The organism is Novosphingobium sp. FG90 (genome assembly GCF_057808725.1).
The window spans coordinates 1-56,321 of the sequence record NZ_JBMDIO010000026.1 but is presented as its reverse complement, the minus strand read 5'-3'; the positions used below and the strand labels follow the sequence as shown (position 1 = coordinate 56,321).

Genomic DNA, 56,321 nt, shown 5'->3' with positions numbered 1-56,321 from the left:
CGCTGCCCTCGGACTACTACGTCGCGACGCTGGGAGCGGGCGGAAACTTCGACAACTGGGTCGTCGACGGCTGGGTCAGCTACGGCAGGCAGGATTACGGCCGGATCAGCACATCGCTGGGCAGCCGTGCCAGTACCGGCGCCAGGGGCAGCGACTATTACGCCATCGGCGGCGATTTCGGCCGCGTGCTGCCACTTGGGTCGCGCTTCTTTCTCACGCCGACCCTGGCCGCGTCGTTCGCGGACGGAAAGCTGCTGCGCCCGGTGCCCGATGCCCTTGGTCTGCGCGATCAGGAAACCGACGAACCGACCTGGTCGGCCAATGCCACGATGCGCGTCGACTATGCATTCGGCAGCAGCAGGGAGCACTACGCCGGTCTCTCCTTTTCGCGGAACTGGACCAGCAACGGCCTGTCCGCATTGAGGGTCCGACACAATCCCGACCCTGACGCGGAACTGCCGTTCCGGCTCGACAGCAAGCACTATGCCGACAGCTGGTTCGAGGTGGGCGCCACCACCAACATGAAACTGGGGCGCAATCTCTACCTCGACCTGTTCACCACGCGCAGCTTCGGCGTGAAAGCCGGGAACGTCACGTCCGCAGGAGCGACCCTGCGCCGCTCGTTCTGATCGAACCGCTCAAAAAGTGGCCACAGGTTATCTTCTGGTCCACTATTTTGCCTTAGCTAAGCGATTGCAATCGGACTGAAACGGACAGGCGGCAGAGCGCGCGAAATGATGACAGGACAAGTTTCGAAGGTGGCAACATCGAGCGTGCTGGTGACCGGAGCCGCCGGCTTCATCGGCAGCGCCGTTGCCGAGGCGCTGATGAGCCGGGGCCAGCCGGTGATCGGCATCGACAACCTCAACGACTATTATCCGGTCTCGCTCAAGCGCGCGCGCCTCGACGGGCTCGCCGCGCGTCATGGCAACCTGTTCCATTTCCACGAGCTCGACTTTGCGGACATGTCCGCGCTGACCGAGACACTGGCGCCCTTCACGTTCGACACCATCGTCCACCTCGGTGCACAGGCCGGTGTCCGGTACTCCCTGGAAAACCCGCAGGCTTACGTCGCCTCCAATCTTGCCGGGCACGTCAACATGCTGGAGGTCGCCCGCGCCCGGCAGGTCGTCCACATGGTCTACGCCAGTTCAAGCTCGGTCTACGGCGGCAACACGAAGCTCCCCTTCGCCGTGGAAGACCGCGCGGACCATCCCGTCTCGCTCTACGCGGCGACCAAGAAGGCCGACGAGCTGATGAGCGAGACATACGCCCATCTCTTCCGCCTGCCCCTTACCGGCCTGAGGTTCTTCACTGTCTACGGTCCCTGGGGCAGACCCGACATGGCCATGTGGAAGTTCGCCGAACGGATCCTCACGGACCGCCCCATCGACGTCTACAATCATGGCGAGATGAGCCGCGACTTTACCTACATCGACGACATCGTCGGCGGCGTCCTCGCCTGCCTCGACCGCCCGCCGGTCGACGACGGCGCGCAAAAGGCAGGCGGCAGCGTCAAGCCGCACGCGCTCTACAACATCGGCAACAACAAGTCCGAGCACCTGCTGCGCCTCATCGCAGTGCTGGAGGACGCCTGTGGCCGCAAGGCACAGCGCAACCTGCTGCCGATGCAGCCCGGCGACGTCCCCGCGACTTATGCCGACATCACCGCACTGACCCGCGATACCGGCTATGCGCCGAGTACCCCGATTGAGACGGGCGTGCCGCGTTTTGTCGACTGGTTCCGGGGATATACTGGATTTTGAGACGGGGGCTTTGGCTTCCCCTTGGCGGGCGCACCATCTAAAAGGCGCTCCAATTCCCCTCCCGATGAGGTTCACATGAAGATTGCAATGGTGGGTTCAGGCTATGTCGGCCTCGTGTCTGGCGCCTGCTTCGCCGATTTCGGCCACGACGTCGTCTGCATCGACAAGGATCAGTCGAAGATCGACCGCCTCCACGACGGCGTGATGCCGATCTACGAACCCGGCCTCGACGCACTCGTCGGCGGCAACGTCAAGGCAGGCCGCCTCTCCTTCACCACCGACCTTGCCGAAGGTATTCGCGGTGCGAGCGCGATCTTCATCGCGGTCGGCACGCCTTCGCGTCGGGGGGACGGCCATGCTGACCTCTCGTTCGTTCACGCCGTTGCGCGCGAAATCGGCGAGCATCTGTCCAACGACGCGGTGGTCGTGACCAAGTCGACCGTGCCGGTCGGCACTGGCGACGAAGTCGAGCGCATCCTCGCGGACAGCGGCACCAAGCATCGCGTCGCCGTCGTCTCCAATCCCGAATTTCTCCGCGAAGGCGCCGCCATCGGCGACTTCAAGCGCCCCGACCGTATCGTCATCGGCGCTGAAGACGAGTTCGGCCGGCAAATCATGCGGCAGGTCTATCGTCCGCTGTTCCTCAACGAATCGCCGATCCTGTTCACCTCGCGCCGCTCGGCCGAGATCATCAAGTACGCCGCCAACGCCTTCCTTGCGACTAAGATCACGTTCATCAACGAGATTGCCGATTTGTGCGAAAAGGTCGGGGGTGACGTGCAGGACGTAGCGCGCGGCATCGGCCTCGATGGCCGTATCGGCAAGAAGTTCCTCCACGCCGGACCGGGCTATGGCGGCTCGTGCTTCCCCAAGGACACGCTTGCGCTGCTCAAGACCGCCGAGGACCATGAAAGCCCGCTGCGCATCGTCGAAGCCGTGTCCAAGGTGAACGACAGTCGCAAGCGCGCGATGGGTCGCAAGGTCGTCGAAGCCCTGGGCGGGTCGGATGCAGCGCGCGGCAAGCGCGTCGCCATGCTCGGCCTGACGTTCAAGCCCAACACCGATGACATGCGCGATTCCCCTGCCATCGCCATCGCGCAGACCCTTGACGATGCCGGTATCAGCGTCGCCGCCTTCGATCCGGAAGGCATGGAACTGGCCCGTCCGCTGATGCCGGAAGTGGAGATGGTTGGCGATCCCTACGCCGCGATCGAGGGCGCTGATGCGATCGTGATCGTCACCGAATGGGATGCCTTCCGCGCGCTCGACCTCGATCGTGTCAAGGCTCTTGCCAAGGCTCCGGTGCTCGTCGATCTGAGGAACATCTACAAGGCACACGAAATGCGCAGCGCAGGCTTCGCCTACACGTCGATCGGGCGCCCCTGATAGACTGGTCAAGGATGATGGCCGGCGCTCCCATACACAGGCCCGGCCATCATCTTGCGAACCGGATGCTCACCAGATGATCGATAGGGCAGCCGCGATCAGCAGCCACAATCCTGCATTGAAAGCCAGTATCACGGGCAAGTCGAACGGCGGCACTTCGATATATGTATTGTAACTGTTGATCATCGCAGACCTGTTGTTCAGCGTCGCACGTGGCAACCTCTCAGGATTGAAACTGCGACCTGCCTACGAAGTTCCTGCAATTTAATACCAGGTTCAGGTTCCCGCGCCCTCGCGGATCATCGTAAAGCCGTGCAGCAGGTGGTCGAGTTGACCGTCCGGCACCGGCGGAAACGCCAGCGTCGCGCCGCCCTGCCTGATTGCCGCGATCTGCCCGGCCACGTCCTCCAGACTCCATTCCTGCCGGAATATTCCCGCATTTTCCGCGATCCAGGCGCGCGCCAGACGGCCACCCATGGCGACGTACATCTCGCCGGTCGCCTCGCACTGCTCATGACACAGGTAAGCGACCATCGGCGCCACCATCTCGGGTTCCATCGGCGGGAACCTGCTCGTGTCGATCCCGTCGGACATGCGGGTGACTGCCGCCGGCACGATGAGATTGGAGCGCACGTTGTGGTGCTGCCCCTCGATCGCGGCCGTGTTCGACAAGCCCATGAAAGCCGCCTTGCACGCCGCATACGTGACGTTGTCGGCCTTGCCGTAAAGTCCGTTGATCGAACTGGTGAGGACGATCCGGCCGTAGCCCTGCGCCATCATGCGCGGAAATGCCTCGCGCATGACGTGATAGGCGCCCTTCAGATGCACATCGAGCACCGCGCAGAAATCCTCGTAGGCAAGGCTCGAGAGCGAGCCGCGCCGCACGTTGCCCGCCGAGTGGATCAGGATGTCGATCCGCCCGAAGGCATCCAGCGCGGTATCGATGATCGCCTTGCCCCCTTCGCGCGTCGCGACGCTGTCGAGGCTGGCCACGGCTTCTCCGCCAGCCGCGCGGATTTCCGCGACGAGCGCCTCCGCAGGCCCTTCGCCGGTGGCGTCGCCTGCCATCGAGACGCCCGGATCGTTGACGACGACCTTGCACCCCCGGCTCGCCAGCAGCAGCGCATGGGCACGGCCGAGACCCCGGCCACCGCCGGTGATCACTGCGACGCGATCGTCGAAACGCAATTCGGCCATGGCCTGTCCTCTCCTCGATTGCGCCAAGCTTACCGGCGCGCTCCCGTCAGGCAACGACCCCGGCACCACGCAGCATCGCGATCCGCTCGGGCGATAGATCGAGCACTTCGGCCAGGATCGCATCGGTATGCTGGCCCAGCACCGGCGGCGCCTGGGGCACCGGCTGCTCGGCGTCAGTGAAGCGGATAGACCGATTGACGATGGGAATGGCCCCCAGGACGGCGTGCTCGGTCTCGACGACCATGCCGCGCGCCTGCGCCTGGGGTTGCGCCAGAGCCTCGCTCACGCCCAGGATCGGGGCGTGCGGCACCTCGTGCGCAGTGAAGATCGCCACCAGTTCATCGACGGAATGACGCGAGGTGAAATCCGCGACGATCGCGTTGACCTCCTCGCGGGAGTCGCGGCGCTTTTCCAGCGTGTCGTAGCGCGGGTCCTCGGCCAGTTCCTCGCGTCCGATCGAGCGGCAGATGCGTGCCCAGAAGCTGGGGGTCAGGCAGGCGATCACGATCGAGCCCTCCCGCGCCGGGAATATTCCGTAAGGCACGAGGTTGGGATGCTGCGAGCCCACCCGCTGCGGGTCCGACCCGGTGAAGAAGGCGAGCTGCGCAATGTAGCCGAGCATGCCCATCAGGCCATCCATCAGGCTGATGTCGATATGACGCCCCAACCCGGTGCGTTCCCGCTCATAGAGCGCGGACAGTACGCCGATCGGCCCGTTGATCCCGCCAACGAGATCGCCGAGCGGAATGCCCAGCTTGGTCGGCAGCCCACCCGCCTCGCCATTCATCGACAGTGCGCCGGACATCGCTTGGAGCACGATATCGAAGCTGGGCCGGTCCCGGAGCGGTCCGGTCTGGCCATAGCCCGAGATCGAACAGTAGATCAGCCGGGGATTGATCGCGTGCAGTTCCTCCCAGCCGAGCCCCAGCCGCTCCATCACCCCCGGACGGTAGTTTTCGACCAGGACGTCGCACCGCGCGGCAAGGTCCTTGACGAGCGCCAGCCCTTCCGGGGTCTTGAGGTCGACGACGATCGACTTCTTGCCCCGGTTGACCGCGAGGTAATAGTGGCTCTCGCCGTCGCGGGTCGGAGGAAAGCTGCGGGTTTCGTCCCCGGTCCCGGGCGGCTCGATCTTGAACACCTCGGCGCCGAGATCCGCCAACGCGAGGCTGGCGGCGGGACCGGCGAGAACGCGCGTGAAGTCGATCACGCGAACGCCCGCCAGGGGGCCTGACCAGCCAGCCGCCCCGCACACGGTCACGCCAGGGCCTCCCGGAAGAAACGCAGGATCGCCTCGATCGCATCACGCCCTTCGGGCAGTGCGAACTGGTAGTGGTAGCAATGCCCCAGGCCTTCTCCAACGATCAGACTGGAGCGCACGCCCGCCTTGAGCAACTGCGAATGCGTGAAGATGGCCGGACTGAGGTCTATAGCCCGGGTGCCGGTCAGGATCAGCGCCGGAGGAAAGGCGGCCAGAACATCGAGATGCCAGCCGGGCCAGGCGCTCGGATCGCGTAGGTCGCATCCTGCGAAGTACCCGCGCGTGATGTCGAAAGCGGCGCTTCCATCGGCAGGGGGCGGGGGAAACGAGGCATCGGTGTACCCCGTGACGTAAGCCGATTCGCCCGTGCCGAAGGGCACTGCGCCCGCCCCGAACACGCCGATGGCCCCCGCCTGGGGCAGGTCATGGGTCGCCAGCCAGGCGGCCACCTGCGTGGTGAGGGCGCCGCCTGCAGAGCCGCCATAGATCCCGATGCGTCCCGGCGCATAGTCGGCAAGGAGCGCACGATAGACCGCAGCGACATCCTGCACGCCCGCCGGATGACGGTGCTCGGGCGCCATGCGATAGTTGACGCTGACGACGCGGATGCGGCCGAGCGCGGCGATCGGGATGGCTTCGACGAGCGCCACTCCGTCCCAGCCGACGCAGAACGCGCCGCCATGCAGGTTGATGAGGACGCGCCGCGGGTCGTGCCCGCCGTCGGCCGGCGTGACATCGAGCACCTCGACGCCGCCGATCTCCCCCCGCACGACAGTGACCGGAAACGTTGCATGCAGCCGCTCGATCTGCGGCGCCATGTAAGCGTTGATCTGTGCGCGGCGGACGACGATGTCGTCGTCCTGCCCGCCGGCATCGAACACAGGCATCGCCGCGCGCAGCCGCTGCAGGGCCGCAGCTTCCTCGCTTACCAGGTTGGAGACGGGCAGGGTAAAGGCCGGCACCTGAACACTGCCGTCGGGAAGGAACGCCGGCATCGCGCGGGTCATCGTGTCCATGGCCTCTCCCAATCCGCCGGCGTCTCGCCTCCGCGGGTATCCGTCGCCAAGCCTAGGCCCGGCGACGGCCAAGATCACCCCCGCTTCACGCCTTGCTCGGCAATTCCGCCACGGCGGTGCCGAAGGCCGAAAGCTCGCCGCGGTGCGTGGTCGCCTTCTGCGCCACCTCGACGTACTTCTTGCCGTTCTCCTCGAACTTGCGGGTCACTTCGCCGGTGATGACGATGGCATCGCCGTCGGGGTTGTGGCGGCGGATCTGGCAGCTCGACTTGTGCAGGAAGCCATCGTCGCCGATCCAGTCGGTCATGTGGTGGGTCAGCCAAGAGCAGCGCTCCGGACCGTAGTCGTAGGCGCCCGGCGCCCCGACCTCAAGGGCGAAGGCTTCGTCCCAGTGCACGCGCTCGGGGCAGTCGGGCACGTTGAAGCGGTTGCGGATGCCGAGGCCCGGGTGCGCCTTCTGCATCTTGTAGGCCAGCTTGTTGGCGCGGATATAGAGGCCGCCCCAGCCTTGCGCGTAGCAGATGAAGCCGGTGACGGTCATCGGCCCCTTCATCATCGGCGGCAGCTTGTCGCCGACGTTGACGTCCTCGAAATAGCGCGGGATCGCGCCGCGCGCTTCTTCCTGGTCGTAGATCTCGTAGAACTCGTCGAGCTGTTCCTGCGTGAACGGCTCCACGCGGCCGCGCGCCTCGGTGTACTTGGTGCCACGCTCGCGCGCCTCGTCACGGTCGGTGCGGAACACCCAGCTGTCCGCGCCCGCGACGTGGTCGCCATGCTGGTTGTAGAAATCGACGTGGTAGATCTGCTGGAACGAGCGGCCCGCGAACTTGGTCTGGTGCTCGACCAGATCCTTCAGGTACGCCTCGACGCGGATCGTGTCGTTGCGCAGCACCGGCTTGTGCCAGGTCCAGTCGGCCCCCGCCCACATCGCGTGCACGCCCGAGAGACCGCCGCAGTAGCCCGAGATGATACGGCTGGTGGTGAACAGAAACGAAGGCAGCGCGACGAGCGAGCCGTACTTCGTCTTCGCCGCGTACTCGGGATCGCACCACAGCGGGTTGTCGTCGCCGATGCCATGCGCGTAATGGCGGATGGCATCGCGGGTCGCCTCGTAGTTCCAGGGTTCGACGGTGTTCTCGATTTTCACGCCGATGCGCTGGCGCAGGTCGTCGAGCCCTTCCTCGGTGATCTTGGGGAACTTGTTCTTCGGTTCTGCTGTGGTGGCCATTTCTTGTACTCTCCTGAATATGTCAGCCGACCGCTTCGGCGGCTTTCGCAGCTTCACGGTCGCGCAGCATCTTGCGGTGGACCTTGCCTGCGGGGTTCTTGGGAAGCTCGTCGACGAACTCGACGAGACGCGGGAATTCATGCTGCGCGAGGCGTTCGCGGGTGAAGTCCTGAAGCTCGCGCACGAAAGCCGCGTCACCGGCGCGGTTGGCGACGACGAAGGCTTTCACCACCTGCCCGCGCTTGTCGTCGGGCACGCCGATCACGCCGCATTCGAGGACGTTGTCGTGGCGCAGCATCGTGTTCTCGATCTCGACCGCGCTCATCGTCCAGCCGGCCGAGATGATGACGTCGTCGGCCCGGCCGCAGTGATAGAAGTAGCCGTCCGCGTCGATTTTCGCGCGGTCCTTGGTGGTCACCCAGCCGCCGCCCCGCCAGAGCATCAACTCGCCGATCTCGCCGGGATCGCAGGGGCTCCCGTCAGGCCGCTGGACCTCCAGCTTCTGCCCCGGCACCGCTTTGCCCAGCGATCCCGGCTTGACCGTGAAATCGTCCGCCCCGGGATAGTTCACCAGCACCACGCCGATTTCGGTGGTGCCGTACATCGAGCAGGCCGGCACCTTGAACCACTGGTCGATCCACTCCAGCGTCGCCGGGTCGATCGGTTCTCCCGTGAAGGACAGCTTGTCGAAGTGGAACGCGAAGTCGGCCGCCTTCCCGCTGTTCTTCATCATGCGGTAATGTGTCGCTGCCGCCGACATGTTGGTGATGCCGAAGTCGTCCAGCGCCTTCATCAGCCGCACCGGATCGAAGCGGCCCGCAAAGGTCCCGGTCGTCACGCCCATGGCCAGCGGCGCCAGCGTGCCATGCCACAGCCCGTGTCCCCAGGCCGGGCTGGAGGGGCAGAAGAACGCATCCCCCGGGCGGATCCCGGTGCCGTAGAGCGCCGCGAACATCAGCGTCACCAGGGTGCGGTGCGAGTGCTTGACCGCCTCGGGCAGTTCGCGCGTGGTGCCGCTGGTGTACTGGAACACCGCCATGTCGTTGGCGCGCGTCCTGGGTGTGTAGCTGGTCGGCAGGTCGGCAAGCGACGCGAGGAACGCCGCGTCCGCCACGATCACCCTTGGCCGCTCGAGTCCATCCCGGTCATCCGCCGCGACAGACCGCGCAAGTTCGGCCTTTTCGGCGTTGGTGATGAGGATCGATGGCTCGCAGTCGCCCACCCTCAGGCGCAATGCGTCCGGCCCGAACAGGGTGAACAGCGGCACCGAGATCGCGCCGGTCTGCATCGCCCCGAACAGGCACACGTAGAAGGGCAGCGACGGCTCCAGCATGAAGGCAATCCGCTCGCCCGGCTGCACGCCTTGCGCGCCGAGCCAGTGCGCGAACTGCGCTGCGCCCTTCGCGATCGTGTCGAAGCTGAGCACTTCGTCCGCGCCGTCGGCGTGGGCGATCCGCACCGCCGCCCGGCCCGAGCCGTCGGCATGGCGGGTCACGCATTCGTGCGCGATGTTGAAGTATTCACGGTCGCCGTCGAACAGCTCCCACAACGCCGCCGAGGAGGCATGGGCCTGCGCATCGGCGTAGCGCGTATAGTCGGTCAGCCCTGAAATCATCTTGGCCATCAACCGTCCTGTCCCCTGGCTCATCCCCGTCCGGCCGAATCGCCGCGACGAAGATTGTCCTTGTGTTCAGCAATAGAGCTGCCACGGGGCAGTTGTTTTTGTAAATATTGAATGTTATTCTATATATTGAATGAAAGACGTCAGCCATACCGTCAAGGCCAGCAAGGCCCCAGCCATCGCCCGGGCGGCGGCCGTGCTGCGTCTCCTCGGCAAGCGCGGCGCGCCCATGGGCGTCCAGGCGATCGCCCGTGAACTGGGCCTTGTCCCAAGCACCTGCCTCTATGTGCTGAGGGCGCTCGTGGCCGAGGAACTGGTGGCTTTCGATCCCGATACAAAGCGCTACGCCCTTGATGCGGGCGTACTGACGCTGGCCCGCGCCTGGCTGCGCAAGGACCGGTTTTCCGACCTCGCCCAACCCGCCCTCGACCGCATCGCACGGGAGTTCGGGACCACGACTCTCGGCGTTCAGGTATTTGGGCTGGACCACATCATCGTCACGGCGATGTCGCAGTCGGGACAGAACTTCCAGCTCTCGACGCAAGTGGGCAGCCGCTTTCCAGCCTTGGTCTCGGCAACCGGACGCTGCATCGCCGCCTTTGGCGATCATCGACCCGAAGACCTGAAACCCCGCTTCGATCGCCTGCGCTGGGACGAGGCGCCGGGCTGGGACACCTGGCTCGCGCAAGTCGAGGACGCGCGCCAGACCGGCGTTGCAGTCGATGAAGGCAACTACATTGCCGGCGTCACCGTGATCGCGGCGCCGGTGTGGAAGGGCGGGCGGCCGAGCCATGCCCTCGTGGCGATCGGCATCGGGGCTGCGCTGCGCAGTGAGTTGCCGCAATTGAAGGTGACTTTGCGGGCTTCAGCCCGCTCCCTCAGCGAGCAGATGGACGTCTGATCGCCGTTTGTCCGTCAGGCCGCGTAATGCGCCTCACCAACGCCACGAAAGGACTGCGCTTCGCCTGCTGCGCCTGCACCTCACCTGCATGGAGCAGCCCGACCTCACGCACCAGTTCGAAGTCGCGCACGGGCACGAAGCGCTCGGGGCCTGCCGCGAAGCTCTCGGGCATCATGCCGATCCCCGCGCCGCTGCGCACCACGGCCAGCACCCGCTCGTCGCTGGTGGTCTTGAGCACGAAGCGGGGACGGACACCCCGCTCAACGAAGAAGCGATTGATTTCGGGCAAGGCCTCGCAGTGGCGGCGCAGGGCCATGCGGTCGCGGGCCAGTTGCTCGGCCTGGACCTCGCTCTCGCCCGCAAGCGGGTGGTCGGGCGGCAGGACCATCATATAGCGTTCGCGCGCGAGCACTTCGGGCGCGAAACGGGCATGGTGCGGGCGCACGACGCTCAGCGCCAGATCGATCCGGCCGCGCTCGAGCCGTTCGGCGATGTCGCGCTCCGAGCCGTCCAGGATTTCCAGCGCCTCGCCGGAACCGAGCGCGCGGTGTGCCGTCAGCCAGCCCTCGACGAGCCGCGTCGGGATCGTGTTGAGGATACCGATCCGCAGCAACGTGGGATCGGTCACCTCGCTCAGTTCGACCAGCGCGTGCTCATATTCGGCCGCAATGCGGCGCGCGCGCACGAGGAAGCGACTGCCGGCGGGGGTCAGGGCGACACGCTGGCGGTCGCGATCGAACAGACGGGCGCCGAGTTCGCGTTCGAGCTTGGCGATCCCGGCGGAGAGGGTAGGCTGCGTCACGCTCACCCGCCTGGCGGCGCGGCTGAAGTTGCCGGTTTCCGCCACGGCGAGGAAGTAGCGCAGGAGGTACTGATCGATCATAGACACTGTCTATGACGAGGTGCGGAAACTTTCAATTTCCGCTTTCGTTGTGAGCTGTCTAGATAGATGCGGCAAATCGAAGAGGCTGGCGAGATGCCGCCCGCAACGAAGGAAGAGGCATGAGCGCGCCGGTCCTGCAGACCCAGCTGAACAGCGACAGTCCCGAAGCGAAGGCCCGCGACGCGCACAACCGCGCGCTCGCTGCGGACCTGCACGAGCGGGTGGCCAAGGCGGCACTCGGAGGGGACACAAGGGCACGTGAACGGCACTTGGCGAGGGGCAAGCTGCTCCCGCGCGACCGTGTCGAACGCCTGCTCGATGCCGGATCGCCCTTCCTCGAAATCGGCCAGCTTGCCGCCAACGGCATGTATGGCGACGAAGTGCCCGGCGCCGGGATCATCGCCGGGATCGGCCGGGTATCGGGCCGACAGTGCATGGTCTTCGCCAACGACGCTACGGTGAAGGGCGGCACCTATTTCCCGCTCACCGTCAAGAAGCACATCCGCGCGCAGGAAATCGCGGCGACCAATCGCCTGCCCTGCATCTACCTCGTCGACAGCGGCGGCGCCAACCTGCCCAACCAGGCCGAGGTCTTCCCCGACCGCGACCACTTCGGACGCTTCTTCTTCAACCAGGCGCAGATGAGCGCGCGCGGCATCCCGCAGATCGCCAGCGTCATGGGCAGTTGCACGGCAGGCGGCGCCTATGTCCCGGCGATGAGCGACGAGACGGTGATCGTGAAGGATCAGGGCACCATCTTCCTCGCCGGGCCGCCGCTGGTACAGGCCGCGACCGGGGAGATCATCAGCGCCGAGGACCTTGGCGGCGGCGATCTCCATTCGCGCAAGTCGGGCGTCACCGACCATCTGGCGCAGGACGACGAACATGCGCTGACCATCGTGCGCGACATCGTCAGCCATCTCGGTCCGGCGTATCGCCACGGCCTGAATGTGCAGGACGCGCGCCCGCCCAGATATGCGGCGGAAGATCTGTACTCGATCATCCCCGAGGACGTCCGCGCGCCCTACGACGTCCACGAAGTGATCGCCCGTATCGTCGATGGCTCCGAGTTCCATGAATTCAAGGCGCTCTACGGCTCCACGCTGGTCTGCGGCTTCGCGCATATCCACGGATTGCCGGTGGCGATCCTCGCCAACAATGGCGTGCTGTTCTCCGAGAGCGCGCAGAAGGGCGCGCACTTCATCGAACTGGCCTGCCAGCGCGGCATCCCGCTGCTGTTCCTGCAGAACATCTCCGGCTTCATGGTCGGCGGCAAGTACGAGGCCGAGGGCATCGCCAAGCACGGCGCCAAGCTGGTCACCGCTGTCGCCACCGCGCAAGTGCCCAAGCTGACGGTGCTGATCGGCGGCTCGTTCGGTGCGGGCAACTACGGGATGTGCGGGCGCGCCTACGACCCGCGCTTCCTGTTCACCTGGCCCAATGCGCGCATCTCGGTAATGGGCGGCGAGCAGGCGGCTTCGGTACTGGCCACGGTCCACCGCGATGCGGCGAAGTGGTCCGCCGAGGATGCAGAGGCCTTCAAGGCCCCGATCCGCCAGAAGTACGAGGACGAGGGCAACCCCTATTACGCCACCGCGCGGCTGTGGGACGACGGGGTGATCGACCCGGTGCAGACCCGCGACGTCCTCGGGCTGGCACTCTCCGCGTGCCTCGAAGCCCCGATCGAGGAGGCGCCCCGCTTCGGGGTGTTCCGGATGTGAGCCGGGATACCCTGTTCGTGCTCGACTTCGACTGGCCGGACCCGGCCTACGAAGGGCGCCGCTTCTACTGCAAGGACAGCGTCACGGTGGAGGGCCTGCTGGCGCTGTTCCCTGACCGCGCCGCGAACATCGAGGTCGTGCGCGTCGGATGGCCGCGCCCCCGCGCCGAAGTCGTCGCGGTACTGGGCGAGGAAAACCAGAACCTGCCTGCGCTGGCCTTTACCGAGGGCGGCTTCGTCAACGCAATCGAGCCGCTGTTGGCAGCCCTCCATACCCGCCACGGCTTCCCGGAGCGTCACCCATGATCACTTCTCTGCTCATCGCCAACCGCGGCGAGATCGCCTGCCGCATCATCCGTACCGCGCGCGCCATGGGCATCCGCACCATCGCGGTCTATTCCGACGCCGATGCACAGGCGCTCCACGTTCGCGAGGCCGACGAGGCCGTCCACATCGGCCCCTCGCCCACGCGCGAAAGCTACCTTGTGGGCGAGAAGATTCTCGCCGCCGCGAAGGCGACCGGTGCCGAGGCCATTCACCCGGGTTACGGCTTCCTGTCCGAGAACGCCGAGTTCGCGCAGGCCGTCATCGACGCAGGGCTGGTCTGGGTCGGGCCGAACCCGTCCTCGATCACGGCAATGGGCCTCAAGGACGCCGCTAAAAAGCTCATGGCAGAAGCCGGCGTGCCGGTGACGCCGGGCTACATGGGCGCGGACCAGGAACCCGACCTGCTTAGGCAAGAGGCCGACAAAATCGGCTATCCGGTGCTCATCAAGGCGGTCGCCGGCGGCGGCGGCAAGGGCATGCGCCTCGTCGAGAGTGCCGACGCCTTCGCCGACGCGCTCGCCTCCTGCAAGCGCGAGGCGGCGGCCTCTTTCGGCAACGACCACGTGCTGATCGAAAAGTACATCGCCTCTCCCCGCCACATCGAGGTGCAGGTCTTCGGCGACCGGCACGGCAACGTCGTCCACCTGTTCGAGCGCGACTGCTCGCTTCAGCGCCGTCACCAGAAGGTCATCGAGGAAGCCCCCGCGCCCGGCATGGATGCCGCCACGCGCGAAGCGCTGTGCGCCGCCGCCGTGCGCGCCGCAAAGGCCGTGGACTATGTCGGCGCCGGGACCATCGAGTTCATCGCCGACGGCTCTGGTGCACTCTCCGCCGACCGCATCTGGTTCATGGAAATGAACACCCGCCTGCAGGTGGAGCACCCGGTCACCGAGGCGATCACGGGGGTCGATCTCGTCGAATGGCAGCTGCGCGTTGCCAGCGGCGAGCCGCTGCCTCTGGCGCAGCACGACCTGACCATCGACGGCTGGGCGATGGAAGCGCGCCTCTATGCGGAAGACCCGGCGAAGGGCTTCCTTCCCAGCATCGGCCGCCTCGAACTGCTGCAATTCGGCGAATCCGAAGGCGCCAAGGAAACAGGGCGCATCGACACCGGCGTCTACGAGGGCGCCGAAGTCTCGCCCTTCTACGATCCCATGATCGCCAAGATCATCGCCTGGGGCGACGACCGCGACGAAGCGCGCGAACGGCTCGGCGCGATGCTCGAGGACACCGCCGTCTGGCCGGTACGCACCAATGCCTCGTTCCTCGTCAAAGCGCTGCAGCACCCCGACTTCGCGGCGGGCAAAGTCGATACCGGCCTGATCGGGCGCGACGGCGAGGCTCTGGCGCAGCCGCCGGTGCCCTCTGCTGATGCCCTTCGCGCTGCCGCCGCCTCGCTCGTCCCGGTCGGCATCGCCCCCGGCCTGCGGCTGAACGCGCCGCCGCGCACCGCCGCGTGGTTCCTGCTCGACGGCGAGAAAGTCGAGATCGAAATCGACGGCGGCAGCGACGAGCCTGCCCGTAGCGTCCTTGTCACTGAACAGGGGCAGGCCTGGCTGCTGGCGCCATGGCGGCGCGACGGCGCGCATGGCGCGGCGGACAGTTCCGGCGCGATCCTGGCGCCGATGCCGGGCAAGGTCATCGCCGTCGAGGTGGAACAGGGCCAGACGGTGACCAGGGGACAGAAGCTCCTGACCCTTGAAGCCATGAAGATGGAGCACACCCTCACCGCGCCGTTCGACGGCACGGTCGCGGCGCTCGCGGCAGTCGCCGGCCAGCAGGTGCAGGTCGATGCCCTGCTCGCGCAGATCGAGGAGACCCAATAGGATGCCCGGACGTTTCTTCGACGAATGGCAGGTCGGTGACCGCCTGACCCACCAGCCCAGCCGAACCGTGACCGAGACCGACAACCTGCTGTTCTCGGCGATGACCCACAACATGCAGCCCCTGCACCTCGATGCCGAGACCGCCAAGGCCAGCGAGTTCGGGCAGATCCTGGTCAATTCGACCTTCACCTTCAGCCTCGCGGTGGGCCTGTCGATCGCGGACACGACGGTCGGCACGCTCGTCGCCAACCTCGGTTTCGACAAGGTGGTGACGCCCAAGCCGACCTTCATCGGCGATACCCTGACCTGCTCGAGCGAAGTGGTCGAGATGCGCGAAAGCAAGTCGCGCCCCGGTCAGGGGATCGTCGTGTTCCGGCACGAACTGACCAACCAGCGCGGGGAAGTGGCGCTGTCGATGCTGCGCACGGTGCTGCTGAAGAAGAAGGAGTAGGCCCTTCTTCACATCAGGCGCGGATCGACCACCGTGCGTACCGGTGTTCCGGGACCGGAGAGATTGGCGATCGCTGCAGCCACGGAGCCGAGCCCGATACGCTCGCCAAGCCACGGCGCCACGTCGATCCGGCCCTCGGCTATGCTGCGCATCGCGAGGTCCATGTCCTGCGGCTCCTCGCCGCCGGCGAACTGGATGTTGAGCCGCTTGTTCTGGGCGGCGAAGACGTAGAGCGGCTCGGGCTCCATGCAATAGCCGCCCATGACGAGGCGGCCGTCGAACGGCATGCTCTCGATGATCCGCTGCAACATGCCGGGCACGCCGACGTTCTCGTAGACGAGATTGACGCGCCGCCCGCCGAGATCGGGCAGCGGCCCGTAGGGATCGACTTCGCGCGGGTCGATGGCGATGTGCGCGCCCGCCTTCAGCGCCAGTTCCCGCCGGTCGGCGTGGAAGTCGGCCGCGACGATCGGCGCCGCTCCCGCCAGAGCAAGACCCGCGACGACGCCCAGCCCGATCGCCCCGCAGCCCAGCACCAGCGCCACGTCGTCCTTGCCGGGGCGGCCGCGCCGCGCATGTTCGAGGCCCACGGCAAGCGGTTCGATCAGGGCGGCATGATCGTCCGGCAGACCCTCGGGCACTTCGAGCAGCAAGTCCTCGTCGAGCAGCATCAGTTCTCCGCACCCGCCCGGACAATCGTGGCTGAAACCGACGACGGCGTGGGCTCCGCCCTGCCGCATGATCGGCACCGAAGTCACCCGCCGTCCGGGCGCGACCGGGCGGCGGCTACCCGCACCGTAGTCGATGACCTCGCCGACGAACTCGTGACCCGGCACGAAGGGACGCGCCTCGTCGAGCCCCGCATAAGGCCCGCCCATGCGCCGCGACAGCTCGATGACGTGACGACCGCCGGTCAGGAAGTGGGCATCCGATGCGCACAATCCGCAGGAATGCGTGCGCACCAGCGCCTGCCCCCGGCGCGGTTCCGGGTCGGGCAATTCGCGCACATGCACCGCGCCGTTCTCGATGCAGGCCGCCTTCATGCCGCCATCGCCTCGCGCAGCGCCGGCATCGTCGCGGCAAGCAGCCTCAGGTTCTTCCACCCCTCCTCAGGCGCGAGGCCGCCAAGCAGGGGCTGGAAGCCGATGTTGCCGCCTTCTGCCGCGCCCACCTTGTCGAGCAGCATCTGCGGCGTCCACGCCGCGAAGAGCCCGGCGTGGCGCAGCTTGGCGGGATCGGTGAGCCCCTTGAAGGGCGAGTTGGAGCCGTCGCCCTCGGCTTCGGCCCAATTCGCGTATTCGGTGATCACATGAACGGCGTGCGGCGCGATGGCGTCCCAGCCCTGATCCGGATCCTCGCACAAGTGGATCGCCATGGGCATGCCCGGGCGCGGGCGGAAGTACCGGCGCGGGGCATGTCCCAGCCGCGCGCATTCGGCGTGGTAGATGTCGACGAGGTCGCCCTTCATCGGCCCGAACCCGACCCCGAACTTCGCAGCCCGCCTGGCCGAGGCCGGCACGCCGCCGCCGACGAGGATGATGTCCTCGGGCTCCTGCACCGGCAGCGGGCGCACGAAGATCGGTCGCGGGCCGGTGCCGTCGTCATGCTCGAAACGCTCGCCCTTCAGCGCGCGCAGGATGATCTCCAGCCCCTCGTCCATCCGCTTCGCCCGGTCCCTGAGCGACTGGCGGAACATCGCGAATTCGTGCGGCACGTAGCCTGCACCAAAGATCACCCCCAGCCGCCCGTTCGACATGTTGTCGAGCACCGCGATCTGCTCGGCGAGTTCGAGCGGATCGTGCAGCGGCAGGATCACCGCGCCCAGCAGGAAGCGGATGCGCCTGGTCACCGCCGCCATGCCGCCCGCGAGGACGAAAGGCTGCGGCAGATAGCCGTCCTCCGAGCCGTGATGCTGCATCAGGCCGATCTGGTCGGCGCCGATCTCATCCGCGAAGGCCGCCATCTCGATCGCGGCTCGGTAGAGCTGCGGCGTCGGGCTCGCCCATTGCGGCGAGCGCATGTCGAACGAGACGGAAATCGTGAAGTCCTTCATTTCGCCGCTCCCTGCAGGCCGTGGGCAAGTGCCGTGTAGGACGGATCGCCCCGGTCCCGGCGCGCGCGGTCATGGCGGTACATCTCGGTCACGTCGCGCACGCAATCGTAGTCGGTGACGGTATCGCGGCGGTCGATGCGCCAGACCCCGCCGCGCCGGGACCAGCGATCACAGTAGCGCGACCATACTTCCATCTGGAGCAGCTTGCCCTCGCGCTCCATCCGCAGCGTCGCGGTGACGTAGGCCTCGCTCCCGGCCCGGTCGCCATTCACCTCGATCAACACGTTGGTGACCTGGTGCGAATGCGCGAGGAGCCCGCCGTGCGCCGCGCAGATCCAGTCGATCGCCGCGTGGCCTCCGCCCTTGAAGCCCCGCTCCCCGTAGTCCACGGTCGCATCCTCGTGGAACACCGCATGGCCCAGCGCCGTATCGAGCCGATCGACACTGCGACAGTATCGGTAGAGCTGCTCGGTGATGGCCTGCTTGTCCGCCAGTTCGCGCATCTCGCTCATCCCTTTGCATAAGCGGCGGAGATCGCCGCGATCCGTCGGATCCGCTCGCGCCGCTGGGCGGCGGAGGACGCGGACATGACCGCCTCGTCGTCGGCCTCGCCCCAGTTGCACACCGGGCCGAACGGCAGGCGCGCAAGGCCGAGGCGCGCCACTTCGTCGGCATCGGCAAGGCCGCCGGGCACCGCCATGCCGCGGGCCGCCATCAGTTCACGATGGGCCGGGGTATCGGTCCGGCCGAGCACGAAGCTGAGCACGTCGACACCGTGCGGCTCCAGTTCGGCCCAGAGCGCCTCGCACAGCACGAGGTCGAAGGCCTTGGTCGCGGCGTAGACGTTGATGCCGGGCAGCCCGCCGTAGCAGGCGCCCGAACCGACCACCATCAGCCCGCCCCGTCCCCGCGCGCGCATCGGCGCGGCGAAAGCGTGGAGCGCGCGGGTCACCGTCACCACGTTGCGGGCGACCAGCGCATCCCAGTTGGCGACCTCGGTATCGAGGAACATCGCGCCGTTGGGATCCGCACCCGCGTTGAGGATCAGCAGTCCCACTTCGCGTCCCGCAGCGATCGCCTGCAACTGCCCGGCCGCATCGGCTTCGGCCAGATCGATCGAGGCGGTCACGCATTCCACCCTTGCGCGCAGTTCATTCGCCAGCGCCTCCAGCGGCCCTGCGCGCCGGGCGACGAGGATGAGGTTCATCCCCTTGTCCGCCAGTTGGCGCGCAAAGGCCGCGCCGGTCCCTTCCGATGCCCCGGCGATCAGTGCCCAGGGACCATAGCGCGCTCTGAACGTCGCCTCCTGCATGCCATCGTCTCCCTTGCGACACGCCCGGCATTTGCGCTGGCGTCCGACAATCAAATTCAGTAAATACAGAATATGACGAACATCAAGCTGTCACAGCAGGACGAAGCCTTTCTTGACGCCATGGCGATGTTGATGGCCCCCTGGGGCTGGCCCCGGCCGGTCGGACGCATCTACGCCTACCTGCTTCTTCGCGAGGAGCCGGCGACACTCGACGAAATCGCCGCCGATCTCGGCATGAGCAAGAGCAACGCCAGCGTCGCCGCACGCACGCTCGAACACTGCGGCAACGCGCGAAGGCAGGGCGAGCCGGGAACGCGCCGCATCTACTATTCGGTGCCGCCCGAATTCAGCGGACCCTTCGTCGAGAAGGCGCAGTTGCTCGATCGCCAGGTGCGCCTGTTCGCCGATCAACGCCAGCGCGACATTGCCGCGCCGGTCGCCGAACGCTTTGCGCGCATCGGTGCATTCTACACTGCGATGCGCGAGGCGATCGAGCATGTGGTTGCCGATGCGCCGCCGGCCCGAACCGAGGAAGCCGCGACACTCGTGCGGTAGGCGGGGCGCGTCAGCTCCCGGCCGCACCCTCGATCCGCGCCGCCAGGGCAGGCACGTCGGCAAGCGCGCGCAGAGCGTCGTTCAGGTGCGTACAGCCCTGCGGCCCTCGCAGCTGGGCCAGCACCTCCTCGCGGATCTGTGCAAGGTTGCGGCCGACCAGCCGCTGCGTGTTCGCGATCGCTCCGGGGCACTCGGAGAAGGGCAGGATGCGCGCCTCCGGCTCGAGCGAGAGCAGTTCCAGCGTGGCCGCATCGGCGCGAGCGGTAAGGCGGTATTCGTGGATCGCCACGCGGCTGCCGTCGCGCCGCCTGGCGCTGTCCTGAAAGGCGGAATCGATGACGATCACGCCCGCTTCGGCGTCCCGCGTCACGTCGATGCGCCGGGCGCGGCGAAAGCCCGGTCCCTCGTCCTCGGCCAGATCGTGCCAGCCGAGCGGGTCGCCGGGGTTGCGCAAGTCGCCTGCATCGGCGTTTGCGACCTTTTCCGGATCGACGTCGTCCGTCATGCCGCTGTTGCCCTCCTGCAGGCCCCAGCACACGTTGACGCGCTGCGCCATCATCTGTGCGTGCCGTTCCTCGCCCAGCTTTTCGCGCAGGCGATCGGCCCAGTCAGGATGCCACTGCGACCACGCGAAGGAGCTGACCAGCGCCGTGCCCGACAGATCGTCGAGCACGATGTAGAGCGGATGCGCGGCGGCGACCATGTCCGGCATGATCTCGCGCAGCAGTCCGCGCAGATGCCCGCCCGCGCGCGCACCGACGAGTTGCCCGATCGCATCGCTGGAGGGCTGCGCGGTGATCGCGGTGATCGTCTTGTCCTCGGTCATGCGCGCTTCGTAGCGCCCCTCGGCGAGGGTCAGCCCGTCCTCTCCGGCAAGCGGCGTCCACAAGTCGCGCGCGGCGCCGATGAAACGGCGCTGGCCGTCGAGACCATCGGGCCACGAGACGTCGATGCTGGTCGTGCGCCGGACCGAGCCCGCCGGGCGCAGCGGGGCGGGATTGGCCGTGCGGCGCGGCGGCGGCGGAAGCGTGATCGTATCCATTACCAGGAACGCTGCACCCTCCCGCCCCCGCGATCAAGCCCCGGGTGAACGCTCCGGAGCCACCCGAACCAGCAGCTTGCCGACATGGTCATGCCCCGAAAACACGCTGGAAAAGGCCGCCGGGGCCGCGTCGATGCCTTCCTCGATGGCCTGGGCAAAGCGGATGCGCCCCTCCTTCATCCACCGGGCGATATCCTCCAGACCCTTTTGTCCGGCCAGCATTCCGGCAAAGCCCCTGATCTCGAGCCCCTTGTTCATGATCAGGCGGTAGAAGCCGGGCAGGCGATCGGGTCCCGGCCCTTCCATCCCGACCCCGTAATAGGCGATGAACCCGCACATCGGCATGCGCGCGCCGCGCTTGAGGAGCGGCAGGACGGTCATCGTCACGTCGCCGCCGACATTGTCGAGGTAGACCTCCGCCCCCTCCGGCATCGCTGCCTCCAGTTGCCGGGCAAAGTCCGGGGCCTTGTAGTCGGCCACCGCGTCGAAGCCGAGGTCGAGCAGCGCCGCGCACTTCGCTGCGCCGCCCGCGATGCCCACCGCCCGGCCGCCGAGCACCTTGACGATCTGCCCCGCGATCGAGCCCACAGCGCCCGCCGCCGCCGAGATCACCACCGTCTCGCCCGCCTTGACCCGGCCGACATTGACGATCCCCTCGTAAGCGGTCTGCCCCGGCCCGCCGAGCGCACCGAGTGCGGTCGAAACCGGCGCCAGTGCGGGATCGAGCTTGCGCGGCGGCCCGCGATAGTCGCTCCGGTCCGGCGCCAGCACCGCGTATTCCTGCCAGCCGGAGCGGCCCTCCACCACGTCGCCCGGCACGTAGTCGGGATGGTTCGAGGCGACGACCTCGCTCACTACCGGGCCGACCATGGGCTGTCCCAGTTCCATGCGCCCCGCTCCTGTCAGCACCGTCTCGTCGACCGCAAAACGCAGCAGCGGATCGACCGCGATGTAGAGCGTCTTCAGCAGGATCTCCCGCTCGCCCGGCCGGGGCAAGGGCACCTCCTCCACACGGAAATCGGAGGGCCGGGGATTGCCGCTGGCGTAAGCGGCCAGCACCACCTGCTTCATCGTGGCCGCCATTTCAACCACCCGCCTTGCGCCCGGCGGACAGTCCGCCGTCGACGGGAAGGTTCACGCCGGTGATGTTGGAGGCGAGATCGGAGGCCAGGAACAGCGCGGCCGAGGCGGTATCGCGCGGATCGATCGCCTTGCCCAGCGGGTGCGCCCTGCCCATCCCTTCGAGGATGCGGTCGCGATGCTGGCTGTCGGGGTCCATGCCCGCGTAATGGGTGAGCATCCCGGCAGGGCACACGGCGTTGACGCGAATACCCTTGTCCGCGACCTCGATGGCGAGCGCCCGGGTCAGCTGGACGATGGCGCCCTTGGTCGCGCCGTAGAGCACGCCGCCATATCCCATCAGCCCGGCGACCGAAGCAGTGGAAACGATCACGCCGCCCTCGCCCAATCCCGCTTCCCGCTGCTTATCGAACTGCCGAATGGCTGCCTGACAACCGTAGACGACGCCGTTGATGTTGACGTCCTCGACCCGTTTCATCTCCTCGGGCTCGCATTCGACGAGGCTGCGCAGGCCCTTGCCGGGGATCGGGCTGATGGTGACGCCGGCGTTGTTGTAGATGATGTCGAGCCGTCCGAAGCGCTCCACCGCCTGCGCCACGGCGGCGTCGACGCTGGCGGGATCGGCGACGTTGCAGGTGACCGCCACCGCCTCGCCGCCAGCCGCCGTGGCGAGCGCGGCGGTTTCCTCGGCGTTGTCGCCGTCGATGTCGGCAGCGACGACCTTCGCGCCATGCTCGCAGAACAGCAGCACGGCCGCGCGGCCGAGACCCGAGCCCGCGCCGGTGATGAGGGCGACCTTGCCCTGAACCAGTCCTTCCATCGTCCTTGCTCCCGTTCCCTCAGCCACCGATGTTGAAGGTGGTCATCATCTGGAATTCGCGCAGGCCCTCGACCCCGCGTTCGCGGCCGAGGCCGCTCATCTTGATGCCGCCGCCGCTGGCGTAGCTCGACATCACCGCGCCGTTGACGTTCACTGCGCCGCTGCGGATCTTGAGGCCCACCTCCAGCGCCTTGACCTTGTCAGCCCCGTGGACCCAGCCCGAGAGGCCAAAACGGCTGTCGTTGGCCATCTCCACCGCGTGATCGAGGTCGCGATAGCCGATCACGCCGACCACCGGTCCGAAGATCTCCTCCTGCGCGGCCGGGTTGGAATTGTCCGGCAGGTCGAGCACCGTGGGCTCCCAGTAGAAGCCCTTGGCGATGCCCTCCGGCCGCTTGCCGCCGCACACCACGCGGCCGCCCGCTTCCACGGCAGCCCGGGTGAAGTGCGCGCAACGGTCGCGCTGGGCGGCGCTGATGACAGGGCCTAGCTGGGTCGCCGGATCGCTCGCCGGTCCGATTTTCACGTCCGCAAGCAATTTGGCCATGGTTTCGAGGACTTCGGCCTTGCTTTCCTGCGGCACGAAGACCCGCGTGCCCAGCACACAGCCCTGTCCCGCGTGCGAAGTGCAGACCGAAACCGCCGCCGAAGGTGCGCGGGCCACCGCGTCGGGCAGGTAGATCTGCGCCGACTTGCCGCCCAGTTCCAGCACCAACCGCTTGAGCGTTGGCGCTGCCTGCACGGCCACTTTGGCCCCCACGGTGCACGAGCCGGTGAACGAGACCATATCGACGCGCGGATCGGTGGTCATCGCAAACCCACCCGCGAGACCCGGCTCGACGATCACGTTCATGACCCCGGGCGGAAGGCCCGCTTCCTCGGCCGCTTCGGCGAAAATCATGGATGAGATGGGGGTCAGCGGGTTGGGTCGCAGGATCACCGTGTCACCCGCCATGAGCGCGGGAACGACTTTCCAGAACGCGGTGTAGAACGGCACGTTGTAGGCCGAAATCGCCGAGACCACGCCGAGCGGCGACCAGCGCTTGAGGCTCTGCACGACGAAGTGCGGATTGACCCGCTCGTGGATCGGCAGAGGGTTTTCCTCCTGCTGCGGAAGGCGCAGGAACAGGTCGATGATCTCGTCGGTCATACGCAGCGGTGCGTGGACCTGCGCGCCCATGACCGTCGCCGAAATCGGGCACCCCGCTTCCTCGATCGCGCATGTCTTCAGGAAATCCGCCCGTTTGCGCATCGCCTCCCCGAAGCGCGTCATGATTTTCGCGCGCTCCTGCATCGACAGGCCCGACCATGCGCCGGAATCGAAGGCCTGCCGCGCCGCGCCGATCGCCGCATCGGCCTGCGCGCCCGAAACGCCGACCACTTCGGCCACCACCGATTCGTCGGACGGGTTCTGCACCTTGAACCGCTCGCCTTCGCCGCGCACGAACCTGCCGCCGATATACCCTGCGTATTCCAAACGCACTCTCCCGGACTTTTTCACATTTGCGAATTATTGTTCACATCAGAGACTAGCCGACACGTGGAGAGGCGTCAATCTGGCGACCTCGCGCTTGTGGCAGGGGGCCGGGGCGGCTTGTAACCGCTAGGGGTCGTCCCTAGACCATGCCGGAATCCGCGAGCGTCCGTCCGAGACGCTCCACCGGCAAACAACTGAGGAACCCGCGCGAAATGGCCTACACCGATTTCCTGAAGCAGCAGTGCTACATCGACGGCGAATGGGTCGAGGCGGATTCGGGTGCATCCTTCGAGGTCACCGATCCCGGTTCGGGCAAGGTTCTGGGCACGGTGCCGAAGATGGGCGCGGACGAAACCGCCCGCGCGATCGACGCCGCCGAGGCCGCCCTCCCTGCATGGCGCGCCAAGACCGCCGGTGAGCGCGCGAAGCTGATGCGCAAGCTGTTCGAACTCATGCTCCAGCACCAGGATGACCTCGGCGAACTGCTCAGCCGCGAACAGGGCAAGCCGCTGGCCGAGGGCAAGGGCGAGATCGCCTATGGCGCCAGCTTCATCGAGTGGTTCGCCGAAGAGGGCAAGCGCGCTTACGGCGATGTGATCCCCGGCCATGCCGCCGACCGCCGCATCGTCGTGATCAAGCAGGGCGTCGGCGTCGTCGCCGCGATCACGCCCTGGAACTTCCCCAACGCGATGATCACCCGCAAGCTCGGCCCGGCGCTGGCGGCAGGCTGCACCATCGTCATCAAGCCCGCCTCGGCCACGCCCTACTCGGCGCTGGCGATCGCGCAGCTGTGCGAGATGGCGGGCATTCCCGAGGGCGTCGTCAACGTCGTCACCGGCAGCGCGGGCCAGATCGGCTCGGCGCTGACCGCCAGCCCCAAGGTCGCCAAGCTGACCTTCACCGGCTCGACCGAGATCGGCCGCGACCTGCTGCGCGAGTGCGCCGAGACGATCAAGAAGTGCTCGATGGAACTGGGCGGCAACGCCCCGTTCCTGGTCTTCGACGATGCCGACGTGGATGCGGCCATCGAAGGCGCGATGATCTCCAAGTTCCGCAATGGCGGCCAGACCTGCGTGTGCACCAATCGCTTCTACGTACAGGACGGCGTCTACGACGAATTCGTGACCAAGCTGGCCGCGCGCGTGAACACGATGAAGGTCGGCTACGGCCTCGACGCAGGCACCGAAGTCGGTCCGCTGATCGACGAGAAGGCGGTCGAGAAAGTCGAGGAGCACCTCAAGGACGCAGTCGACGGCGGCGCGACGGTTCTGGCGGGCGGCCAGCGCAACGCACTGGGCGGCAGCTTCTTCAACCCGACCGTTGTAGCCGGGGTGAAGCCCGACATGAAGCTGGCACGCGAGGAGACCTTCGGCCCGCTCGCAGGCGTGATCCGCTTCACCGACGAGGCGGACGCCATCCGCATGGCCAACGACACCGAGTTCGGCCTCGCCAGCTACTTCTACGCGAGCGATCTGTCGCGCGTGTGGCGCGTGGCCGAGGCGCTGGAAGCGGGCATGGTCGGCATCAACACCGGCCTCATCTCCACCGAAGTCGCGCCGTTCGGCGGCGTCAAGCAATCGGGCCTCGGCCGCGAGGGGTCGCACTACGGCCTCGATGACTACATGGAAGTGAAGTACCTCTGCATGGGTATCAAACCGGCCTGAGGTGCTTCGACAAGCTCAGCCTGAGCGGGGTTGGCGGTTTATCCCCCTCCGCTCATCCTGAGCCTGTCGAAGGATCATCCTGAACCCATCGAGGGTCAGGCTCCGGCTTTCGCTCCTTTGCACAACCTGAAGGAGCGCGCCTGGACGACTTGCGTCATCGGCATGCCGAGCGGCGTCCGCAGGGTATTGTCGTACTCCACCAGGAGTGAGCCGCGCCGCTCGCCGTCATTGAACATCATGGTCACGGGCATGTTGTCCCCGCCCCACTTGTCCTTGCCGTATTTCACCATGACCCAGATCTGGATCCCCTCATAGCGCGCGCCGCCCGCGCAACTGAAGCAGACATCGACCGGGAGCGGCCCGGCCTTGCCTGCGGCCGTTTCGAGAAAGACACCCGCCGCGCTCGCGATCACGCGGGGCTGCCGGGTACAGTCTCCGCCCGGCGCGTACCTGCCGTAAAGCTCCTTCGGAACCGGTATGGACTGGCTCAACGCCGGCGTTGCGAGCAGCAATGCGACCAAGGCGTGCGAACGGCGCAGCATCGACGAATCCCCTCCACGGCATTGAAGCCCGCTTCATCATCCCCGGCCGGGACACGGCTGTCATCCGTAATACTCCCAAGGGCATTTCTGGACGATCGCGATGGCTTGCCGGACTCCCGGCAATTGCCCCCTGTGCCCTGCGTGCCAAGGCCCATGCAAAGACCCGTGCCAGCGGGAAAGGCGTGAAAGGGACATGATGAAGATCTGCCGCTACCACCTGCGACGTGATAAGCCGGTCCGCGTCGGCGTCGTGCGCGGCGATGCGGTCCATGACGTCACCGCCATCGCCGAAGAGCTTCCCGCAGTGCGCTGGCCCTTCCCGCCCGGCGACCAGTTCATCGCCCATCTCGACGCACTGCGCCCGCGGATGGAGGCGCTTGCCGATAGCGTCATGGGGACGCCCCTCTCCCGGGTACTGCTGAAGAGCCCCGTCGCCAATCCCGGCAAGTTCGTCTGCGGCGCCGGGAATTTCGAGGAAGTGCTGGCCGCCGGCGGTCATCCCCGCCGCCTGGGCCTGCTGTTCAAGATGACCAGCGCCGCTGCCGGTCCATCCGACGGCGTGGTCCTGCGCTGGCCCGAGCGCACCACCTTTCACGAGATGGAAATCGCGATCGTCATCGGCAGGGCGGGCACCGAGATCCCGGCCGCCGACGCGCTGGACCATGTCGCGGGCTACTGCATCGGGCTCGACATGACGATGCAGGGCAGCGAGTTCCCCAGCTTCGGCAAGAGCTTCGACACCTATGGCGTGATAGGCCCGTGGCTTACCACGCGCGATGAGATCGCCGATCCGGACGCCCTCGACTTCCGCCTCACCGTCAATGGCGAGGACCGGCAGGTCGATAATACCCGGCGCCTCGTTCTCGGCATCGCCGATCTGGTGGAGCACGCCGCCTCGGTGATGACCCTGCATCCCGGGGACGTGATCTTCTCCGGCACGCCTCCGCGCTCGGTCGGACCGGTGGTGCCGGGGGATACGATGCATGCGTGGATGGAAGGGCTCGGCGAGATGAGCATCGCGGTAACCGGAGGGCCGGGCCGCAAGACGCCGCTCGACGGGATGGTCCCCTAAGGTCCTCCCCGAGACAGGCTCGGGGAGGAAACCGTGTCACGCCATCAGCGCTTCGATCTCGTCGATGGTGGCCTTGAAGTCCGCGACGAGCTGGCGATAGGGATCGGGCGCGGTCATATCGAGGCCTGCCTTCTTCAGGATATCGACCGGATCGGCCGACCCGCCCGCCCGCAGCACATCGAGGTAACGCTCGCGCTCCGCCTTGCCGCCGTTCAGGATCGAATGCGCGAACCACGTTCCCGCCGAAATCGAGGTGGCATACTGATAGACGTAGAAGGTGCTGTAGAAGTGCGGGATATAGGCCCATTCGATCGCGTAAGGCGCGTCGATCACGAAATCCGGGCCGTGGTAGCGCTTGAGCAGGTCGAGATAGACGCGCGTCAGGCTCTCGCCCGACAGGCCCTCTCCGGCCTCGGCCATCTCGTGCATCTTCAGCTCGAACTCGGCGAACATCGCCTGCCGGAAGAAGGTGCCGCGCATCCCCTCCAGCCGCATGCCGAGGTAGTAGATCTTCTCTTCCCTGGTCTTCGCCTGCTTCAGCATGTACTCGGTCAGCAGCACCTCGTTGCAGGTGGAGGCGATCTCGGCGGTGAAGATCGGGTAGTCGGACAGTTCGTAAGGCTGCACCGAATCGGCCAGCAGCGAATGCATCGCGTGGCCCCATTCATGCGCATACGTAGACAGCCCCTCGTAGTTCTCGCCGAGGTTCAGCAGCAGGTACGGATGCACGCCGTAGGCAGAGCCGTTCATGTAGGCGCCGGGGCGCTTGCCGGGACGCGGGAACGGATCCATCCACTTCGCCGCCGTCGCCGCACCCAGCCGCTTGACGTAGTCCGGCCCCAGCGGCTCCACCGCTTTCAGGGTGATGTTGCGCATGTCGGTCAGCGTGAACTTGCGCTCCATGCTGACCAGCGGCGGGTAGATGTCATAGTAATGGATGTCCGGCAGCTTGAGCATCTTGCGGCGTAGCTGGAACGAGCGGTGAAGTTGCGGCAGGCCCGCGTTGGTCTCGGCCACGAGCGTGCGGTAGACGCCCTCGGGAACGGCCCCCGGCGCGAGCGCCATGGCAAGGCAGCTCTTGTAGTTGCGGGCGCGGGCCTCGAACACGTCGCCCTTGAGCTTGGCCGCCATAGCCGCGCCGAGCGAGCTTTCGAACTTGCCCATCTCACCAAAGAAGCCGTCCATGACTTTCTTGCGGTCCTCGCGACCCGGCGCATCGCGGGTCAGGGTGTAGCCCTGCGCGTCGAGCGTCGTCTTGCGCCCGTCCGACAGGGTGACCTCGGGCCAGGGAATGTCGGAGGAGAACAGCTGCTCGCGGATCGTCTGCGGGCCGGACAGCGGCGAGGACACCGCCGCCAGCAGGGCCTCACCCTTCGCATCGAGCGTGTGCTCGGCTTCGCGCAGGGTCTTGCGCAGGCCGAAGGCGAAGCGGGTGGAGAGCGCCTTGTCGGCGGCGATGAAGCTCTCGACCTTGTCCTTGCCGAGCTTCAGCGTCTCGGGCGCGGTCCACGCGGTCGCCTCGCCGAAGGCGGCGTAGAGGTCCATGACCTGCGCGCTACGCTCCTGATTGGCGGAGACACGCACGTCCTCGTCCGCCTTCAGCGAGGCGTAGACGTAGACCCGCGCGAACGTCCTGGAGACATCGGAAATGTCCTCCAGCGCCTTGAGCATGGAGGCGGCATCAGTGCCGAAGCTGTCCTTGTAGGCGGCAAGGCGCGGCAGCGCGGCGGCAACCTGCTTGCGCGCGGCGTCCCAGGCGTCGAGGCCGGGGTAAAGGTCGGTAAGGTCCCACTGCGCCGCTGCCGCATCGGCGGCGTGGGCCGTGCCGGCGAGCAGAGAGGGCAGCGCCGAGGCGAGAGGAAGCGCGGCGGCAAGGCCGAGAGCGCCGCGACGGTCGGTTTCGATCATGGATGTGTCCCTTGCATCCCTGCGCCCGGAAAAGCGCGGGGGTCGATCGGCCGAAGCTATCGGCTTGGCCCATCGTTGCAAGAGAAACGCCGCCGCTGATCGAACAGCGTCGGCGGTTGGTCGAAGGGGGGCGCGGTTCACGGGGCTTCGACAAGCTCAGCCTGAGCGGTACTGGAAAGATAGCTCTCCCCCCGCTCACCCTGAGCCTGTCGAAGGGTGGTAACACCACCACCCCTCAGCCAAATCAGGCCAGCGCGGCCTTCAGCGCATCGACAAGATCGGTGCGCTCCCAGGGGAACAGGTCGCCCTCGGGCTGGCGACCGAAGTGGCCGTAAGCGGCGGTCGGGCCGTAGATCGGCTTGTTGAGGCCAAGGCCGACGCGGATGCCGCGCGGGGTCAGGCCGCCCAGCTTCTCGGCCGAGACCTTGGCGATCGCAGCTTCGAGAACGGCGTCATCGATGGTCCCGGTGCCATGGGTATCGACATAGAGCGAGAGCGGCGCGGACACGCCGATCGCGTAGGACACCTGGATCGTGCAGCGCGTCGCCAGACCCGCAGCGACCACGTTCTTCGCCAGATAGCGCGTCACGTAGGCCGCCGAACGATCCACCTTCGTCGGGTCCTTGCCCGAGAACGCGCCGCCACCGTGCGGCGAAGCGCCGCCGTAGGTATCGACGATGATCTTGCGGCCGGTGAGGCCCGCGTCGCCGTCAGGGCCGCCGATCTCGAACGAGCCGGTCGGGTTGATGTGGAACACCGTCTCATCAGTGACGAAGCCTTCGGGAAGCAGTTCGGTCACGACCTTCTTCACGTAAGTCTTGAGCTCGGCTTCCTTCTCGCCCTTGTCGTAGCCCGGCGCGTGCTGGGTGGAGACGACGACGGCGGTGGCGGCCACCGGCACGCCGTTCTCGAAGCGCAGGGTGACCTGGCTCTTGGCGTCGGGCTCCAGGAACGGCGCGGCGCCCGAATGACGGTCATCGGCAAGGCGGTGCAGGATCTTGTGGCTGTAGTCGAGCGTCGCCGGCATCAGGTCGGGCGTCTCGTCGCAGGCGAAGCCGAACATGATGCCCTGGTCGCCCGCGCCTTCATCCTTGTTGCCCGCCGCATCGACGCCCTGCGCGATGTGCGCGGACTGGGCATGCAGGCGGTTGATGAACTCGAAGGTCTCCCAGTGGAAACCGTCCTGCGCGTAGCCGATCTTCTTGACGACGGCGCGCACGGTCTTCTCGATTTCCTCGAGCGCGCCTTCGGCCCACTCGCCGTTCTCGAAGATGCCCTTGCAGCGGATTTCGCCGGCGAGGACCACGAGTTGCGTGGTCGTCAGCGTCTCGCACGCCACGCGCGCTTCGGGATCCTTCGACAGGAACAGATCGACGATGGCGTCGGAAATCTGGTCGGAGACCTTGTCCGGGTGTCCTTCGGAAACGCTCTCGGACGTGAAGACGTAGTTGCTGCGCATGTGATCCCTTGGGATATAAAGGAAGCTTTATGTGAGTGCGCGGTCTAGACCCGACGGCGACCGAGTGCAACCACGCAAAGCGCAACCGCCATCATGAGAGCGGCAAGCGCGAGCGGAAGGATGTTGCCCAGTCGCGCGAACAGGGTGGGCTCATGCGCCTGCGGTATCAGCCCGTCGAGACGCCCGGCGCGGTGGCGCGGCACGAAGGCCCGCACGATCCCGTCAGCATCGATCACCGCGCTGATGCCGGTAGTCGTGGAACGCAGGACCGGCAGCCCCTCCTCGATCGCGCGCAGCCGCGCCTGCGCGAGATGCTGGGGCGGCCCCCAGGCACCGAACCAGCCATCGTTCGAGGGGTTGAAAATATAGTCGGGCCGGTTTGCCGGATCGACGACCTCGCCGCTGAAGACGATCTCGTAGCAGATCTGCACCCCGGCCTTGCCGTAAGCACCGAAATCGATGGTTCGCGGTCCCGGTCCGGGCAGGAAATCGAGCTGTCCGGCGACAAGGCGGCTCAGCCCGATCGGCTCCAGCAGCCAGCGCATCGGCAGGTACTCGCCATAAGGCACGAGGTGGGCCTTGGAATAGCCCGCGAGGATCGCGCCGCTTCCATCGATCGCGGTGACCGAATTGCGCGCCGCCTTCTCCTCCTCGCCGTCCATGACGAGGTCGACCGCTCCGGTCATCAGGAGCCCGTAAGGCCCCACTACCCGGCCAAGGCGGCGGCGGGCGATCTCGGGATCGCCGGCGAAAGTGTAGATACGGTAGAGGTAGCTCGGATAGCCGTCGCGCAGGAAGTCGCCGAGGCCCGATTCGGGCCAGAACACGACTCGCCGGTCCCCCGGCGTGCGCGGCAGCGACAGCATCGCGAGCCGCTGGAAATTGCGCTCGAAATAGCGCGGGTCGTCGATGAATTCCTGCCGGATGTCGGGCTGGACCAGCGTGTAGCGCACCGCGCCCTCACGCACCTCCGGAGCAGGCGCATGCATGGCAAGGGCAAGCCCGCCCGCCAGCACCGCCACGGCCACCGGCGAGAGCAGCTTGCCCGACGGCAGCCGAGCCATGAAGCCGGGTACGCCGGACAGCAGCACGAGCACGCCGGAAAGGCCGTAAGTCCCGATCCACGGCGCCAGCACCGCAAGACCCCGGCTTTCGAACTCGCCCAGCAGGGCGATACCCAGCGGATTCCAGGCGAATCCGGTGAACAGCCATGCCCGGACCCATTCGGTCACGATCCACGCCCCGGCGAGGCCTATGGCAAGGGCTGCGAATCCGCGCGGGTCCGAAAGGCGATCGGGACGCGCGACCAGCCAAGCGGCCAGCAGTGCCACGGCCGGGAACAGCGCGAGATAAAGCGCCAGCAGCACCACCGCGATCATGCCCAGCCACGCGGGCATGTTCGCCTGATACGTGAAGGCCGTGGCGATCCAGTTGTTGCCGAGGGTGAAGTGACCGAGCCCGAAGCACCAGCCCAGCGCGAAGACATGCCGCCCCGTCCGCGCCTGGGCCGTGAGTTCAAGCAACCATGCAATCGCGATCAGGGTCAGCGGCCAGAGTGCGTAAGGCTGAAAGCCACAGGCCGCGAGAGCGCCAGCGGCAATGGCCGCCAGCGCGCGCGCACCCGGCCGCGGGGGCACGGCCAGGTTGAAGGTTCTGAGGAAAGGCGAAGCGTACCGGTCGGACTGCATCGCCATGGGCTTGTAAGCCCGACCCGGCGCGAAGCAAGGGACCAGTTACGGTCCTCCACGCATCGCGCCGGGAAAGGAGGATCAGCCTTCGACGGCCTCGGCAGCAGCCTCGCCTCCGGCGGCACCGTCAGCCGCAGCCTTGCGGGCACGGCGGCGGCGCGGCTTTTCCTCGGCAGCAGGCTCGGCTTCGGCGGTCGGAGCGCCGGCTTCGGCCGGAGCAGCCTTGGGCGTGCGCTTGCGGGCCGGCTTGGCCGAGATCGCGGGCGGAAGCATCGCGGCATCGAAGCCTGCGGGCTCTTCATGGCCGGTCGGGGCCGGAGCCTGCCCGGCTTCGACCTCGCCCTGCTCGCCGCGGGCATCGTCGCCCTCATCACGGCGCGGACCGCGCGGCTTGCGCTGCTTCAGGCCGCGCGAGGCGCGGTTGTCGCGCACGAAGGGGTTTTCCGCAGGCTCGTAGACGTTGGCCTCGGCCCCCTCGGCGGCGACGGGCTGGGCAGCCTCTTCGGCGGCAGGCTCGGCAGCACGCTGTTCCGGGCGCTGCTCGTACTGGCGCTGCTCACCACGCTGCTCATACTGGCGCGGTTCGCGTTCCGGACGCGGGGCGCGTTCGACGGGTGCCGGCGGCGCTTCGCCGTAGGGATCGTCATACGAGCCGTAATCGTCGCCGTAATCGCTCTGGCGGTGATCGTCGCGGCGTGGCTGGTTCGGCTGACGGGCCTCTTCCTGGCGCTGCTTCTGATCGGCGATGACGCGGAAGTAGTGATCCGCGAACTGGAGGTAGTATTCCTCCGTCACGCGGTCGCCATTGAGATGCGCGTCATGCGCGAGCTTCCGGTACTTTTCCAGAAGCTGCGGCGCATTGCCACGTGCCCTGCTGTCGATCCGGTTGGTCTGCTGGCCGCCCTGCTGGCGGTTGTTGTTCCCGCGCCCGCGGCGACGGTTGTTACCACGATTGTTGTTATTCAAGGGATGACTTTCCTCAAAACCCCGGGCTTCAAAACCCTGGCATGCTCCGGTCCTGATCAGATCGGTCCGATCAGCCCGGATTGCCGCGCGTCACATAATCTCGGCCGGCCCCCCGGCCGCCGCGATTTCCCCATCTGCCCTGTCGGAGACGCTGACGCCGCCGACCGCTTGCAAATGCTGGAGGCGAACCGGGTATGGGAAATCATCGTCCATCGGCCGGTTCGCCGTAATCTTTAGGGATTATAGCGCCCGATTCCAAGCGGAAACTTACGCCTCAAATACGTTTGTCCCCGAAAACGCGACGACACGATCCCGACCGCCCAAGTCCCGATGAACCCGGGAAAACATCCCTGCCGACGCGCCGATGCCCGCCACCGCCTCGGCCTGGCGCCAGCCGATCTCCACCATCGCCATCCCGCCGGGCGCCAAGAGGCCGGGCAACTGGGGAACGAGGATTCGGTAGTCGTCGAGCCCCTCGGGGCCGGAAAACAGCGCGCCGGCCGGCTCGAAGGCACGCACCGAGGTGTCGAGTTCGGCCGCGTCCTCAACATAGGGCGGATTGGCCAGCACCAGGTCGAACCGGCCGAGATCGGTCGACCAGCCGGGCTGCGTCCAGTCGGCCACCAGCAGCCGCGCGGCCGGGGCGTGGCGATCGGCATTGGCCTGCGCCACCGCCAGCGTGTCGGCCGAGCGGTCGATCGCAACCCCTTCCGCCTCGGGCCAGAGCGACAGCGCCGCCAGCAGCAACGCCCCGGTCCCGGTGCCGAGATCGAGGATCCGCGCGGGAGGGCGGTTGGCCAGCGCTTCGCGAGCGGCCTCGATCAGCGTCTCGGTATCGCCGCGCGGGATCAGCGTCGCCGGGCTGACGTCGAGTTCGAGGCCGTAGAATTCGGCCTTGCCGGTAATGTAGGCGACCGGCTCATGCGCGGCGCGGCGGGCGACCAGCACGGCGAAGCCTTCGGGCGCGGGATCGCGCATACGGCCGAGCAGCAGCTGCGAGCGGGTGACGCCCAGCCCGTGCGCCATCAACACTTCGGCATCGAGGCGGGCAGTATCACTGGTCTCGGCGAGGCGCAGGGCCGCATCGCGGATGGCCTCGGCGACAGTGGCGTGAGGGCTGGTCATAAATCGAACGGCCGCGCCTGATCCTTCGGCCAGCTCTGGATGAGCGGACCTTGGGAATAAACCGGCTGCATGAAATTCCGCTCACCCTGGGCCTGTCGAAGGGTCCCCGGGGAAAGGCGCTTACCCATCCATCGCCGCCAGCCGCTTGGCCTCGTCCTCGGCGATCAGGGCATCGACCAGTTCGGCGAGGCCGGGGCCTTCGAGCACTTCGGGCAGGCGGTGGAGCGTCAGGTTGATGCGGTGATCGGTCACGCGCCCCTGCGGGAAGTTGTAGGTGCGGATACGCTCCGAGCGGTCGCCCGAGCCGACCATCGCCTTGCGCGCCTCGGCCTCGGCGCCCTGTGCTTCATCGCGCATCTTCTCGTAGAGGCGCGCGCGCAGGACCTGCATCGCCTTGGCCTTGTTCTTGTGCTGGCTGCGCTCGTCCTGGCAGGTGACCACCAGGCCGCTGGGCAAGTGCGTGATGCGCACCGCCGAATCGGTGGTGTTGACGTGCTGCCCGCCCGCGCCCGAGGCGCGGTAGATGTCGATCTTGAGGTCCTTGTCCTCGATCGCCACGTCGACCTCGGTGGGTTCGGGCAGGACCGCGACGGTGGCCGCCGAAGTATGGATGCGCCCGCCCGATTCGGTCACGGGCACGCGCTGGACGCGGTGGACGCCGCTTTCGAACTTCAGCTTGGCGAAGACGCCCGAGCCGGTGACGTTGGCGACGACTTCCTTGAAGCCGCCCACGTCGCTGGCATTGGCACTGACCATCTCGACCCGCCAGCCCTGCTCGGCGGCGTATTTCTCGTACATGCGGTAGAGATCGGCGGCGAACAGCGCGGCCTCGTCGCCGCCGGTGCCCGCGCGGATTTCCAGCATCGCCGGGCGCACGTCGGCAGCGTCCCGAGGGAGCATGGCGATGGCGAGGCGGCGCTCGGCCTCGGGCAGCTCGGCCTTGAGCCGCGCGGCTTCCTCGGCGGCAAGGGCGCGCATCTCGGGGTCGGGGTCTTCGAGGCCCAGCAGCGATTCGAGTTCGCCGCGCATCGAGACGACCTCGGCAGCGGCGCGCGCGACGGGTTCAAGCTCGGCATAATCGCGGCTGGCGGCGACGAAAGCCTCGCCCTCCAGCGTGCCGGAGGCAAGGCGCGCCTCCAGTTCGGCCAGACGGCCGCCGAGCTGGGCGAGGCGAATGTCGGAGATCGCCATCAGCGTGCGCCTTCAGGGGCTTCGACAAGCTCAGCCTGAGCGGAAACAGAGGAAACGTGTCTGGAAATCATCGAACCCTCGCACCAACCCCGCTCAGGCTGAGCCTGTCGAAGCCCTTCGCGAAGTCGTGGCCATACCTCCATCACGGCTGCAGCGTCACCAGCACCTGCTCCACGGCCAACCGCGCCGGGGTGGTTTCACCCGCGCGCAAGTTGGCAGTCGGAACGCCGTCCTTGACCACGAACGAGACAATCGCCTTGGCGTTCGACTTCACCGCCTTGTCGAAGCGCTTGCGCGGGCTTCCGGTGGCGATGATCTCGGCATCGATGCCCTGGTGGCGCAGCGCGGTCAGCGTCTTGAGCGCGAAGTGCAGCGCCGCGTCGTCCTCGACCGCGAGCATCGCCGTCAGCGGGGCCTCGGCGGTCTGGCCCGCATCGGCCACCAGCATCGCAAGACGCTCGATCCCGGCCGCCCAGCCGACCGCCGGGGTCTCGGGACCGCCAAGCGCGGCCATCAGCCCATCGTAGCGGCCACCGCCGAGCACGGTCCCTTGCGCGCCGAGGCGATCGGTCACGAACTCGAAGGCAGTGTGGCGGTAATAATCCAGCCCGCGCACCAGCGCCTCGGCGCGGGTCCAGGCGACGCCCGCCGCATCAAGCCCCGAAGTCACCGCGCCGAAGAAGTCCTGCGCCTCGGCCGAGAGGTAGTCGTCGATCTTGGGCGCATCGGCAGTGAAGGGCTTGTCGCGCGGGTCCTTGGAATCGAGGATGCGCAGCGGGTTGCGCTCAAGGCGGTCCTGCGAATCCTCGGACAATGCTTGCCTATGGCCACGGAAGTATTCGACCAGCGCCGCGCGCCAGGCTTCGCGGCTCTCGCCGTCGCCCAGCGTGTTGAGTTGCAGCGTCACGCCGTCGGCGATGCCCAGTTCCTTGAGCAGCTGGTCGGCCATGACGAGGAGTTCCACGTCGGCCATAGGCTCGGCCGCGCCGATCACTTCGGCGTCGATCTGGTGGAACTGGCGGTAGCGGCCCTTCTGCGGACGCTCGTAGCGGAACAGCGGCCCGTGCGTCGCCACCTTGAGCGGCGCGAACTGCTTCCAGCCGTCGGTCAGGTAGGCGCGGGCGATCCCGGCGGTGAATTCGGGGCGCAGGGTCAGCGATTCGCCGCCGCGATCCTCGAACGAGTACATCTCCTTGGAGACCACGTCGGTCGTCTCGCCCAGCGAGCGCGAAAACACGGCGGTCTTCTCGAACACCGGCATTTCCACGCGGCGGAAGCGGTAGAGCTTGCGCACGCGCTCGAAGGTCTCGACGACGTGAGCGAATGCCTCGGCATCGGCGCCGAAGATGTCCTGGGTTCCGCGAATGGCCTGTGGTGTGGTGTTCATGACGCGCGCGTCTAGCCGCAATGGCGCACTTCGTGAAGTGGCCCCGCCATTTTGAGAGGCCAAAACGACGGCATCAATGGTTGCCAAATGCGGCAACAAGCGCAAAGACCTGCGCAATGAAGAATCTGCTCAAGGGCGCGACCCTCCTCACCTCCCTGCTGCTGTCGACTTCCGTTTTCGCGCAGGATGCCAACCGCTCCACGCCGATGGCCCCGCCGCTTCCGCCGGAAATGCCCGCCGCGAAAGACGTGCCTTATGCCGGCACGATCGGCCTGAACATCGACGCGAGTGACATTTCGCGCGGCGTCTACCGCGTCACCCAGACGATCCCGGTCGCACCCGGCGCGCGCGATCTGATCCTGCTGCAGGCGGGCTGGCTGCCCGGCAACCACTCGGAAACCGGACCTTACGGCCTCCTCGCCGACATCCATTTCTATGCGGATGGTAAGGAAATCGCCTGGGTGCGTGACACGGTCGCGGTCAACGCCTTCCACCTCGCGCTGCCCGAGGGGACGAAGACCGTCACCGCGAAGTTCGTCCACACCTCGCCGCTGCAGACCAGCGAGGGGCGCATCACGATGACGCAGGAGATGCTCAACCTCCAGTGGGAGAAGATGAGCCTCTACCCGGCGGGCTATTACACGCGCGGCATCCCGTACAAGCCGACGGTCACCTTCCCCCGGGGCTGGCAAGTGTTCACCGCGCTCGACGGCTTCCAGCGGACCGGCGACACCGTCACCTGGAACACCATCGATTTCGAGCGCCTCGTCGATTCGCCGATCTTCGCCGGCATCCATTCACAGCGCTGGGATCTGGGCCAGAACGTCTTCATGGACGTCGTCGCCGACGAGCCGGACCTCCTCGCGATCAAGCCCGAGAATCTGCAGACCTACCGCAACCTCGTGAAGGAGGCGACGACCACCTTCGGCTCGAAGCACTTCGACCACTACGACTTCCTGCTCGCCCTCACCGACCGCATGGGCGGCATCGGGCTGGAGCATCACCGCTCCAGCGAGAACCAGCAGGAACCGAAGTCGTGGACCGACTGGGCCGGGATGGACTGGGACCGCAACGTCATCGCGCATGAATTCGTGCACAGCTGGAACGGCAAGTTCCGCCGCGGCGCCGATGCCTGGACGCCGGACTACCAGCAGCCGATGCAGAACACGATGCTGTGGGTCTACGAGGGTCAGACCCAGTTCTGGGGCTATGTCCTCGCCGCTCGCTCGGGCGTGCAGTCGCGCGACATGGTCATGGCGATGTTCGCCACCGCTGCGGGCAAGTATGCCGAAGGCACTCCCGGCCGGTCGTGGCGCTCGGTCGAGGACACCGTCAACGCGCCGCAGCTGATGCGCCGCCGTCCGCTGCCCTACACCTCGCTGACCCGCTCGGAAGACTACTACGTCGAGGGCGCGCTGACCTGGCTCGAAGCCGACCAGATCATCCGCAAGGGCACGGGCGGCGCCAAGGGGCTCGACGATTTCGCCAAGGCCTTCTTCGGCGTGCGCGATGGCGACTGGGGCGAAGTGACCTACGACTTCGACGAAGTCGTCAAGGTGCTGAACGGCGTCTACGCCTACGACTGGGCCAGCTTCCTGCGCACGCGCCTCTACGACACCAACCAGCCCGCACCGCTGAACGGCGTGCAGATGGCCGGCTACAAGCTGGTGTGGAAGGACAAGCCCAACGCCTACGAAAAGGGCATCGCCGAGGAGCGCAAGACGCTCGACCTCACCTACTCGCTCGGCGTGACTCTGAACAAGGACGGCGACGTCACCGCGACCTTGTGGGACGGCCCGGCCTACAACGCGGGCATCGTCAATTCGACGAAGATCGTCGCCGTGGGCGGCCGCGCCTATTCGTCCGACGTGATGAAGGACGCGATTACCGCCGCCAAGACCGCCAAGGCGCCGATCAGCCTGCTGATCAAGCGCGGCGAGCGGTATCAGACGGTGGCGATCGACTACCACGGCGGCCTGCGCCACCCCTGGCTGGAAAGCACCACACCGGGCAAGACGAACGGGCTCGACAAGCTGCTCACAGCGCGCACCAAGTAACGGAACTGTCTTAAAACGATTGTCGCCCCGGCTCGTCCGGGGCGATTACGTCCGTATTCGCGCAATCATCGCAGTATCGTCCGAAATGGCTGTTGCGACGCAATAAACGCGACGCTAAGCCCGCGCCCAACGTGCGGCACGCCGCACAGACGAACAGTGCGAAAATAAAGAAGGACCATTATGCGCATCGACATGATCCCCGTCGGCGACAACGCGCCGAAGAGCCTGAACGTCATCATCGAAGTTCCCGTCGGCGGCGAGCCGGTCAAGTACGAGTTCGACAAGGCCTCCGGCGCGCTCTTCGTCGACCGCATCCTGCACACGCCGATGCGCTACCCGGCGAACTACGGCTTCGTGCCGCACACCCTCTCGCCCGATGGTGACCCGCTCGACGCGCTGGTCGTCGCCCGCTCGCCGTTCATCCCGGGCTGCGTGGTCAAGGTGCGCCCGATCGCCGTCCTCAACCTCGAGGACGAGCATGGCGGCGACGAGAAGCTGCTGTGCGTGCCGATCAACTCGACCTTCCCTTACTATTCGCACGTGAACGAGAAGGAAGATCTGCCGGACATCGTCTACCAGCAGGTCGAGCACTTCTTCACCCACTACAAGGACCTGGAAAAGGAAAAGTGGGTTCGCGTCGGTACCTGGGGCAACGCCGCCGATGCCGCCCGCATCGTCGAAGAGGCGATCGAGCGCTACGAGGCGACGAAGGCCGAAGCCTGAATTTAAAGTTCACTTCCCATGTGGACGGGGGCCGGCAGCGCAAGCTGTCCGGCCCCTTGGCTTTTGTGGAGTTCAGCTCACCACGCGCCCGCCGTTGACGCCGATGGTCTGGCCGGTGACGTAGCCCGAAGCCTCATGACACAGCCAGGCGCAGGCATTGGCGATATCGGCGGGCTCGCCCATGCGGCGCACCGGAATCGACTGGAGCAGCAGTTCGGTCGGAACCTGGAAGCGTTCGCGGTTGGCCTCGGACATGATCGTGCCCATCACCGAGCCGGGCGGGATATTGTTCACAGTGATCCCGTAAGGCCCGAATTCCTGCGCCATGGAGCGCGTCATCGTCACCACCGCGCCCTTCGACGAGGAATAGCAGATCATGTTGAGCGCCCCCGTCTGCGCCGACGAGGACGAGACGTTGACGATGCGGCCCCAGCCCGCGTTCTTCATGTCCTTGATCACCAGCTGCGTCATCACCATCGGCCCGCGCACGTTGATGGCGTAGACGAAGTCCCAGCGCTCGTCGGTCAGTTCCTCGAACGGCGTGAAATCGGTCACGCCCGCGTTGTTGACGAGGATCGAGATCGGCCCCAGCGCATCGCGGCATTTCTCCACGGCGGCGGCAGCCTGCTCGCGGTTGGATATGTCGGCGCCCAGCGCGATGGCGGTGCCGCCCGCATCCCTGATCGCCTTCACGGTATCCGCGCAGCGCTCCTCGTCGAGATCGAGCACGCCCACCGCGATGCCGTCCTGCGCCAGCCGCCTGGAACAGGCCGCACCGATTCCGGCCGCGGCCCCGGTGACGATGGCAACACGATACGTCATGAATTCTCTCCTGAAGATTTGTGCCGGAGAGTTACCGAGAATCACGCCCGGCAGAAGTGCGGGTTGAGGCGGCGGAAGCAGAATCCGCCCCGGCGACGTGGCAGCGCCCGCCTTGACCCCTCGCCGCGTCAGCCGGGCCGGATGCGGGTGGCAAGCACGTGCCCGGGTGCGATCGGTTCGGCCGCCAGCGATGCGGGGAGCGAGGCTGCGCGGGCCGCTTTCTCCCGCGCGCCCGCCAGCAGGGCGCGGAAAGAGGGTGCCGGTGCAGCCTCAAGCCGGGCCTGCCGTGCCGCCTCGCGCATCCGGCTGGGGGTGGTGCCGAAGTGTCGGCTGAAGCGTCGGCTGAACGCGGCTTCCGAGCCGTAGCCCGCCAGTTCGGCGATCTCGGCGATTTTCATGCGCTCTTGTCGCAACAGCATGGCGGCGTGCTCCATGCGATGTTCCGCCACGACCTCCATGGGTGCCTTGCCGACCGCCGCGGAAAACACCGCCGCGAAGTTGGAGCGCCCCATCCCCACGGCCCGCGCCAGCGATTCCACCGTCCAGGGATGCGCGGGACTCGCCGCGATCAGCTGCTGCGCCTCCTCCACCGTATTGCGGCTCTCGCCCGAGAGGATGCGTCGGCAGGCCGGGTCCGCGCGCAGCCCGGCGACAAGCAGCATCTCCGCCAGCCGGGTCAGCAGCGCCGTCGCGCCCCCGCCCATGCCCGCCTGCGCGAGGGCATCGACGCCCACAAGGCCGCCCCCCGAACTGCGCAGGAGGGTCGGCAAACCGCCCCGGGAAACGCCGTCCGGCCAGTTCGCCCGCAGCCGCGCGCTCAGCACCCGCGCAGCGGTGCGTCCTTCCCCGAAGCGGCGCGCCGGCGGTAGGTCGGTGCCCTCGTCCCGGCGCAGGACATCGTGGGCGGCGGTCGCGGCGTCAGGCTCGGTGCGCAGCGCATGGGCCTCGCCCGAGAGCACCATGGCCACCTCGCCTGCATCCAGTTGCGCCATGGCCCCGCCCGCACAGGCGATCCGGACCGAGCCATGGATCACCGCATGGACGAAGACCGCGTCGCCTCCTGCCACCGCGCAGCCCGCGCGTTCGGCGAAATCCCCGTAGCACCAGGTCCGCCCGGACAGGCGCACGCCTTCCAGAAGTTCCGACAAGTCCGCAGCCGCGGTGCGCCTCTGGCCGGTAGCAGGCATTGCATCCTCCCGCCGATCCCGTGGACGATCGGTCATGCCGCCGGAGGATATGGGATTGCGCAAGGGCGTCAATCGGGGCGAGAACGCGCGAAACGGGAAAGCGAGAGGCGTGCGACAGGTCGAAATCACCATCGATGTCAGCGATGCGGCGGGCCTTGGCATCGCCGCCGCGATCAGCGCCACCGTAGTGCTGCCCGATCCCGCCGCGCTGCCCGATCACCCCGTGCTCTGCTTTGCCGCGCCGAGCAGCAGCTATGCGCGCGGCTATTACACCTGCGAGCTGCCGGGGCCGGCGCGCGGGGCTGGATCGCAAGCGGCCTTTCACGCGGCGCGCGGGTGGATTTTCGTCGCGCTCGACTGGCTGGGATGCGATGAAGCGCAAGCGCGGGGGACCGGTCGCATCGATCCCGAGGACCTGGGCTACGCGGCTCTCACCGCTGCCGCCGACGCCGCCCGGCAGGACATCGTCCAGCGCCTCGCCAACGGCGTGCTCACGCCCGACTATCCGCCCGTCAGCGCATCCTGCGTGATCGGCATCGGGCAATCGCTCGGCGCGGCCCTGCTGATCTACCAGCAGGCACGCCATCGCAGCTTCGATGGCATCGCCGTCCTCGGTTTCAGCGCCATTCACGCTCACCCGGCCACGCCCCCCGGCGGCCGCCCGGTCACCGTCGCCTGGTATCCACGCGACGCCCGGCTCGACGAATGCCGCGAGCCGCTCAACGCCATCCTGCTCGCCGAGGCGGGGGATGCAGCGTCGCAGGCGGCGTGGGAAGCGATCGCCTGGGGCTTCCACTACGACGACGTCCCTCTCGACGTCGTCGAGCAGGATCTGGCGCATTACGAGGGGATCGCGCGCGGCGACATGGGCGGGGCCGAAACGGCATCACCCTCTCCCCCCTGGTACGCACGCCGAACCCCGCAGCGCGCCGCGCGCTCCACGCTGACGCCGGGCGTCGTCGCATCCGAGGCCGCAGCGATCACCGTGCCCGTCCTTGCCGCGACGGGAGAGCGCGACCTCGTTCCCGACCCCCGCGCCGAGCCGCGCGCCTATCCCTCCGCCCGGAGTATCGACATGTTCGTCTGCCCGCGCATGGGCCACGTTCACAACATGGCCGGAACCCGGGCGCTGCTGTGGGAGCGTATCCATCTGTTCGGGACATGGTGCGTTTCGACGAACGACATGCGAAGTAACACCTAAGCAATCGACAGATAGTCGCCGTCCTGCTTATTGTCCCTGCGCTCACTACAACACATTTCCAGTCGCCCGCAGGGCAAGGACAACGATGACTTACGAAACGTTGATCGCGGTCGACGCGCTCAAGAACATGATTGCATCAGGCGCGGACGTTCTCGTCTTCGACTGCGAATTCGAACTCGGCGCTCCCGACAAGGGGCAGGAGATCTACGCGAAGGGCCATATCCCCGGCGCGCGCTACGCCCATCTCGACGAAGACCTGGCGTCCCCGCCCGATGGCAGCAACGGACGCCACCCCCTGCCCGCGCCGGTGGCGATGGTCGCCTGGCTGCGTGCGCAGGGGCTGCGCAAGGACCAGCAGGTCGTCGCTTATGACAGCAACGGCGGCGCCTGGGCCGCGCGGCTGTGGTGGCTGCTGCGCTGGCTGGGCCACGCCCCCGTCGCCGTGCTCGATGGCGGCAAGCCGGCCTGGGTCGATGCCGGACTGCCGCTCGAGGCAGGCGCTCCGCAGGCCGCCGCCTCGGGCGATTTCGAGCCCCGCGAGACCCTCGTTCCCGCGCCCGTGAACGCCGCCGAAGTGCTCGCCAACATCGACACCGCCGCCGCGCAAGTGCTCGACGCGCGCGATCCATCGCGCTTCGCGGGCACGCCCAACCCGATCGATCCGGTCGCCGGGCATATCCCGGGTGCGCGCAACCGCTTCTTCCGCGACAATCTCGACGCTGGCGGTCGCTTCCGCCCCGCCGAAGAACTCGCCGCCGACTTCGCCGCACTGCTGGGCGAGGCTCCGGCGATCCTGCAATGCGGCTCGGGCGTGACCGCCTGCCACAACGCGCTGGCCATGGCGGTGGCGGGCCTGCCCGGCGGCCGGCTCTACCCGGGATCGTGGAGCGAGTGGATCGCCGACCCCGCGCGGCCAGTGGCGACGGGCTCCGCTTGACGGCCGCGGTCAACGCTGCCGATTAAAGGATTGCAAGCCTCGACATGACAGCACTTGTGAATTGCATTACAACGTAAAAACGCATCTTCTGAGCACCTTGGCGCGGTCGATCCGCGTCACGACGGGTTTGATCCTCGGGGATAGGGACAGGCATGCACAAGGCGCTGTGCGCGAATGTTCTGGGGCGTGCCCGAATGGTTGTCCTCACGGCGTTGCTCGCCATGACCGCCCCTGCACAAGGTCATGCGGCAATGTCGAGGGTTGGGTCCAAAGTCGGGCCGAGGGTTGCGCCGACGGCGGGACCGACGGTCGCGCAGGCAGGTGCCTCGGCGATGGAACTGCGCGACTTGCGCGGCTACGACACCAGCGGCGATCCCGAGGCTGCGCTGCGCCATGTCGATGACGTTCTCTCCCGTGCCGGCGGCGACCCGGGCATCGATCCGGTCGATCTGCTCTATGCCCAGGCGGTGAAGGCGCGCGCGCTCTCCTCGCTCGATCGGAGCGAGGAAGCGCTGGCGCTGTTCCGCGCCGTCGACAGCGGCCTTGCCGCCCGCAAGGCCCCGCTCACACCCGAACGCGCCAGCCTGCTGCTGCACATCGGCTCCGAGCTCGGCACGCTGGGCAAGCTGGACGAGGCGCAGGACTATACCGGACGCGCGCTGGCTCTCGCCGGGAAGCTGGGCGGGCGCCGGAGCCCCGAATATGCCGAAGCGCTCTACGGCATGGCCCTGCTCGACTACAGGCGCGGCGCACAAGGCGCGGCCATCCCCAGGATCGCCGAAGCACTGACGATCGCGCGCGCTCACGCGCTGGCCACGGGAGAAAACCTCGACAGCCCGGCGGAATACGGCATCAGCCTCAGCGCGCTGCAACTGAACGTGTCGGACGGCGACAGCGCCATCCTCACTGCCCGCGAGGCCGTCGCCTGGGCCGAGGCCCACTTGCCCGACAACCACCGCCTGCGCGTGCAGGCGACGCAGCAGCTTGGCGCCATCCTCGTCGAGACCGACCAGTACGCCCAGGCCATCCCGATCCTGCGTACCGCCCTTGAAAAGCGGCGTGCGATCCTGCCCGCGAACGACCCGAAGCTGGCGCTCTCGCTTCATGCCCTCGCCTATGCGCTCGACGATGCCGGTATGCGGGCCGAGGCCGGTCCGCTCTACGACAAGGCCGTCGCCATCTTCGAGAGCAACCCCGACCGCATGCAGGCCAACAGCCTCTCCACCATGATCGGCGAGCAGGCGCGCATGGCGCAGTGGGAAGGAGACCAGACGCGCGGCCTTGCCTTGCGCGAAAAAGCGCTGGCGGTGGCCCGCCGCTATTCCGCCTCGCCCGAGGACCTGACAGTGCTGACGGCCGAGTACAACCTGGCCTCCGCGCTCGTCACCGCCGGGCGGGTGGATGCGGCCCGGCCGCTGCTCGACCATGCGCAGAAGGGCTTCCTCGCCGGCACCGGACCGACGAACAAGCGACGCTTTACCGCCGCTGCGCTATCCGCCCGCATTGCCGTCAGGGAAGGCCGCAAGGCCGAAGCGCTGGCCTCGCTGGGCGATGCGCTGACGCCGCTGCGCACGCGCCTGCTCGACCGCGCGACCGCGCGGCGCGACCTGGTGACGATGGCCGGCGAATCGCGCGGTGTCTTCATGCAGCTGGCGCGGATCGCGATCGACACCGGCGCGCCCGACCTTGCCTTCGACGCGCTGCAGATGGCGAACCTGGGCGACCTGCAGGGGGCGTTCTCCTCGCTCGCCGCGCTTCAGGACGGTTACGGCGCCGATGCACGCGAAGCGATCCGCAGCTATCTCGCCCTGGCGGCAGATGGGCGGCAGTTGCGCAAACGCCTAGACCGCGCCCTGATCGCCGGCGACAACGCCGCCGTCACGGATCTGGGCGGCGAGGTCACCCGTAGCGATGCCCGTCTGCGCGAAGCCGATGCGCGTCTCGCGGCGCTGGTGCCCGGTTACCGCACGCTGACAGCCGTCGAGCCCGCGCGTCTTGCCGACGCCCGCGCACGGCTGCGGCGCGGACAGGCGCTGCTGCTCATCGGCGCCGACGAGATCGGGCTGGTGACGCAGCTGGTCACGCACGATGGGGTCGTCTCGGGCGATGCCGAAGTCTCGGGGCGGCACCTGGTGCAGCTCCAGCAGCGCCTGCGCGCCTCCATAGAGAACGGCCTCCTCGACGAAGGCCGCGCCGGGTTCGACCGGCAGGCTGCGTTCGAACTGTTCCGCCTGATTTTCCCCGAACCGGTGCGCAAGGCCCTGCGATCGGTCCGGGAACTCGAAATCCTCGCACCCGGCAGTCTCTCCACCGTCCCGTTCGCCGCGCTGGTCACCCGCACGCCGGAGGGCGCGGACACCGACCCGCAGGCGCTGCGCGGGACACGCTGGCTGGCCCGTGATCTGGCCACCAGCGTGATGATCAGCGCCGAACCGCTCCCCCGGCGCGCGCAGACGGGAGAGCGGGCGGCGACCTTCGCGGGCATCGGCGCGCCGCTGCTGGGACCGCCGACCATGCTGGCCACGCGCTCGGCCTCGGCACTGAAGGCAGGAGACGTCAGCGTGGAATCGCTCGCCCGGCTCGGCAGTCTGCCCGACGCCGAGCGCGAATTGCGCACCATGGCCAGCCATTTCGCCGGTACCAGCCAGCTTCTGGTCGGCCCGCAGGCGACCGAGACGGCGGTGAAGCAGGCACCGCTCGACCAGGCGCGGGTGATCGCCTTCGCGACGCACGGCCTCGTCGGCGGCGGCCTTCGCGGGATGGTGGAGCCGGCTCTTGTGATGACCCCGCCCCAAGTCGCGACGCCGCTCGACGACGGGCTGCTGACAGCCTCCGAAGTCGCGCAGCTGCGTCTCGACGCGGACTGGGTGATCCTTTCCGCCTGCGACACCAGTGCGGGCGACAGCGAGAATGCGCCGACTTATTCGGGCCTCGCGCGGGCCTTCATCTCGGCGGGATCACGGGCGCTGCTGCTCTCGCACTGGCCGGTGCGCGACGACGTGGCCGGGCGGCTGACGCTGCGCACCCTCGAAGGCGCGCGCGGCAAGGTTTCGCGCGCAGAGGCGCTGCGGCGCGCGCAAGTCGAGCTGCTGGAAGCACGCGACGTGCCCGGCGGGGCGCATCCCGCGACGTGGGCGCCGTTCGTGCTGGTGGGGGATTGAGGGCGGGCGTCAGGCCACTTCGATCCAAATTTCAAATCGTCATTGCGGGCGTAGCGAAGCAATGACGAAGTGAGTTATCGGCCCCCTCACGTTCGCGTGAGGGGGCCTCCAGCCCCTTACTTCGCCAGTTCAGCCTCGATCGCGCCGACCAGCAGCGGGTCCTGCGGCGCAGTGCCCGGCGCGAAGCGACCGGCAACCGAACCATCGCGCGCGATCAGGAACTTCTCGAAGTTCCACAGCACTTCGGGGTCGTCGTTCGGGGTCATGCCGTAGCCCTTGAACTTCTCCTTCATTCCCTCGACGTCGCCCTGCTTGGTGGGCACGGCCTCGGTCAGCGCGGCGTAAAGCGGCTGCTTGGCCTCGCCGGTGACATCGGCCTTGGCGAAGAGCGGGAACGAGACGCCGTAGTTCACCGAGCAGAACTCGGCGATTTCCTCATGCGTGCCGGGCTCCTGCGCGCCGAAGTCGTTGGCCGGGAAGCCCAGCACCTCGAAGCCCTTGTCCTTGTATTCGCCGTAGATCGCCTCGAGACCCTCGTACTGCGGAGTGAGGCCGCACTTGGAGGCGACGTTGACCACCAGCAGCACCTTGCCGGCGTGTTCGCCGAGGGTGTCGGGCTTGCCGTCGATGCGGGTGAGCGGGATGGAGGCGAGGTCGGCCATTGGAAGTTCTCCCATTAGAGTTCGGGCGGGTTATGCGGCGGCAGGATGACCGCCGCAAGACTATGCCGGCAAACCGCCGAGGACCGGAGAAATCCACTCCTGGTCATGGGCGAAGGGCATCTCCGCACCATCGCGAAGGGCGGTGAGGATCGCGGCGAAGTCCGTCCCGGCCCGCCATCCAAGCAGCCGTTCGGCCTTGGCGGGATCGTAGACCCGCTCGATCCGCTCGGGCAGCACCCAGCCGGCGCGGGCGTAGAGATCGGCGGCGTCGGGGTGGTAACGGGCGATCACCGCGCGCGCATCGCGGGCCAGTTCCGCCGCATCCTCGCGCACGAAAGGCGGCGGGGCGGAGAGCACGAACGTCTCGCACCCTTCGATCCGCTCCAGCGCGGCAAGGTGGGCTATTGCGGCGTCGCCCACGGTCAGCCGACGGTTCAGGAACTCGTTCGCCTTGAGGTTGGGGCCGGAGGGGACCACGTGCGTATCGTCGTCCTCCGGGAAGAAGCGCCCGGTGCGCAGGATCGCGACCGCCATGCCGTGCTCGCGCGCGACGAGGCGGCACATGTCCTCGGCCGTGCGCTTGGTGATGCCGTAGACGTTGCGCGGGGCGAGCGGGCCGAATGCCTCGTCCATCCACCACGCACCGTGCTCGCCCGCCCCGGCACGCACGTCGTCGCGGACCATCAGCGAGGTCGTGGACGTGAACACGAAGCGCGCGTGCCCGGCCTCCACCGCCGCTTCCAGCAGGTTGAGCGTTCCCGTCACATTGACGTCGACGAAAGCCTGCCGCCCGAAGCGCGCGATGTCCGGCTTGTGCAGCGCGCCCGAGTGGATCACCGCCTCGATCCCGTGCTCGGCGATAGTGCGGAACACCAGCGCGCGGTCGGCCACCGAGCCCAGCACCATGGTCGCCGCACCCGCCGCCACGTCGAGGCCGACGACCTCGTGCCCGCGCGAAGCCAGCAGCGGCGCCAGATGCCGCCCCAGCCAGCCCGACGAGCCCGTCAGCAGGACGCGCATAGGTTCATGCCGGGACGCGGTAGTCGGCGATGATCGCGCCTGCTTCGGCCAGTTCGGCCTCGTGGCTTTCCTCGCGCCAGGTCTCGGCGAGGGCTTCGGCTTCCCACTCGCGCATGGCCGGGTGAGCCAGCATCGCATCGACCCACGCCTGCCCGCCGCCCACGTCGAGGCCATACGTGCGGATGCGGAAGGCGACCGGCGCGTAGAAGGCGTCGATGGCGGTGAACTCGGCGCCCGCCAGCCAGGGTCCGCCGAAACGGTCGAGCCCTTCCTCGAACAATTCGCGCAGGCGGTGGATCTCGCGCACCAGCGCGCCGCTCATCGGCCGCAGCTTCACGCGCACGCCCACGTTCATCGTGCACACGTTGCGCAGGGCGGAGAAGCCCGCGTGCATCTCGCATACCGCGCTCTGGGCGAAGGCACGGGCGTCCGGAGCCTTGGGCCAGACGGTAGGGTGGCGGTCGGCGAGGTACAGCGTGATGCCGAGCGAGTCCCAGACAGTGCGCTCCTCGTCGATCAGCGCGGGGACCTGCCCGGTGGGCGAGAAGCTGCGGAAGGCGTCGTAGTTCACCGGCATGGTGAAGGGCTCAAGCTCATCCTCGAACGGGATGGCGAGCGCCTTCATCAGCACCCACGGGCGCAGCGACCAGCTCGAATAGTTCCGGTTCGCGGTGATGAGGGTGTAAGTCATGGATGGTCCCTTGCGAAGAGTGCGCGAGGGATAGCGTGAAGTTTGCGGCGTGGCGAGAGGCGCGAGGTTCATCCCCGAGCTTGTCTCGGGGAGGTGGCAGCCCGTCAAGGCTGACGGAGGGGGAATTGTTCAAACACTCCCCCTCCACCACCGACTTCGTCGGCGGTCCCCCTCCCCGAGCAAGCTCGGGGAGGAATTGCCTAATCAACTCACGTAATGCGCGGTCGTCTTCGCGGCGACTTCCTCAGCCGTCACGCCGGGCGCCAGTTCGATCAGCTTGAACGGGCTGTCGTGATCCGGACGCTGGAACACCGCGAGGTCGGTGATCACCATGTCCACCACGTTGCGTCCCGTCAGCGGCAGGGTGCAGCCGGGGATGAACTTGGGATCGCCGTTCTTGGAGGTGTGCTCCATCACCACGATGATCTTCTTCACACCCGCGACGAGGTCCATGGCGCCGCCCATGCCCTTGATCATCTTGCCGGGGATCATCCAGTTGGCGATGTCACCGTTCTCGGCCACTTCCATCGCGCCCAGCACGGTCAGGTCGATGTGCCCGCCGCGGATCATGCCGAAGCTGGTGGCGCTGTCGAAATAGGCCGAGTGCGGCAGTTCGCTGATGGTCTGCTTACCCGCATTGATGAGATCGGGATCGACTTCGTCCGGGTAGGGGAACGGCCCGATGCCGAGCATCCCGTTCTCGCTCTGCAAGGTGACGGTGATGTCGGACGGCACGTAGTTCGCCACTAGCGTCGGAATGCCGATGCCGAGGTTCACGTAGAACCCGTCCTGCAGTTCCTTCGCCGCGCGGGCGGCCATTTCATTACGATTCCAGGCCATTACGCGCTCTCCCTTTCGCGGGTGGTCGTGAACTCGATCTTCTTGTCGTAGGGCGCGCCCACGACGATGCGCTGGACGAAGACGCCCGGCAGGTGGATCGCGTCGGGATCGAGCGAGCCGGTGGGGACGATCTCCTCCACCTCGACCACGCAGACCTTGCCGCAGGTGGCGGCGGGCACGTTGAAGTTGCGCGCGGTCTTGCGGAACACGACGTTGCCGGTTGCGTCCGCCTTCCACGCCTTGACGATCGACAGGTCGGCGAAGATGCCTTCCTCGAGGATGTAGTCCTCACCCCGGAACTGCTTCACTTCCTTGCCCTCGGCGACCTGGGTGCCGACGCCGGTCTTGGTGTAGAAGCCGGGAATGCCGGCGCCGCCTGCCCGCATGCGCTCGGCCAGCGTGCCCTGCGGGCAGAACTCGACCTCGAGTTCCCCTGCGAGGAACTGGCGTTCGAACTCCTTGTTCTCGCCGACGTAGGACGAGATCATCTTCTTCACCTGCTTGGTGCGCAGCAGCTTGCCGATGCCTTCGTTGTCGATACCGGCATTGTTCGAGGCGAACGTCAGGTCCTTCACGCCCGAATCGCGGATCGCATCGAGCAGCCTTTCCGGGATGCCGCAAAGCCCGAAACCGCCGCTGGCGATCAGCAGGCCGTCCTTGAGCACGCCTTCCAGCGCGGCCTCCGCACTGGGGTAGATCTTGTTCATCGAGGCAGATCCTCTTCTCCGTTTCACGCGGGAGGCTAGACAGCTTCTCCTATCACGAATAGCGATTGTTTTTTATCGGTTCCGATAGACACTGATTATGAAACGCATCGCCCTGTTCCATCTTGAGACGTTGATGTGGATCGACCGGCTCGGCACGTTCGCGGCGGCGGCGGCGCGGCTCAACACCACGCAGCCCGCGATTTCCGCGCGCGTGCGCGAGATCGAGGAGCAACTGGGCGTCCCCCTGTTCCAGCGCGAGGGGCGGCGCATGGTGCTTTCCGCGCGCGGGCGGCGACTGGTGCAGGCGAGCGAGCCGCTTTACCACGGCCTCGAACAGGTACTGCTGGAGGCGAGCGACTTCGCGGGCGCCACCGCCGCCGTGCGCATCGGTTCGGGCGAGATCGCGGCGGCCAGCTGCCTGCCCGCCTTCATCCAGGCCATTGAGCGCGACCGTCCCGGCGTCGCCATGGAGATCGAGATCGACCTCACCGCGCCGCTGCTCCAGCAACTGCTGGCGGGCACTCGCGACATCGTGTTCCTCGCCGGGCCGGTGGCCAGCCCCGGAATGCGCACCGCCTCGATCGGCTCGGTCGAACTGGTGTGGTGCGCTGGTGCCGAAGTGGCGGAAAACGGCGGTTTCGCGAAGGCCCTGCCGGTGTGGTCGCTGCCCGATCACTCGCCGCTCCATGCAGTGACTCACGAGACGCTGGAAGCTCACGGCATCGTCCCGCGCGCGCTGCACACCTGCAACAACGTGCGCACCCTCATCGAGATCGTCGCCAGCGGTCAGGGCGCGGCCGTGCTGCCCGAAACCATGGTGCGCGACCGCCTCGCCGCCGGACACTTGCACGAAGTGCTCCCGCGCCCCCGCCACCACGTCCACTTCGAGGCCGCGATCCGCACCCGTGAGCGCGACCCGGTGATCCTCGACCTCTTCGCGCGGGCGAGCGAACTGCGGATCGAGCCGGGGGCCTGACCCTTCGACAAGCTCAGGGTGAGCGGAGGTAAGGCAAATCTCTCAAACCCGCTCAGGCTGAGTGCTGGGCCTGTCGAAGTATCGAAGCCCCCACCACCCGCGCGCCCGTTTCAAACCATTTCCCGCGCCGTTTTCCCGCAACCCCGCAGCCCGCCATTCGTTTTACCAAGGCCCCATGTTTGATCCCGGTCATGGAAATCCCACCGTCGCGGGTTAGCCTGAGGATGCCTAAGAGGGAGAACGACCATGCGCTCGATACTCGTCAATGCCGACCGCAAGCCGGGCAGCGATGCCCGCCTCCAGACCGCCGTGGACATCGCCCGACGCGAGAACGGCCATGTCACCGTGCTCGTCGACACCCCCGTCTCGCGCTACATCGCGATGGACCCGATGGGCGGCAGCTACGTGATCTCCGAAGCGCTCGACAAGGCGCTGGAGGCCGACGACGAAGTCGCCGCCGCCGCCGAGACCCGCCTCGCAGACGCGGGCGTGCCCTTCGAGGTGATCCGCTGCGAGGACGACCCCGTCACCGCCTTCGCCTATGCCGCCCGCCTTGCCGACCTGATCGTCGTATCGCGCTCGGGCGGGCTTGCCGGAGACCTTGCCCTGCGCGCCCGCGCGCCGGTGCTCGCGCTGGCGGAAACCCCGCTCAAGGTGCCGGTCGGAACCGCCTGCATCGGCTGGGACGGCGGGGAGCAGGCCGCCGCCGCCCTGCGCGCCGCCGCGCCGCTGCTTGCGCAGTGCTCCACTGTCAAGCTGATCTGCGTGGTAGAGAAGGAAGGCGGCTTCCCCGCCACCGATGCCCTGCGCTACCTCTCGCGCCACGGCGTCAACGCCGAACTGGAGGAGCACGAGCGGGTCCACTCGACTCAGGAGACGCTGGCCGCCGCTGCGCAAGGGGCGGACCTCCTCGTCATGGGCGCCTACGGCAAGAATCGCGTGCGCGAGTTCCTGTTCGGCGGCGTGACCGAGTTCTTCCTCAAGGAAGAAACGGCGCCCGCGCTGCTTCTCGCCCACTGAATAACGCCCGACATATCGATCTGCGGCGCCGGCCCGAAAGGGCGCGGCGCCGCAGTTTTATGGCGATTCCGGGTCACATGCTCACCTTGGCAAGGTCTTTCCGCGGCGCAGCAAGCAAAGGATTGCAGTCCATCGCTGAGGCGCTGTGTGCTCACGTAAACGTAAAGGTAAATTTGAAAGTCGGCTCATTATCATACATGGCGGAAACCCTGACATTTCGTTCAGAAAACATGACTCTTTGCAGCTAAATGCAACTTTGGTTCACAATTTCGCAACACGACCTATCCTTTTCGCACTTGCACAAAAGCCGATTCGGGGGCATACAGACGGTGCCTTTCAGGCATCCTCTCCCAAAACTTCCACGGCCTGGTCGGAAACGACCGGGCCTTTTTTCTTGTCCGGGTAATGCGCGAATTCCGCCGCTCGGAAAGGGAACACGCGCCGACTGTACGGGTTCGAATTGCATTCCCCGGTGGCGATACCCAGCTATCCTCCACCGGCCGGTCGATCAGCATGATGACCGCTACGGGATCGAGGAAGGAACACCCCGCACATGGCGGATACTGAAACCAGAACCGAAGACCGCACCATAAAGCTGCAGGTCGCCGCCGCTCGTCAGGAAGAGAGCGGCCAGGGCATCGCCCGCCTGTCTCGCGCCGCATTGGGCGAGATCGGCGCCATGGAAGGCGACGTGCTCGAAATCACCGGCAAGGCCGTGACCGTGGCCCGCGCCGTCCTTGCGTTCGAGGAGGACGAGGGCCTCTCCGTCATCCGCCTCGACGGCCTCCAGCGCGGCAATGCCGAAGTCGGATCGGGCGATCACGTCACCGTGCGCAAGACCGAATCGCGCCCCGCCCAGCGCGTCGTCTTCGCGCCCGCGCAGAAGGACATGCGCCTGCAAGGCCCGTCCGCCGCACTCAAGCGCAACTTCTTCCAGCGCCCCATGGTGCAGGGAGACCTCGTCGCCACCACCGGCCAGCAGCAGGTCGCGGACATCCCGCCCCAGCTGCGCCGCATGTTCAACGCGCCCGCCTATGCGCTGACCCAGATCCGCCTCAACGTCGTCTCCACCACCCCGCGCGGCATCGTCCACATCGACGAGAACACCGAAGTCGAACTGCGCGAGGTCTTCGAGGAAGCCCACGACGCGCGCGGCGACGTCAACTACGACGACGTCGGCGGCATGAGCGACACCATCCGCCAGCTGCGCGAAATGGTCGAACTGCCGCTGCGCTACCCCGAACTGTTCACCCGCCTCGGCGTCGCCCCGCCCAAGGGGGTGCTGCTCCACGGCCCGCCGGGGACCGGCAAGACGCGCCTGGCACAGGCCGTCGCCAACGAGAGCGAGGCCAGCTTCTTCTCGATCAACGGCCCCGAGATCATGGGATCCGGCTACGGCGAGAGCGAGAAGCACTTGCGCGAGATCTTCGAGGAGGCGACCAAGTCCGCCCCCGCGATCGTCTTCATCGACGAGATCGACTCGATCGCCCCCAAGCGCGACCAGGTCCACGGCGAAGCGGAAAAGCGCCTCGTCGCCCAGTTGCTCACGCTGATGGACGGCCTCAACAGCCGCGCGCACGTCGTCGTCATCGCCGCCACCAACCGCCCCGACGCCATCGACGAGGCCCTGCGCCGCCCCGGCCGCTTCGACCGCGAGATCGTCATCGGCGTGCCCGACGAAAAGGGCCGCCGCGAGATCCTCGGCATCCACACGCGCGGCATGCCGCTGAGCGAGCGCGTGGACCTGAACGAGCTGGCCCGCACCACCCACGGCTTCGTCGGCGCCGACCTTGCCGCCCTCGCCCGCGAGGCCGCGATCGAGGCGGTGCGCCGCATCATGCCCAAGCTCGACCTCGAGGCACGCACCATCCCCGCCGAAGTGCTCGACAACCTGCAGGTCTACCGCGAGGACTTCCTCGCCGCCCTCAAGCGCGTCCAGCCCTCCGCCATGCGCGAGGTCATGGTGCAGGTGCCGAACATCGGCTGGGCCGACATCGGCGGCCTGGACGAGGCGCAGATCAAGCTCAAGGAAGGCATCGAACTGCCGCTGAAGAACCCCGAGGCGTTCCACAAGCTGGGCATCCGCCCGGCCAAGGGCTTCCTCCTCTACGGCCCGCCCGGCACCGGCAAGACCCTGCTGGCCAAGGCCGTGGCGAAAGAGGCCGAGGCGAACTTCATCTCGATCAAGTCGTCCGACCTGCTCAGCAAGTGGTACGGCGAAAGCGAACAGCAGATCGCCAAGCTGTTCGCCCGCGCCCGTCAGGTGGCCCCCTGCGTGATCTTCATCGACGAGATCGACAGCCTCGTCCCCGCCCGCGGCATGGGCGGCGGCGGCAGCGAACCGCAAGTCACCGCCCGCGTGGTCAACACCATCCTCGCCGAGATGGACGGGATGGAGGAACTGCAGTCGGTCGTCCTCGTCGGCGCCACCAACCGCCCGGCACTGGTCGACCCTGCCCTCCTACGCCCCGGCCGCTTCGACGAACTGGTCTACGTCGGCACGCCCGACGCACCGGGCCGCGAACACATCCTCGGCATCCACACCAGCCGCATGCCGCTGGCCGAAGACGTGCGCCTTGGCGAGATCGCCGACCGCACCGAACGCTTCACCGGCGCGGATCTGGAAGACGTCGTCCGCCGCGCCGGCCTCATCGCCATCCGCAAACGCGGCGCGAGCGTGGAAGAAGTGACGATGCAGGACTTCGAGGAAGCCCTCGAAGACAGCCGCGCCACCGTGACCGAAGCCATGGAAGACGAATACCAGCGCATGAAAGGCGAGTTGAAAAAGCGCGCCATGGAAGTGACGCCGATCGGCTTCATCGCCCCGGGCATGGTGGAAAGCACACGCGAACGGAAGCACTGAGGGCCGGGGTGGGGCGCGGGATTTCCGGCGTCACCATCCCACCTCGCCGCTGTTTTCTCGCCCCCACCCTCGGCGCTGTTTCCCTCACCCTCGTCATTGCGAGCGTAGCGAAGCAATCCAGAGCGGCTTGAGCCCACGCTCGCGATGCGAACCTTCCGCCAAAGCAAAAGCCCGGTCCGTTGCGGCCGGGCTTTTGTCGTTTCAGGCAGGGAAGAAGGGAGAAGAGGAAATGCGAGGGCCATCGCCCTCGCGCTCCCGGGAATTGGCGAAGTTCGGCTGATTGTGGAATGACGATTTTACGCCTGAAAAATACCATAGTCGATATTTGGGAAAACTCTACCGGGCACCTTATTGGATAAGAGAAAAATTGTAGATAATCTTATACTTACATATTATGCTTCACCGATTATGGCTCCACCGCCATGGAACGCAAATTTCGATCTCAACAAGGGGTTTTTAATGGATTATCAATCTTATACCAAAACCTGTGGAATCTGACTCACCGAGGGTATCGGGTTTGGCGCTGACGT

The 56,321-nt window shown here is 67.1% G+C and carries 48 protein-coding genes (1 of these 48 running past the window's edge); 19 read left to right on the top strand and 29 right to left on the bottom strand.

Going from position 1 to position 56,321, the window contains the following annotated elements:
• The 3 genes from ACODRZ_RS19395 to ACODRZ_RS19385 all read left to right on the top strand — a co-directional run.
• Window positions 1-629: the 3' portion of an autotransporter outer membrane beta-barrel domain-containing protein gene (locus tag ACODRZ_RS19395; protein WP_488972146.1), read on the top strand. The gene continues 334 nt to the left of window position 1, outside the view; the window shows 629 of its 963 coding nt (coding positions 335-963); the start codon falls outside the window, past its left edge; it ends in the stop codon at window positions 627-629.
• 105 nt (window positions 630-734) lie between these two features.
• Window positions 735-1,766, top strand: a complete 1,032-nt coding sequence (locus tag ACODRZ_RS19390; protein WP_488972145.1) for an NAD-dependent epimerase/dehydratase family protein — start codon at window positions 735-737, stop codon at window positions 1,764-1,766.
• Window positions 1,767-1,841: 75 nt separating this feature from the next.
• A complete protein-coding gene (locus ACODRZ_RS19385; RefSeq protein WP_488972144.1) occupies window positions 1,842-3,152 on the top strand; it encodes a UDP-glucose dehydrogenase family protein in 1,311 nt (436 codons plus the stop codon).
• Between the two features lie 276 nt (window positions 3,153-3,428).
• Here ACODRZ_RS19385 and ACODRZ_RS19380 read toward each other — a convergent pair whose 3' ends face one another.
• The 5 genes from ACODRZ_RS19380 to ACODRZ_RS19360 all read right to left on the bottom strand — a co-directional run bounded on the left by ACODRZ_RS19380 (window position 3,429) and on the right by ACODRZ_RS19360 (window position 9,478).
• Window positions 3,429-4,349 (bottom strand): SDR family NAD(P)-dependent oxidoreductase, encoded by a 921-nt coding sequence (locus ACODRZ_RS19380; RefSeq protein ID WP_488972143.1) that lies wholly within the window; start codon window positions 4,347-4,349, stop codon window positions 3,429-3,431.
• Window positions 4,350-4,395: 46 nt separating this feature from the next.
• Window positions 4,396-5,610, bottom strand: coding sequence for a CaiB/BaiF CoA transferase family protein (locus ACODRZ_RS19375; protein ID WP_488972142.1), 1,215 nt, complete (start codon window positions 5,608-5,610; stop codon window positions 4,396-4,398).
• Window positions 5,607-6,626: an alpha/beta hydrolase gene (locus ACODRZ_RS19370; protein WP_488972141.1), complete on the bottom strand. Its 1,020-nt coding sequence runs from the start codon at window positions 6,624-6,626 to the stop codon at window positions 5,607-5,609. Before ACODRZ_RS19370 ends, ACODRZ_RS19375 begins: the two co-directional genes overlap by 4 nt.
• Window positions 6,627-6,711: 85 nt before the next feature.
• Window positions 6,712-7,854, bottom strand: coding sequence for an FAS1-like dehydratase domain-containing protein (locus tag ACODRZ_RS19365; protein ID WP_488972140.1), 1,143 nt, complete (start codon window positions 7,852-7,854; stop codon window positions 6,712-6,714).
• A 22-nt stretch (window positions 7,855-7,876) separates the two neighbouring features.
• The gene (locus ACODRZ_RS19360; RefSeq protein WP_488972139.1) at window positions 7,877-9,478 is read right to left on the bottom strand and encodes an acetate--CoA ligase; all 1,602 of its coding nucleotides are present in this window, start codon (window positions 9,476-9,478) and stop codon (window positions 7,877-7,879) included.
• A 130-nt stretch (window positions 9,479-9,608) separates the two neighbouring features.
• On the opposite strand from ACODRZ_RS19360, the gene ACODRZ_RS19355 reads away from it, so the two are divergent.
• Window positions 9,609-10,376, top strand: coding sequence for an IclR family transcriptional regulator (locus ACODRZ_RS19355; protein ID WP_488972138.1), 768 nt, complete (start codon window positions 9,609-9,611; stop codon window positions 10,374-10,376).
• Here ACODRZ_RS19355 and ACODRZ_RS19350 read toward each other — a convergent pair.
• Entirely contained in the window at window positions 10,354-11,259 is a 906-nt protein-coding gene (locus ACODRZ_RS19350; protein WP_488972137.1) for a LysR family transcriptional regulator, read from the bottom strand. The genes ACODRZ_RS19355 and ACODRZ_RS19350 overlap by 23 nt on opposite strands.
• 119 nt (window positions 11,260-11,378) lie before the next feature.
• Between ACODRZ_RS19350 and ACODRZ_RS19345 the strand changes: the two genes are divergently transcribed.
• The 4 genes from ACODRZ_RS19345 to ACODRZ_RS19330 are packed head-to-tail and all read left to right on the top strand — an operon-like array spanning window position 11,379 to window position 15,583.
• Window positions 11,379-12,980: a carboxyl transferase domain-containing protein gene (locus ACODRZ_RS19345; RefSeq protein WP_488972136.1), complete on the top strand. Its 1,602-nt coding sequence runs from the start codon at window positions 11,379-11,381 to the stop codon at window positions 12,978-12,980.
• Window positions 12,977-13,285 (top strand): DUF3088 family protein, encoded by a 309-nt coding sequence (locus tag ACODRZ_RS19340; protein WP_488972135.1) that lies wholly within the window; start codon window positions 12,977-12,979, stop codon window positions 13,283-13,285. The genes ACODRZ_RS19345 and ACODRZ_RS19340 overlap by 4 nt, the downstream gene beginning before the upstream one ends.
• Window positions 13,282-15,132 (top strand): acetyl/propionyl/methylcrotonyl-CoA carboxylase subunit alpha, encoded by a 1,851-nt coding sequence (locus ACODRZ_RS19335; protein ID WP_488972134.1) that lies wholly within the window; start codon window positions 13,282-13,284, stop codon window positions 15,130-15,132. The genes ACODRZ_RS19340 and ACODRZ_RS19335 overlap by 4 nt, the downstream gene beginning before the upstream one ends.
• 1 nt (window position 15,133) lies before the next feature.
• The gene (locus ACODRZ_RS19330) at window positions 15,134-15,583 is read left to right on the top strand and encodes a MaoC family dehydratase (protein ID WP_488972133.1); all 450 of its coding nucleotides are present in this window, start codon (window positions 15,134-15,136) and stop codon (window positions 15,581-15,583) included.
• 8 nt (window positions 15,584-15,591) lie between these two features.
• Here ACODRZ_RS19330 and ACODRZ_RS19325 read toward each other — a convergent pair whose 3' ends face one another.
• Genes ACODRZ_RS19325 through ACODRZ_RS19310 form a run of 4 tightly spaced genes read right to left on the bottom strand, consistent with a single transcriptional unit; the run spans window position 15,592 to window position 18,948 of the window.
• Window positions 15,592-16,626, bottom strand: coding sequence for a zinc-binding dehydrogenase (locus ACODRZ_RS19325; RefSeq protein ID WP_488972132.1), 1,035 nt, complete (start codon window positions 16,624-16,626; stop codon window positions 15,592-15,594).
• Window positions 16,623-17,636 (bottom strand): LLM class flavin-dependent oxidoreductase, encoded by a 1,014-nt coding sequence (locus tag ACODRZ_RS19320; protein ID WP_488972131.1) that lies wholly within the window; start codon window positions 17,634-17,636, stop codon window positions 16,623-16,625. The genes ACODRZ_RS19325 and ACODRZ_RS19320 overlap by 4 nt, the downstream gene beginning before the upstream one ends.
• The gene (locus ACODRZ_RS19315; RefSeq protein ID WP_488972130.1) at window positions 17,633-18,148 is read right to left on the bottom strand and encodes a nuclear transport factor 2 family protein; all 516 of its coding nucleotides are present in this window, start codon (window positions 18,146-18,148) and stop codon (window positions 17,633-17,635) included. The genes ACODRZ_RS19320 and ACODRZ_RS19315 overlap by 4 nt, the downstream gene beginning before the upstream one ends.
• Window positions 18,145-18,948: an SDR family NAD(P)-dependent oxidoreductase gene (locus tag ACODRZ_RS19310; RefSeq protein ID WP_488972129.1), complete on the bottom strand. Its 804-nt coding sequence runs from the start codon at window positions 18,946-18,948 to the stop codon at window positions 18,145-18,147. The genes ACODRZ_RS19315 and ACODRZ_RS19310 overlap by 4 nt, the downstream gene beginning before the upstream one ends.
• 72 nt (window positions 18,949-19,020) lie before the next feature.
• Between ACODRZ_RS19310 and ACODRZ_RS19305 the strand changes: the two genes are divergently transcribed.
• Complete coding sequence (locus ACODRZ_RS19305; protein WP_488972128.1) at window positions 19,021-19,503, top strand: GbsR/MarR family transcriptional regulator; 483 nt, start codon at window positions 19,021-19,023, stop codon at window positions 19,501-19,503.
• A gap of 10 nt (window positions 19,504-19,513) precedes the next feature.
• On the opposite strand, the gene ACODRZ_RS19300 is transcribed toward ACODRZ_RS19305, so the two are convergent.
• Genes ACODRZ_RS19300 through ACODRZ_RS19285 form a run of 4 tightly spaced genes read right to left on the bottom strand, consistent with a single transcriptional unit; the run spans window position 19,514 to window position 23,928 of the window.
• Window positions 19,514-20,545 (bottom strand): DUF2889 domain-containing protein, encoded by a 1,032-nt coding sequence (locus tag ACODRZ_RS19300; protein ID WP_488972127.1) that lies wholly within the window; start codon window positions 20,543-20,545, stop codon window positions 19,514-19,516.
• A 33-nt stretch (window positions 20,546-20,578) separates the two neighbouring features.
• Complete coding sequence (locus ACODRZ_RS19295) at window positions 20,579-21,628, bottom strand: NADP-dependent oxidoreductase (RefSeq protein ID WP_488972126.1); 1,050 nt, start codon at window positions 21,626-21,628, stop codon at window positions 20,579-20,581.
• Window position 21,629: 1 nt separating this feature from the next.
• The gene (locus tag ACODRZ_RS19290; RefSeq protein ID WP_488972125.1) at window positions 21,630-22,445 is read right to left on the bottom strand and encodes an SDR family NAD(P)-dependent oxidoreductase; all 816 of its coding nucleotides are present in this window, start codon (window positions 22,443-22,445) and stop codon (window positions 21,630-21,632) included.
• A 19-nt stretch (window positions 22,446-22,464) separates the two neighbouring features.
• Entirely contained in the window at window positions 22,465-23,928 is a 1,464-nt protein-coding gene (locus ACODRZ_RS19285; RefSeq protein ID WP_488972124.1) for an aldehyde dehydrogenase family protein, read from the bottom strand.
• 206 nt (window positions 23,929-24,134) lie between these two features.
• On the opposite strand from ACODRZ_RS19285, the gene ACODRZ_RS19280 reads away from it, so the two are divergent.
• A complete protein-coding gene (locus ACODRZ_RS19280) occupies window positions 24,135-25,586 on the top strand; it encodes an NAD-dependent succinate-semialdehyde dehydrogenase (protein ID WP_488972123.1) in 1,452 nt (483 codons plus the stop codon).
• Between the two features lie 95 nt (window positions 25,587-25,681).
• On the opposite strand, the gene ACODRZ_RS19275 is transcribed toward ACODRZ_RS19280, so the two are convergent.
• Complete coding sequence (locus tag ACODRZ_RS19275) at window positions 25,682-26,128, bottom strand: hypothetical protein (RefSeq protein WP_488972122.1); 447 nt, start codon at window positions 26,126-26,128, stop codon at window positions 25,682-25,684.
• A gap of 193 nt (window positions 26,129-26,321) precedes the next feature.
• Between ACODRZ_RS19275 and ACODRZ_RS19270 the strand changes: the two genes are divergently transcribed.
• Complete coding sequence (locus tag ACODRZ_RS19270) at window positions 26,322-27,200, top strand: fumarylacetoacetate hydrolase family protein (protein WP_488972121.1); 879 nt, start codon at window positions 26,322-26,324, stop codon at window positions 27,198-27,200.
• 36 nt (window positions 27,201-27,236) lie between these two features.
• On the opposite strand, the gene pepF is transcribed toward ACODRZ_RS19270, so the two are convergent.
• The 7 genes from pepF to hisS all read right to left on the bottom strand — a co-directional run bounded on the left by pepF (window position 27,237) and on the right by hisS (window position 36,924).
• Window positions 27,237-29,108: an oligoendopeptidase F gene (gene pepF, locus ACODRZ_RS19265; protein WP_488972120.1), complete on the bottom strand. Its 1,872-nt coding sequence runs from the start codon at window positions 29,106-29,108 to the stop codon at window positions 27,237-27,239.
• Between the two features lie 244 nt (window positions 29,109-29,352).
• Window positions 29,353-30,567, bottom strand: a complete 1,215-nt coding sequence (gene metK, locus ACODRZ_RS19260) for a methionine adenosyltransferase (RefSeq protein WP_488972119.1) — start codon at window positions 30,565-30,567, stop codon at window positions 29,353-29,355.
• Window positions 30,568-30,611: 44 nt separating this feature from the next.
• Window positions 30,612-32,261: an apolipoprotein N-acyltransferase gene (gene lnt, locus ACODRZ_RS19255; RefSeq protein ID WP_488972118.1), complete on the bottom strand. Its 1,650-nt coding sequence runs from the start codon at window positions 32,259-32,261 to the stop codon at window positions 30,612-30,614.
• Window positions 32,262-32,336: 75 nt separating this feature from the next.
• Entirely contained in the window at window positions 32,337-33,221 is an 885-nt protein-coding gene (locus ACODRZ_RS19250) for a DUF4167 domain-containing protein (protein WP_488972117.1), read from the bottom strand.
• 267 nt (window positions 33,222-33,488) lie between these two features.
• Entirely contained in the window at window positions 33,489-34,346 is an 858-nt protein-coding gene (gene prmC, locus ACODRZ_RS19245; protein ID WP_488972116.1) for a peptide chain release factor N(5)-glutamine methyltransferase, read from the bottom strand.
• 120 nt (window positions 34,347-34,466) lie between these two features.
• Complete coding sequence (prfA, locus tag ACODRZ_RS19240; protein WP_488972115.1) at window positions 34,467-35,537, bottom strand: peptide chain release factor 1; 1,071 nt, start codon at window positions 35,535-35,537, stop codon at window positions 34,467-34,469.
• 142 nt (window positions 35,538-35,679) lie between these two features.
• Window positions 35,680-36,924: a histidine--tRNA ligase gene (gene hisS / locus ACODRZ_RS19235; RefSeq protein WP_488972114.1), complete on the bottom strand. Its 1,245-nt coding sequence runs from the start codon at window positions 36,922-36,924 to the stop codon at window positions 35,680-35,682.
• Between the two features lie 116 nt (window positions 36,925-37,040).
• Here hisS and ACODRZ_RS19230 point away from each other — a divergent pair, with 116 nt between their 5' ends.
• Together ACODRZ_RS19230 and ppa are read left to right on the top strand one after the other, a co-directional pair.
• Window positions 37,041-38,981: a M61 family metallopeptidase gene (locus tag ACODRZ_RS19230; RefSeq protein ID WP_488972113.1), complete on the top strand. Its 1,941-nt coding sequence runs from the start codon at window positions 37,041-37,043 to the stop codon at window positions 38,979-38,981.
• 180 nt (window positions 38,982-39,161) lie between these two features.
• Complete coding sequence (ppa, locus tag ACODRZ_RS19225) at window positions 39,162-39,704, top strand: inorganic diphosphatase (protein ID WP_488972112.1); 543 nt, start codon at window positions 39,162-39,164, stop codon at window positions 39,702-39,704.
• A 72-nt stretch (window positions 39,705-39,776) separates the two neighbouring features.
• Here the strand turns inward: ppa and ACODRZ_RS19220 are convergent, their stop codons facing one another.
• Both ACODRZ_RS19220 and ACODRZ_RS19215 read right to left on the bottom strand, forming a co-directional pair.
• Complete coding sequence (locus tag ACODRZ_RS19220) at window positions 39,777-40,526, bottom strand: SDR family NAD(P)-dependent oxidoreductase (protein ID WP_488972111.1); 750 nt, start codon at window positions 40,524-40,526, stop codon at window positions 39,777-39,779.
• Between the two features lie 128 nt (window positions 40,527-40,654).
• A complete protein-coding gene (locus ACODRZ_RS19215; protein WP_488972110.1) occupies window positions 40,655-41,713 on the bottom strand; it encodes an AraC family transcriptional regulator in 1,059 nt (352 codons plus the stop codon).
• A 109-nt stretch (window positions 41,714-41,822) separates the two neighbouring features.
• Between ACODRZ_RS19215 and ACODRZ_RS19210 the strand changes: the two genes are divergently transcribed.
• The 3 genes from ACODRZ_RS19210 (at window position 41,823) to ACODRZ_RS19200 (ending at window position 47,012) form a co-directional block, all read left to right on the top strand.
• Window positions 41,823-42,914, top strand: coding sequence for a hypothetical protein (locus ACODRZ_RS19210; protein WP_488972109.1), 1,092 nt, complete (start codon window positions 41,823-41,825; stop codon window positions 42,912-42,914).
• An 85-nt stretch (window positions 42,915-42,999) separates the two neighbouring features.
• On the top strand, window positions 43,000-43,851 hold the full coding sequence (locus ACODRZ_RS19205; protein ID WP_488972108.1) for a sulfurtransferase: 852 nt from the start codon (window positions 43,000-43,002) through the stop codon (window positions 43,849-43,851).
• 194 nt (window positions 43,852-44,045) lie between these two features.
• The gene (locus tag ACODRZ_RS19200) at window positions 44,046-47,012 is read left to right on the top strand and encodes a CHAT domain-containing protein (RefSeq protein ID WP_488972107.1); all 2,967 of its coding nucleotides are present in this window, start codon (window positions 44,046-44,048) and stop codon (window positions 47,010-47,012) included.
• 116 nt (window positions 47,013-47,128) lie between these two features.
• Here ACODRZ_RS19200 and ACODRZ_RS19195 read toward each other — a convergent pair whose 3' ends face one another.
• The 5 genes from ACODRZ_RS19195 to ACODRZ_RS19175 all read right to left on the bottom strand — a co-directional run bounded on the left by ACODRZ_RS19195 (window position 47,129) and on the right by ACODRZ_RS19175 (window position 50,932).
• Entirely contained in the window at window positions 47,129-47,674 is a 546-nt protein-coding gene (locus tag ACODRZ_RS19195) for a glutathione peroxidase (protein WP_488972106.1), read from the bottom strand.
• Window positions 47,675-47,734: 60 nt separating this feature from the next.
• Window positions 47,735-48,694 carry an NAD-dependent epimerase/dehydratase family protein gene (locus ACODRZ_RS19190; RefSeq protein ID WP_488972105.1) on the bottom strand — a complete coding sequence of 320 codons (960 nt, stop codon included), beginning with the start codon at window positions 48,692-48,694 and terminating at the stop codon, window positions 47,735-47,737.
• A gap of 4 nt (window positions 48,695-48,698) precedes the next feature.
• A complete protein-coding gene (locus ACODRZ_RS19185; protein WP_488972104.1) occupies window positions 48,699-49,385 on the bottom strand; it encodes a glutathione S-transferase family protein in 687 nt (228 codons plus the stop codon).
• A gap of 204 nt (window positions 49,386-49,589) precedes the next feature.
• The gene (locus ACODRZ_RS19180; RefSeq protein ID WP_488972103.1) at window positions 49,590-50,225 is read right to left on the bottom strand and encodes a CoA transferase subunit B; all 636 of its coding nucleotides are present in this window, start codon (window positions 50,223-50,225) and stop codon (window positions 49,590-49,592) included.
• Complete coding sequence (locus ACODRZ_RS19175; protein ID WP_488972102.1) at window positions 50,225-50,932, bottom strand: CoA transferase subunit A; 708 nt, start codon at window positions 50,930-50,932, stop codon at window positions 50,225-50,227. Before ACODRZ_RS19175 ends, ACODRZ_RS19180 begins: the two co-directional genes overlap by 1 nt.
• Before the next feature lie 97 nt (window positions 50,933-51,029).
• Between ACODRZ_RS19175 and ACODRZ_RS19170 the strand changes: the two genes are divergently transcribed.
• The 3 genes from ACODRZ_RS19170 to ACODRZ_RS19160 all read left to right on the top strand — a co-directional run bounded on the left by ACODRZ_RS19170 (window position 51,030) and on the right by ACODRZ_RS19160 (window position 55,791).
• The gene (locus ACODRZ_RS19170; RefSeq protein WP_488972101.1) at window positions 51,030-51,908 is read left to right on the top strand and encodes a LysR family transcriptional regulator; all 879 of its coding nucleotides are present in this window, start codon (window positions 51,030-51,032) and stop codon (window positions 51,906-51,908) included.
• A gap of 246 nt (window positions 51,909-52,154) precedes the next feature.
• The gene (locus tag ACODRZ_RS19165) at window positions 52,155-52,928 is read left to right on the top strand and encodes a universal stress protein (RefSeq protein ID WP_488972100.1); all 774 of its coding nucleotides are present in this window, start codon (window positions 52,155-52,157) and stop codon (window positions 52,926-52,928) included.
• A gap of 553 nt (window positions 52,929-53,481) precedes the next feature.
• Window positions 53,482-55,791 carry a CDC48 family AAA ATPase gene (locus ACODRZ_RS19160; RefSeq protein WP_488972099.1) on the top strand — a complete coding sequence of 770 codons (2,310 nt, stop codon included), beginning with the start codon at window positions 53,482-53,484 and terminating at the stop codon, window positions 55,789-55,791.
• Window positions 55,792-56,321 lie beyond the last annotated feature (530 nt).

Excerpts from the sequence above, each read along its gene's own strand:
- ACODRZ_RS19315 (WP_488972130.1), bottom strand. The coding sequence starts at position 18,148 with ATGAGCGAGATGCGCGAACTGGCGGACAAGCAGGCCATCACCGAGCAG.
- pepF (WP_488972120.1), bottom strand. The coding sequence starts at position 29,108 with ATGATCGAAACCGACCGTCGCGGCGCTCTCGGCCTTGCCGCCGCGCTT.
- ACODRZ_RS19330 (WP_488972133.1), top strand. The coding sequence starts at position 15,134 with ATGCCCGGACGTTTCTTCGACGAATGGCAGGTCGGTGACCGCCTGACC.
- ACODRZ_RS19165 (WP_488972100.1), top strand. The coding sequence starts at position 52,155 with ATGCGCTCGATACTCGTCAATGCCGACCGCAAGCCGGGCAGCGATGCC.
- ACODRZ_RS19295 (WP_488972126.1), bottom strand. The coding sequence starts at position 21,628 with ATGGCGGCCACGATGAAGCAGGTGGTGCTGGCCGCTTACGCCAGCGGC.
- ACODRZ_RS19325 (WP_488972132.1), bottom strand. The coding sequence starts at position 16,626 with ATGAAGGCGGCCTGCATCGAGAACGGCGCGGTGCATGTGCGCGAATTG.
- ACODRZ_RS19320 (WP_488972131.1), bottom strand. The coding sequence starts at position 17,636 with ATGAAGGACTTCACGATTTCCGTCTCGTTCGACATGCGCTCGCCGCAA.
- ACODRZ_RS19160 (WP_488972099.1), top strand. The coding sequence starts at position 53,482 with ATGGCGGATACTGAAACCAGAACCGAAGACCGCACCATAAAGCTGCAG.
- ACODRZ_RS19380 (WP_488972143.1), bottom strand. The coding sequence starts at position 4,349 with ATGGCCGAATTGCGTTTCGACGATCGCGTCGCAGTGATCACCGGCGGT.
- ACODRZ_RS19335 (WP_488972134.1), top strand. The coding sequence starts at position 13,282 with ATGATCACTTCTCTGCTCATCGCCAACCGCGGCGAGATCGCCTGCCGC.
- ACODRZ_RS19360 (WP_488972139.1), bottom strand. The coding sequence starts at position 9,478 with ATGGCCAAGATGATTTCAGGGCTGACCGACTATACGCGCTACGCCGAT.
- metK (WP_488972119.1), bottom strand. The coding sequence starts at position 30,567 with ATGCGCAGCAACTACGTCTTCACGTCCGAGAGCGTTTCCGAAGGACAC.
- ACODRZ_RS19205 (WP_488972108.1), top strand. The coding sequence starts at position 43,000 with ATGACTTACGAAACGTTGATCGCGGTCGACGCGCTCAAGAACATGATT.
- ACODRZ_RS19300 (WP_488972127.1), bottom strand. The coding sequence starts at position 20,545 with ATGGATACGATCACGCTTCCGCCGCCGCCGCGCCGCACGGCCAATCCC.
- ACODRZ_RS19215 (WP_488972110.1), bottom strand. The coding sequence starts at position 41,713 with ATGCCTGCTACCGGCCAGAGGCGCACCGCGGCTGCGGACTTGTCGGAA.
- lnt (WP_488972118.1), bottom strand. The coding sequence starts at position 32,261 with ATGGCGATGCAGTCCGACCGGTACGCTTCGCCTTTCCTCAGAACCTTC.
- ACODRZ_RS19220 (WP_488972111.1), bottom strand. The coding sequence starts at position 40,526 with ATGACGTATCGTGTTGCCATCGTCACCGGGGCCGCGGCCGGAATCGGT.
- ppa (WP_488972112.1), top strand. The coding sequence starts at position 39,162 with ATGCGCATCGACATGATCCCCGTCGGCGACAACGCGCCGAAGAGCCTG.
- ACODRZ_RS19305 (WP_488972128.1), top strand. The coding sequence starts at position 19,021 with ATGACGAACATCAAGCTGTCACAGCAGGACGAAGCCTTTCTTGACGCC.
- ACODRZ_RS19350 (WP_488972137.1), bottom strand. The coding sequence starts at position 11,259 with ATGATCGATCAGTACCTCCTGCGCTACTTCCTCGCCGTGGCGGAAACC.
- ACODRZ_RS19195 (WP_488972106.1), bottom strand. The coding sequence starts at position 47,674 with ATGGCCGACCTCGCCTCCATCCCGCTCACCCGCATCGACGGCAAGCCC.
- ACODRZ_RS19200 (WP_488972107.1), top strand. The coding sequence starts at position 44,046 with ATGGTTGTCCTCACGGCGTTGCTCGCCATGACCGCCCCTGCACAAGGT.
- ACODRZ_RS19190 (WP_488972105.1), bottom strand. The coding sequence starts at position 48,694 with ATGCGCGTCCTGCTGACGGGCTCGTCGGGCTGGCTGGGGCGGCATCTG.
- ACODRZ_RS19370 (WP_488972141.1), bottom strand. The coding sequence starts at position 6,626 with ATGGACACGATGACCCGCGCGATGCCGGCGTTCCTTCCCGACGGCAGT.
- ACODRZ_RS19175 (WP_488972102.1), bottom strand. The coding sequence starts at position 50,932 with ATGAACAAGATCTACCCCAGTGCGGAGGCCGCGCTGGAAGGCGTGCTC.
- ACODRZ_RS19345 (WP_488972136.1), top strand. The coding sequence starts at position 11,379 with ATGAGCGCGCCGGTCCTGCAGACCCAGCTGAACAGCGACAGTCCCGAA.
- ACODRZ_RS19365 (WP_488972140.1), bottom strand. The coding sequence starts at position 7,854 with ATGGCCACCACAGCAGAACCGAAGAACAAGTTCCCCAAGATCACCGAG.
- ACODRZ_RS19185 (WP_488972104.1), bottom strand. The coding sequence starts at position 49,385 with ATGACTTACACCCTCATCACCGCGAACCGGAACTATTCGAGCTGGTCG.
- ACODRZ_RS19270 (WP_488972121.1), top strand. The coding sequence starts at position 26,322 with ATGATGAAGATCTGCCGCTACCACCTGCGACGTGATAAGCCGGTCCGC.
- ACODRZ_RS19180 (WP_488972103.1), bottom strand. The coding sequence starts at position 50,225 with ATGGCCTGGAATCGTAATGAAATGGCCGCCCGCGCGGCGAAGGAACTG.
- prfA (WP_488972115.1), bottom strand. The coding sequence starts at position 35,537 with ATGGCGATCTCCGACATTCGCCTCGCCCAGCTCGGCGGCCGTCTGGCC.
- ACODRZ_RS19390 (WP_488972145.1), top strand. The coding sequence starts at position 735 with ATGATGACAGGACAAGTTTCGAAGGTGGCAACATCGAGCGTGCTGGTG.
- ACODRZ_RS19170 (WP_488972101.1), top strand. The coding sequence starts at position 51,030 with ATGAAACGCATCGCCCTGTTCCATCTTGAGACGTTGATGTGGATCGAC.
- prmC (WP_488972116.1), bottom strand. The coding sequence starts at position 34,346 with ATGACCAGCCCTCACGCCACTGTCGCCGAGGCCATCCGCGATGCGGCC.
- ACODRZ_RS19280 (WP_488972123.1), top strand. The coding sequence starts at position 24,135 with ATGGCCTACACCGATTTCCTGAAGCAGCAGTGCTACATCGACGGCGAA.
- ACODRZ_RS19310 (WP_488972129.1), bottom strand. The coding sequence starts at position 18,948 with ATGCAGGAGGCGACGTTCAGAGCGCGCTATGGTCCCTGGGCACTGATC.
- ACODRZ_RS19355 (WP_488972138.1), top strand. The coding sequence starts at position 9,609 with ATGAAAGACGTCAGCCATACCGTCAAGGCCAGCAAGGCCCCAGCCATC.
- ACODRZ_RS19385 (WP_488972144.1), top strand. The coding sequence starts at position 1,842 with ATGAAGATTGCAATGGTGGGTTCAGGCTATGTCGGCCTCGTGTCTGGC.
- ACODRZ_RS19275 (WP_488972122.1), bottom strand. The coding sequence starts at position 26,128 with ATGCTGCGCCGTTCGCACGCCTTGGTCGCATTGCTGCTCGCAACGCCG.
- ACODRZ_RS19290 (WP_488972125.1), bottom strand. The coding sequence starts at position 22,445 with ATGGAAGGACTGGTTCAGGGCAAGGTCGCCCTCATCACCGGCGCGGGC.
- hisS (WP_488972114.1), bottom strand. The coding sequence starts at position 36,924 with ATGAACACCACACCACAGGCCATTCGCGGAACCCAGGACATCTTCGGC.
- ACODRZ_RS19230 (WP_488972113.1), top strand. The coding sequence starts at position 37,041 with ATGAAGAATCTGCTCAAGGGCGCGACCCTCCTCACCTCCCTGCTGCTG.